Raw genomic sequence first — 57,671 nt, 5'->3', positions numbered from 1 at the left:
TGCTGAAAAAGCGGTGCTAAATTTTCCACATCGGACCCTTCAAGAAAATCCCTAAATTGCGGGCTCAGATGCGGTTTGTATGCAGCGTAATCATGTTCGCGGGCTCGGCCAATCGCTTCCTCAATATAGAACCGTTGAAGAATTTTTGAGTCTTGGGCATCTCGATCTATAAACTCACTCTCGCTAATGGACTGACTCAGGAATCTTGCACAAAGAGATGCCAAGGTCTCAACAGACAAGGTTGCCAGTTCGACTTTACGCTCTCGATCTTGAAATTTGTTCTCGTCGATCGCGGCCAAAGACGTTTTAATAGATTGCCGCGTCGCTTCGCTGTGCGTCACCATCAATGCGTTGCACTGCGTTTGCTTATTTTCTGCCTTGTTCAGACATTCGATGGTCCGGAGCATCAGTGCTAAGGTCTTCCCTGTTCCGGCCGGACCTTGAAGTCGGTGAGGAGTTGAAAACGGCGACCGAATGAAGCTGCGCTGTTGAGAAGTCAGAAGTGGCATCCATTCCCCATAAGGCAAGAATGCAGAACGTCTGACACTTGGCGCATAATCAAGCGCCGTGGAGACCATTTGTCCATCCTGAGCCTTTTCAGTTCGTTTTTCGTCCAAAAGCTTGTGAACATTACGGTAAACCTCAGGAAGCCTTTCAAACACTTTCCGAAAGTTACTCTCGTCCGCGACTTCGGTAGCCGAGTCCGCACCGGCGGAACCAGACTTATACACTAAAAGAAAACGACCTTGCATGTCTCTTTTGGTCAGTCGGTCATTGCTCGGATCCCGCTCTATTGCGATCCTGAATCGCGAATTCGCGGCGTAATTCAAGGGAAACACAATTGCTTTCGTGGTTCCGGTGATAATCTTTTCCGACTTATTGTACAGCCCATTACTCCATATCTTGGAACAGAATCGGAGTAACTTTTGAAAGGAAGTGAGAGAATCTGACTTTGGGAGCTGGGTGAATAATTTGGATTGATCGCAATCAATAACCAGATATTTTTTATTTTTCCAGGAGCCACCTGTCGTCAAAAATACGCCATCTGCATCCTGAAAGTGTGTTATTACACGATCTCTGATCATAAAGGCGCCAATACCAGACAAAGACCTGATCAATTCATCGCCTTCTTCAAAGTCGACAGACTGGAATTCTCGTCCCGAAATTAGCTCTGCGACAGCGCCATCATCTATACAAATATATCTCATTCTAAGCTCCATCTGACGCTTCGAGGCACGCCCTCTCCAGCAATTCTATCGTTGGCATATGTGGATCAGCTATGCCAATCCTTCCATAAAGCAGAGAGAAGGCTTGCAGTATGTGTTCTATTGCTGGCGAGGCTATTTCGGAAACCGGCATAGCCATATCACCGTGATCAATCTCCAAGGCGCTTACATTGATGCATCCGCCACCAGACAGATCGGAATGGGTTTGCGCATCGAGGCCTACCGAAATTTTTTCAGCAATCACGCGAGGGATGGTGCTCACCTCTCTTAACAAGCACACATAGCCCGAAGCCATTTCTTCGTCTTCTGATATATATTCAAGCAAATAATGCCCTGCGACAGCATGCTTGCTTAATCGCCTTATCAGATCTGTAATTTTTCTTGACCTATGCCGGGCGAACCAAGCGTAAACATCATCCGAACACCCGTTTTGTACGCCTTGAAAATCACAGTAAGCATCCACTAAATCGTGAAACCTCTTTGATTTGTCTTTCTCTTTTCTTGTACCCGCATCCAGAGGAAAATGAGTAGAAGCGATGGTCGTCAGCGGTACTGATTTAGGCATGCTTTCAGGTATGGATGCATCCCTTAGCATCTTCCTGATATTTCCCTCCTGCTCGCTTAACTCGGCCTCCATCAAAATTTCCAACCCATCACGCCTGAACCAGTCATGAAGTGTAACTATTGGGAGATAGTTTAACACTGGGTATTTACTCTGGGCAAAATCGCAGCGGGCTGTGATGGTTAGCCCATAAACTTTTTTTCGAGGATACGACCCCACGCGAGCGGCGTGAACTGGACCCCGGCACCTGCTGCCCTGACTGTGGCGGCGATCTTCGCGTGGTGGGGGAGGATGTCAGCGAACTCCTCGACATGATCGCCGCGCAGATGAAGGTGATCCAGATCGCCCGGATCAAGAAGTCCTGCCGCCGCTGCGAGCGGATCGTGCAGGAACCCGCGCCAAGCCGTCCGATCCCGGGCAGTATGGCAGGCCCGAACCTGCTGGCGCATGTGCTGGTCTCGAAGTTCGACGACCACCTTCCGTTATATCGCCAGCACGAGATCTTCGAACGCATGGGGGCAGACATCCCCGAAAGCACGCTGGTCGGCTGGGTGAACACCGGTTCGCGAAGCGACAGACTGTCCAGTGGACAGTCTGAGGTGTGAACGGGCGGAGCCCCGGGTGGCCGCGCCATGAAGACCCTGTCGCCGCTGATCGAGCGCATTGAGGCTGACATCATGGGCAGCGATTTGCTGCACGCAGATGATACGCCGATCCGGGTGTTGGACCGCTCCAAGAAATACAAAGGGCTTGGCAAAGGTGTGAAGCAAGGCCGGATCTGGGCCTATGTGCGCGATCAGCGCCCATGGGCGGGTGCCGCGCCACCCGGTGCGGTCTATCGGTTCGCACCGAACTGGAAGGAAGAGCACGTCCTCAGCCATCTGGCCAATGCCCGCGGCATCCTGCAGGCGGACGGCTACAAGGGCTATGCCAAGCTTTACGAGCCTGAATCCAATAGTGGGCGGCGTTTGCGAGAGGCAGCCTGTTAGGCCCATCTGCGGCGTGACTTCCATGATTTTTGGACCTCGACAAAATCCGAGATTGCCCGCGAGGCGCTCGACCGGATCGGCAAGCTTTACGACATCGAGCGCGACATTAACGGTCAACCCGCTGGTGTCCGCCATGCCGCGCGTCAACAGTTGAGCCAACCAAAGGTCACGGCCTTCTTTGCTTGGTCAGAGCAACAACTCCTGCGCATTCCGGGCAAAAGCGATCTGGCCAAGGCATTCCGCTATGGCCTCAGTCGACAGGAGGCCTTCAGCCTGTTCCTGACCGATGGCCGCGTCGCTATCGACAACAATCCCGCCGAGCGCGCCTTGCGTCCAATTGGCATTGGAAGGAAAATTGGCTATTTGCAGGGGCCGATACCGGTGCGGAAACCCTCGCTCGCGCTATGACCATCATCGAAACCGCCAAGCTCAACGGTCTCGACCCGCAGGCCTATCTCGCCGACATCCTCGACCGCATCCACGATCACAAGATCAACAGGCTCGATGAATTATTACCGTGGAATTGGGCGCCGCTGGCATCCACAACCGACAGTCAAGCCGCATAAGCTGCGGTCTCAATGGCGCGGTTACCGTAAGTCGTGGTCCGTAGAAATTAAGCGCGTTGCTCATGGTACCGTTGAGCCTTGTTTCTTGATCGAGAAGATCGACGAACGCGAAAGGCACCGACATCAAGCAACCAACGATCCGGCCCAGCATCACGACGATCTTCTCCGGGCCGGATTTAAGTGATCGAACAGCCCAACCAGCTCTTCGACCGCGTCCCGCGCTACGGCATCGTCGAGACAGTCGCAGACCTCCCTGAGCGTGGTGCACTCGCGTGCGAAGAACTTTCGCGCATCTTCGATGGCATCTTCCAGAATATCTTCACGGGCTTCGTTGTTCAGATAGTGAACGTTCATGGGGATCTCCTGGCGCAGACGGACGACGTGCAATCCGCGCGTTTCGATTTCATCGATGTCGTCAAGACCGCCGGGGCAGGAGAAATCCCGGCAGTTTGGTCAGGTCCGCATTATTGCGGAGCCGACCAGGAGGAGCGATGCGGACGGCTGATCTGGGCCGCCCAATGAGCACACCGGTCCCCGTATTTGTGGTGCATAATCAGCCACCGTCGGATGCGGCCAAGGCATCAAAGGCACAGGAGAAGAAAGACCGTGAGCTGGCTGAAGCTGCGAAGGCGGCGCGGGCTACCTACGAAGGTGCCCTCGCAAACATCGTCAGACAAGCCGACAGTTCCCTTCAAGAGAGCGCCAAGGCTTCAAACGGGGTCACGAGGCAAAAAATCGATCTGCTGGTCCGCGAAGGCGATGCCGACAGCAAGGCAGTGCGGGCCAAACAAGAGATTCACGCGCGGTCGTCAGATGTCGCATGATGCCGAGGCGAAGATGAAAGCCATTGAAGTCGGCGTCGATGCCATTGAACATCGTCAGATCGACTATCGGCCGCCAAAGCCAAAAAGGCCGGAAGGCCGGAAGGCCTGAATTATGGGCCGAACGCGCCAAAAGACGAAGATGAGAGAACGGCGTTGATCTCGCTCATCCGACCCGCTTACGACTTCTTGGTCAAGTTCGCCAAGAAAACCTTCGGGCTTCGCCAGAAGGAAGCTGATCTTGCGCAAAGTGAGGCCGACGCTGCCGAGGCAAGCCGTCTTGAGGAAGCGGAGATCCGACGTAAAGCTCGCATCATCGCGAGAACAGAGGCAGCGGCCGGAAGGGCCGTCGGTGTTGACGTTGCGGCCATCGCCCAAGGTCGCCCCCTGGATTTCAGCCAGGATGCCTTCCTAGGTGCTTGGTTCGTCTCGCTTAACAGCGATCCAAAGAAGCTCACCGAGAAGTTCGAAAAAACCACGAACCTCGAAATGTTGAACGCCTATCGCGCGACATGTGGTGAGGTCCTGATTTGTCAGGAGCACCCGGAACAGGCTGGTGATTTCATCCGTGGACAAAGGTCAATCGAGGCGGTCGCCGAACTGCGTGGTTTTGATCTCGACACGGGCGGGCATGATCCGTCCAAGGCGAAGAACAAGGCACTGGCCGCACGCCACAGCGACCAGTTGTCCGAACCGATTAAAGTTGTCAGAACGGACCATCAGCGCCAGCGTCAGAGGGGAGATTGACGCCCGGAACACGCAGACTCGGCAGGCTTTTGAGCCGTCAATTTTAGCGATGCGCAGATATCGCTTAAAGTCGTCCTCGTCGCTCCGTAACACGTGAAGCTCGCGCTCAAGATGCTTCGCGATCGGGACGAGCTTGCGTCCATACTCTCGTGTCTTCAGAAGCTCCAGGATGTGGTGGTATGCGGCTTTGAGTCCTTCTGGGGTCATGAAACGATCCCTCCTCTTTTCTGGAAGGGAGGTCGGATCGTTTCTGAAATGACGGAAACCGCTCAGGCAATGTGGTAGTCCTACTCAGCCAGCCCTTCCTTGATGAGCGCCCAAACTTCCTCTTTGGGCCGCGGTTGCCATGTGTTTGTGGGGAAGGCGACCAGTTCCACATAGAGAGAGCGGAGCTTCAGTTCTGGCCCATCGCCATATACTGGGCGTCCACGCAGCTTGCCAATGGAGTGTCCCAATAGGAACGCGCGCTCCTCGTTCGACATTCGCGCAGCACGCCCACGTTCTTCCCAAGTGTGACGTGTTTGTAGCTCCTGTTTCCCTCAGGCGGTTCTGGAAAGAGATTATACTGGCGCAAAAAACTATTCATATCGCCGGAAAAACTGCCCTTTGATCGGTACCGGGGAAACCCACCCGGATTACGGCGCATTGCGTCGAGGGCGGCCCCAAGAAAAGGCACCATCCTTATCGAGGCCTGGTTCTTAATGTCGCGAACATGCTCGCCCTCTTCGACATATCTGATCCGACGGTGCGGAATCGGATGGTCCAGGATGATGTCCTCAGGTGGTATATGAACGATTTCTGTCTGACGGCAGCCCGTTTCGGCGATGATGATCCCTGCATCGACTCGCTCATCGATTTCAATACCGTCAGCAAGCTCACCAAGCACGAAGCGCTGGACCCAAGGCTTCGGTAAAGCAAGTTTACCGCCCTCGTTTGACGACTTCTTCTTCGGCAGCGCTTTGACTTTGAACCCGGCAATGGAATTGAATCGCTGGCTTGGGAGAGTCCCTGCAAGCTCGTGATACTCATCGATCATCTGCCGCAGATATCGCACCCGTTTCCCCCTGGTCATCAGAGATACTGCCGGAATTCACGCGGTCTTGCCAATGCTTGTGATAACGCCGCGAGTCGTCTTCGGTAATCTCATGAACATGCTTGTTCGAGATGACCTCCAAAAAAATCCGGGCGGCGTGCTTGTAACGATTTCGCCATTGCCGCTTCTGGTCGGCGTTCTTGCTACGAATCTTGTGATCCCACCGCGTCTCCAGGATCTTCGGCATTTCAAGTATCCGGATGTGGGGTACGTCGCACACACCCAACGCCGCAGACACTACTGGGGAGTCCGCCGGAATCTGCGTGATCTTCTCGATGCGGGAGACAAGCTCTTCAAGCGGTCCTGACACCAGCCCCTCGAAGGGTACGTATGGCAGATGCAAATCCTCTAGCAATGCGATCGACGCAGAGAAGGCCTCAGGGGATGGCCCCCAATTCTGGTTCAGCAGTTTCGCTTGCCAGACCTTCTGAAACGCCTTCTTCTTGAGAACGGCGCGGCCCCGTGCCCCGACCGGATCTCGTGTCTTCAGCGATTGGTTGATCTCGGCTTTGGTCTCGACTTCACGAAACTTGACCGGGACACGCCAGCGCAGATAATAGACGTTGCCACGACGCTCGACGCTGTCCACGCAGTTTGATAAAGCCATTCGGAAAGTGCTCCACGGTCTGCCACACAAGGGAACCGACGCGACTCGCAGATTACAGGCCGTGTTGCGGATCGGCTTGGATTGCAGCTGTTACCGACAGGTTTGGTTGGTGAGGCCGGAGGGGTCGAGCAGGACGGCCACGGTCTGTTGCTTGCCCATGAAAGCAGCTGGGTAAACGAGAACCGCAATCCCGGCTTGTCGCGCGGCGAGGTCGAACCACGTCTACTAAAGGCATACGGGGCAGATCGTTTGATCTGGTCGGACGGCGTTTGGGGCGAAGACATTACGGACTGCCACATCGACAGTCTGGCGCGTTTCACCGGACCGGGCCGCATCCTGATCAACCTGCCTGACGCGCCGGACATGGATGATCCGTTCCATGAAGCGGCCCTCGACACCCATGATCGGCTGATGGCAGAAGGGCTGGAGGTAGACGTCATCCCAGAACCCCATCGCCGACGCGTGCGGAGCATCGATTTCGTGGCGTCCTATGTCAATGACTACGTCTGCAACGGCGGTGTCATCGCCGCGCAGTTTGGAGATTCCGAGACCGATCAGATCGCAAGTGAGGCTTTGGCGCGTCACTATCCGGGCCGCGAAATTGTCACGTTGAACGTGGACCCTCTGGGCGAGATGGGCGGCGGCATCCATTGTGCCACGCAGCAGATGCCAGCCGTATGACTTGGATGTCGCGCAATGCGCCTTTGATCAAGGCTGTTAAAGCCGCTGTGACGGCCCTCGTTGCGGTCGCGTTTCCGGCGATCAAGCTGTCCGGCAGAGCCACCTTGTGAATGAGCGGACGCATCAGGCTCGTTTTCACTATTCTGCTTACATCCCTCCGCACCGTTTTCACGGTGTTTTTTTTGGGGGCAATATCCTCAATATGGTGCTCTATATATCCGACCACGCCGCCCCGTTCAAAATTTGGGAACGGGCAGCTGTCATCAGGAAGGTGGGCACAGCTGCTTACATTTTTGACGGCTCCACCCGCAAAGCTGTCGATTTCTCGACAGATCCCACGTCGAATTACCGCTAATAGCACAGGACAGGCGGGTGACGAGGGGGCCATATGCAGCTGGATCCAGGGGGCGAGGCGGCGCCGAACGCGCAGGGCCATGTCATTTTCGTCATCGTGCCCAGGTTCAACCTGACCACGCTGATCACCATGATCGAAGCCATGCGCATCGCCAATTACCTGCTGCCTGCGCGCGCCTATTCCTGGGAGGTCGCGTCGTTTGACGGCCCCCGTATCACCGCCAGCAACGGCATGGCGGTCACGACCAACGCGGATACAGGCAGCATTGCGACCGGTGATCTGATCTGCGTTCTCGGCAGTTGGGGGGCCGAGCATTACGACAACCGCGCGCTGATTGGCTGGCTGCGCAAGCGCGCGCGGCTGGGCGCGCGCATCTGCGCGGTCGAACTGGGGTGCTATATCGTCGCGCGCGCGGGGCTGTTGCAGGGGCGAACCGCCACAACGCATTGGTCGTGGCTGTCGGGTTTTGAGGAACGCTTTCCAGATACCGACGTGGTCGAGCAACTGTACACCATGGATCAACGCGTGCTGACCTGCGCGGGCGGTCTGGCGGGCGTCGATCTGATGCTGCGCCTGATCGAGGAATCGCACGGCGCCGGTCTGGCAGGCGAGGTGGCCGATCAGATGATGCATCATCCGATCCGCGCCGATAGCGCACCGCAACGCCATCTGGCGGGTCGCAGCACCGATGCCATGGCGCCCGTCGTGCGCCGCACCATCGAGCTGATCGAGCGCAGCATGACCGAACCGCCCAGCGTGCCGGACATCGCCCGGACGCTGGGCCTGTCGCAGCGCCAGCTGGAGCGCAAGTTCAAGACGCATATCGGCTGCTCGGTCGTGCAGTTCGGCCTGTTGCTGCGATTGCAGCACGCACGCGTGCTGCTGATCTCGACCCCGCTCAGCGTGCGCGACGTGGCGACCGCGTCAGGCTTCAACACCCTGTCGCATTTCGCCTTTGCGTTCCGCAAATGCTTTGGCCGCCGACCCTCGGACTATCGCGAGGGCTGGCCCAGGGATCAGGCAACCCCGACATGGCCCGGCACCCTGTCGGAATTCCTGTCAGACCTGCAAAAGAAGAACCGGCAGAAAGGCAGTTGACTGCGCGCTGCCCGGCAATCTAGCGCAGCGCCGGCGCCACCTCGTCGCAGAACATTCTCAGCGACCGTTTCTGCGCCTCGTGGCCCAGTCCCATCGACGCGTAGTAGATGAATTCATTCACACCCAGCGCCTCGTAGCGTTTCAGCTTGGCGATGCACTCATCGGGGGATCCGAACATCAGGTTTTCCTCCAGCATGGCCGGATCGTATTGCTCGCGGCCCGCCAGCTGATCCAGCGGGATCTGCTTGGGAAAGCCGTTGACGACATCGCCGGCGTTGCGAAACAGGTTTTCGAACTGGCCCATCAGCGTCCGGATGGCGTTCAGCGCCGCCTCGCGGCCCTGCGCATCGTCATAGACACAGGCGTGCCGCATCAGCGCAAAGCGCGGGGTCCAGCCGTTATCGGCCTTGGCGATCGCCTCGTCCAGCTGCGCCTTGTACAGCTCGGCCTCGGCAAAGGGGCGCGTCAGGGGCCAGCAGTTGATGTGGCATTTGTTGCGCACCGCGTAATCGTAGGTGATCGGCGATCTGGCTGCGACCCAGACCGGCACGTCATCCTGCACGGGCTTGGGCACAGATGTCGAGGTCGGGAACTGCCAGTATTCGCCGTCATGGGCATAATCGCCCTGCCACAGCGCACGCACGGCAGGCAGCATTTCCTGCATGTAGCGGTAGGCATCCGATTGCTTCAGCCCCGGCTTCATCCGGTCAAACTCGCGCTGATAGGCGCCCGATCCGATGCCGAATTCCAGACGCCCGCCGCTGAGCAGATCCAGCAACGCGGCCTCACCAGCCAGATTGATCGGGTGCCAATAGGCCGCCGTGGCCACCGCAGTGCCCAGCCGGATCCGGTCGGTTTCGCCCGCCCACCATGTCAGCAGCTGCAGCGGGTTCGGCGCGATGGTCATCTCCAGCGCGTGATGTTCGGCCGACCAGACAATGTCAAAGCCGCCCTCCTCGGCCATCTGCACCATCTCGATGGTGTGGCGCGCGACATCATTCATATCGAGACTGTTATCCAGACGCTCCAGATTGATCGCAAGGTGAAATTTCATGTGGGTAGACTCCTGGTTCTGGTTGGTTCAGCGCATCACAAAAGGGTTGGCCATCGGTTCGTCCGAAGTGTTGATCCACACCGTCTTGGGGCGGGTGTAATCGTACATCGCCTGAAACCCGCTTTCGCGGCCGTGGCCCGATCCCTTGACCCCGCCGAATTCGGCGATGGGCGATATCGCGCGATAGGTGTTCACCCAGACGATCCCGGCGCGCACGGCATTCGCAACGCGCAGGGACCGCGCGCCATTGCGGGTAAAGATCCCGGCGGCCAGCCCATGCTGCGTGTCATTGGCCAGCGCGATGGCCTCGTCCTCGGTGCGGAACCGCTGGATGCACAGGACCGGGCCGAACAGCTCGGTATCGACGATACGCAGGTCCTGGCGGGGGCAGTCGATGATTGTGGGCTGGAAATAGAGGCCCCGGTCCATCCCCTCGGGACGGGCGCCACCTGTCAGGACCGTGCCCCCTTCGGTGATGGCATGGGCGATTTCAGCCTCGATATGGTTCAGCTGCCCCTGGGTGCACAGCGGGCCCATCTGCGTCGTCTCGTCCAGCGGATCACCGATGCGGATGGCGCGGGCCTGCGCGATCATCTGCGCCAGAAACGCGTCCGCGATATCTTCGTGCAGATACAACCGCGATCCCGCCACGCAGCTTTGACCCGTCGCGCCAAAGATACCGGCGATGGAGGCATTCACCGCGCTGTCCAGATCGGCATCGTCGAACACGATAAAGGGCGATTTGCCGCCCAGCTCCAGCGACACTTCGGCAAAATTCGACTTGGAATTTTCCAGCACATGGCGCGCCGCGCCCGGCCCGCCGGTAAAGGAAATGCGCGCCACCAGCGGATGCGCCGTCAGCGCGCGGCCGCACGGTTCGCCATGGCCGGTGACAATGTTGACCACGCCGGGGGGAAACCCGGCCTCGGCGAACAGCCTGCCAAATTCCAGAATGGCGGCCGGCGCGTGTTCGGAGGTCTTCAGCACCACAGTATTGCCGGCCGCCAGCGCCGGGCCGATCTTGACCGCGGTCAGGAACAGCTGGCTGTTCCACGGCACCACGGCGGCGATCACGCCCAGCGGCTCGCGCCGGGTAAAGACGAACATGTCGGGCTTGTCGATGGGCAGGGTGTCGCCCGCGATCTTGTCGGCGCAGCCGGCGTAAAAGTGCAGGAACTCGGCGATATAGCTTGCCTGCCAGCGCGTTTCGGTCAGCATCTTGCCGGTGTCGATGGTTTCCGTGCACCCCAGCGCCTCGGATTGATCCGCCAGCAGATCGCCCAGACGGCGCAGGCATTTGCCCCGCTGGGACGCGGTCATGCGCGCCCATTCCCCCCCGACCCCGGCGCGGTGGGCGGCGCGCACGGCGCGGTCCACGTCTTCCTCGGTCGCCTCGGCGAAGCGTGCCCAGACGGCGCCGGTCGCCGGATTGACGCTGTCGAAAGTGCCGCCATTCGACGCCTCTACCCAGTCACCGTCAATCAGCATTTGGTAGGTCTGAACATCTGTCATTGCCGTCGCCTCATATCCTGTAGTGCGGTGACCACTATTTACCGTTCCGCCCGCCGCGACCGTGTTTTTTCGCCATCCAATGTCGAAAAATACGCAGAATGGCACCGCGATCCACGTTTAAGGTAACCGCAAGAGGACGCCGCAGGTGTCCGGGGATCAGAAGGCATTGAAGATGGCAGATGACATCAGGACGCAATCATCGCCGCCGACGAGGGGCGCTGAATGACGGTTTTTCGCCACTGACGGCACCGCCTATGAACAGGCCGGGCCGTCTGATGCGCCAGCGGTTATCCTGATCCACGGGCTGGGGCTGAACCGGGCCTGCTGGCAGTGGACGCAGCCCGCACTGACGGATCGCTACCGCGTGCTGGCCTATGACCTTTACGGGCACGGCCAGTCGCCGGTGCCGCCCGGCCCGCCATCGCTGGCGCTGTTTTCAGCGCAAATACAGGGGGTGATGGATCACGCCGGTCTGCGCAGCGGGGCCTTGGTCGGTTTTTCGCTGGGCGGGATGATCGCGCGGCACGCAGCACAGACCATGCCGGGCCGGATCGCTGCGCTGGGTATCCTGAATTCGCCGCACAGGCGCGCGCCGGACGCGCAGGCCGCCATTCTGCAGCGTGTCGCGCAGGCGCGCACCAACGGCCCCGCCGCCACGGTCGAGGACGCGCTGGAGCGCTGGTTCACGGATAGCTTTCGAGCGGATCATCCAGCGGTGATGGATCTGGTGCGCGGCTGGGTCATGGCCAATGACATCAGCGTCTATCACACGATCTATAGCGTTTTTGCGACTGGGATTGACGACATCGTCCAGCCCGATCCACCCATCGCCTGCCCCGCGTTTGTCCTTACCGGGGACGAGGATTTCGGCAACGGCCCGCAAATGGCCCGCGCCATCGCGTCCGAGATTGACGGGGCCGAGCTGCACATTCTGCAAAATCTGCGCCACATGGCGCTGGCCGAGGATCCGGGCGCGGTGAACATCCCGCTGCGCCGGTTTCTGGACCGCGTGACACAGCCGAACCCGGGGGACCAGACATGACAGACGAGGACAAGCGCGCCCTGCGCGACGCGTTCGGCAGCTTTGCCACCGGCGTGACAGTCGTCACCACCCGGCAGGCCGATGGCACGCCGCGCGGTTTTACGGCCAATTCCTTTGCGTCGGTATCGCTGGACCCGCCCCTGTTGCTGGTCTGCATCGCGAAAACGGCGCTTAGCTGCGATATCTTTGCCGCAGCAGACCATTTTGCCGTGAACATCCTGGCCGAGGATCAAAAGGCGGTGTCGGGCCTGTTTGCCTCGCGCGCGGCGGACAAGTTTGACCAATCCGCATGGCATGCCGGCCCGCAGGACGTGCCGCTGCTGGACGGTGTGCTGTCCAGCTTTGCCTGCGCGCGGCATAACTTGGTCGATGCGGGCGATCATCTGGTGCTGATCGGGCGCGTGATATCGTTCGAGGCGGCGCAAAGGCAGCCTTTGGGCTATTTTCGCGGCGGCTATTTTTCAATCGGGCTTGAGGATACGCTGGTGCGGGCCGCTGCCGAGGCGGGCAATGTCGCCATCGGCGCTGTCATGGCCCAGGACGGCAAGGTGCTGCTGAATACGGCGCCGGACGGCGCGCTCAGCATCCCCAAGGCCGACAGCCTGAGCGACCTGATCGCAGGGTTGACGCGCGCGGGACTGACCCCCGCGCTGGGGCATCTTTACGCCGTGTTTCACGATAACCAGACCGGGCGGCAATCGATCTACTATCACGGCAGCGTATCGGGCGCGCCGCCCGCCGGCATGCGGTTTCATGCGCTGGACGACATTGCATGGGACGCCGTCACATCGCCGACCGAGCGCAGCATGCTGACGCGCTATCGCGACGAATTCCGCCATGGCAGCTTTGGCATCTACCAAGGCGACCAGATTGCCGGGACGGTCCACAGGATCGCCGCCGGGCCCGCTTTTACCAACTGAGGACAGGAAAACCCCATGCTTGCAGAGCTTCGCAAAGTCGTGACATTCGACGAAACCATCCATCGCGAGGGGCAGCGCCCCGCCGATCCGCCGCTGCGCATGATCGGCGTCGCCGCCGTGGTGGCGAACCCATGGGCCGGCCAAGGCTATGTCGAGGATCTGGCCCCCGAAATCCGCCGCATGGCACCGCCGCTGGGCCGGATGCTGACGGACCGCCTGATCGCGTTGGCCGGGTCCGGGGATGCGATCGAGGCCTATGGCAAGGCGTGCCTTGCCGGCACGAATTGCGAGCTGGAGCATGCCTCGGCGCTGATCCACACCCTGCAATTCGGCAATTTCTACCGCGAGGCCGTGGGCGCCAAAAGCTATCTGGGCTTCACCAACACGCGCGGCCCGGCGAACACGCAGATCCAGATCCCGCTGATGGACAAGCATGACACCGGGCGGCGGTCCCATTACCTGACGGTGCAATTCTCGATCCCCGACGCCCCGGCGGTGGACGAGCTGGTCGTCGCCTTGGGCGCGGCGATGGGCGGGCGGCCGCATCACCGGATCGGGGATCGCTATGCTGATCTGGCCGCCATGGGGCGCGATGTGGAAAACCCCGCCGGGGTCGATTGATCCGGCCTGCCCGGCGCCATCTGGGGCCGGGCCAAATTTTGCTCTGGTCGACTTCGTGATATGGTGGATCGTGTCACCGGCGGCCAAGCGGTTGAACGCTTCGTTGAAGTCGCGCAGGGACGCCGGACCTCCCGCCACGAGGATACGCTGCATGACCGCCTCGCCCTTTCCACGCCACCTTCGCGCGGCGCTTTCTGCCGAACTGCTAGCCTTCCTGCGCCCTGCACCGGAGGGGCGGTAATGACACTGGGGCTTGATCATCCGCTGGTCTGCGTGCGCGATCTGGACGCTGCGCGCGCCACCTATCAATCGCTGGGTTTCGCGATGAAACCACCCGGAATGCACCCGTGGGGCACCTCGACCGCGCTGGTGATTTTCCGGCGTCAGTTGCTGGAACTGGTCGGCATCGGCGATGCCTCCCTGCTGGACGGTTACCCGGCCGGAAATTTCCGCTTTGGCCGTCATGTTCAGACGCATCTGGCCCAGCGCGAGGGCGTGCCGTTAACCGCGCTGTGCAGCGAGGACACGGATCGCGATGCCGCTGCGCTGATCGCGCGCGGGGCTCATTGCGAGGGCCGTATCGACTTCGGCCGCGACGTGGTGCGCGCCGATGGCACGCCGGATCGCACGGCGACGACATTGCAGATCTTCACACGGCCGGGGCTGGAGCGGTTGGGGATACTCGCCTGCCAGCAACACCGCCGCGATCTGATCGAATTTCCCGAATGGATGGACCACCCGAACGGCGCGATGGGATTTGCCTCGGCCACCATTCTTGCCGCAAGGCGCGATCAGCCCGGCGTGCGCGACTGGCTGGCGGTGCTGCATGGCGCGGACGCGGTATATGACACCGATCGGGGCTTTGCCGTCGATACGGGCAGTGGGCTGTGGCGCGTGACGGATCGCGCGGGCGCTGCTGCGTTGTTCGGCCCCGTGCCCGAGGGGCTGGCGCCGGATGGTGCGCCGTCGGTCGTGTCGCTGGACATCAAGACGCGCGATATGGCGTTGCTGAAATCCTATCTTGCGACAGGGGATTTCACCCATCACCAGATTGGCGATACACTCGTTTTGACAGAAGTCGATCGGCTGGGCGGGATCCTCCTGACCTTTTGCCGAGCGCACTAAGAGAAAGGCAACTCCATGTTCGACAGCTCCCATATCGACGAGGCGGTGGCATGGCGCCACGACCTGCACCGCCACCCCGAGATCGCGTATCAGGAAACCCGTACATCCGACATGATTGCACGGCTGCTGGATGGCTGGGGCTGGCAGGTGCATCGCGGTCTGGCGACCACCGGCGTTGTCGCCACGTTGGGGGGTGGCAACGGCCCGCGCATCGGCCTGCGCGCCGATATCGACGCGCTGCCGATTCACGAGGTGACGGGGCTGGCGCATGCGTCGACCATCCCCGGCATGATGCATGCCTGCGGCCATGACGGGCACACCGCCATGCTGCTGCTGGCCGCGCGCCGGATCGCCGCCGAAGGCGTGACCGGCGGCACCGTTCACCTGATCTTTCAGCCGGCCGAAGAATCCGAAGCCGGCGCGCGCGTGATGATCGAGGACGGGCTGCTTGACCTGTTCCCCTGCGATTCAGTCTATGGCATCCACAACTGGCCGGGGCTGGCGCCGGGCCGGATGGTGGCGCGGGATGATGCCATGATGGCGGCCTTCGCGGTCTTTGACATCACCATCACCGGCAAGGGTGGTCACGGCGCCATGCCCGAGCAGAGCGACGGGGTCATCGCCGCCGCCGCCCGCATCGCCGCCGCCGCGCAGGAAATCCCGGCGCGCAGCCTGTCGCCACTGACGCCCGGTGTCCTGTCGATCACCCAGATCCATTCGGGATCGGCCTACAACATTTGTCCCGATACTGCCGCGCTGGCAGGCACGGCCCGCTGGTTCGACGCAGACGCAGGCGATACGCTGGAGCGGCGATTGAGCGAAGTGGCGCACGGCATCGCCGCCGCGCAGGGCTGCACCGCGCGGATCGACTATCAGCGCCGCTATCCCGCCACGATCAACACTCCCGCCGAGGCCGCCATTGCGCGCGACATCGGCGAGGCCATGGGACTGGAGACCACCACCGCAGATCCCAGCATGGCGTCCGAGGATTTCGCCTTCATGCTGGAAAAGGTGCCCGGCGCCTATCTGTGGCTGGGCGGCGCGCGCGAGGGCGCCAACCCGGGCCTGCATGCGACCAGCTATGATTTCAACGATGCGATCCTGCCCACCGGCGCCGAATTCTGGGTGCGGCTGGCCCGGCGCGCGACGCGCGGCTGATGGACGCCCTTGACCCGCGGTTCCTGCGCGAATTCCTCTGCGTCGCGCAGGAGGGGTCGATCCGGCGCGCGTCGGCGCGGCTGAACGTGGCGCCCTCGGCGATCAGCCGCAAGATCACCGATATCGAAGCGCGGCTGGCCGTGCCCCTGCTGGAGCGCAGCGCGCAGGGCGTACACCTGACGGATGCGGGCCGTCTGCTGCGCGAACATGCCCTGCACCAGCAGGACGAGCAGGCCTTTTTGCTGGATCAGCTGGGCCGCTTCGGCAAGGGCGAGGGCCAGAAGGTGCGCATCGCCGTGGGCGAAGGGTTCACCGCCGATCTGATGCAGAACGGCCTGTCTGCGCTGGCCGCCACGCATCCCGATCTGCGGTTTCGCATCGATCAGGCCGGCACGGACGCGCTACAGGATCGTGTCGCGCTGGGCGAGGCGGATATCGGCATCGCCTACAACCCGGCGCTGTCCGAGGCGATCCGGTCGCTCGCCGTGGGGCGCCAGCCGCTGTGCGCCATCGTGCCCACCGGATCTGCGCTGGCCGGGCGCGCGTCGGTGCGGCTGGCCGAGCTGTTGCAGCACCCCATCGGCCTGCTGGACCGGCGCCACGCGATCCGTGCGCTGGTGGGCCGCGCGGCGGGCGATCAGGGGCTGGCGCTGCACCCGCAGATCGAGACCAGCTCGATCACGCTGCTGATCCGCTATGTCTGCGCCGGGATGGGCGTGACATTCCTGCCGCGCTTTTCCGCATCGATACAGGCAGACCGCGGCGAACTGGCCATCGTTCCGGTCGAGGAGGCATCGCTGCAACAGGTCAGCGCGCATCTGATGGTACGCGCGCGCCGCCGTCTGCCAAAGTCGGTGGAACTGGCGGCAGAGTTTCTGGCCGACCGTATGGTGGCCTTCCACGACTGAAGGTGTGTTGCGCCCAGCGCAACGCACTGTACCTGCTTTACGCTCTATTTGTGTGCGCCCGCGCTCTGGATAGTCTGGCGAAATTGCAATCACGCCAGCAGGGAGGGCAGGATGCCCGAAACACAGCAGATACGCACCGGGATCATCGGCCTTGGCGCCATGGGTATTGGCATGGCGCAGAGTTTGGCCGCCAAGGGGTTCGCCGTGGCGGCCTTTGATCTGTCCGATGCCGCACTGACCCGCGCTGCCGAGGCCGGCGCCGCGCCGATGCCCAGCGCGGCAGACGTGTTCGGCGCTGCCGATATCATCGTGCTGTCCCTGCCCGCCGCGCACCATGTCAAGGCGGTGATCGCCGATGCCGTCAGTGCCGGGCATCTGGCACCAGACGCCGCGCCCCGCATCGTGGTCGACACGTCGACCTCCGAGGCCGAGATCAGCCGTAATCTGGCCGCCGCGCTGGACGCGGCCGGACATGGCTTTGTCGATGCCCCGGTCAGCGGCGGACCGGCAGGCGCTGCCGCTGGCACGTTGGCGATGATGCTGGGCGGCGATGACGCCGATGTCGCCCGCGCCATGCCCGTGCTGGAGGCGCTGGGGCAGAAGATCATCCATGTCGGCCCCAGCGGCGCAGGCAATGTGGCCAAACTGGTCAACAACATGCTGGTCGCCAGCCATATGGTGACAACGCTGGAGGCCGTGAAGCTGGCCGAGGCGTCGGGCGTCAGCACCGAGGATGCGCTGCGGGTGGTCAATTCGGCCACCGGGCGCAGCGCGATCAGCGAGATCCACTACCCCAACTGGGTGCTGCCGCGCAGCTTTGACAGCGGGTTCTCGACCGGGCTGATGCGCAAGGATGTGCGGCTGGCCCGCGACATGGCGGCCAAGGCGGGCTGCGCCATGCCGCTGGCCGATCTGGTGGCCGACCTGTGGAGCCAGGAACGCTCGGGGCTGAGCGACAGTGACGATTTCATGCTGATGGGCGATCCGAAGGCGGATCGTTTTGAAGGAGACAAAGAATGAGCGATATTTCCAACCGCGTGCGCGACCTTCTGCAACAGTTGCTGGGTACGCCAGATGTGCAAAGCTACGTCGCGGGCGCCTTCCTGCCCGGCACGGGCGATGATCTGGCGCTGACCGATCCGGCCACCGGAACCGTCTTTGCCACTTATCGCGACGCGGGCGCCGATGTGGTGGCGCAGGCGGCGGATGCCGCCGAGGCGGCGCAGCGTGAGTGGTGGGCCAAGACCGCATCCGAGCGGGGGCGCATCATGTTCGAGATCGGGCGCCAGATCCGCGCCCATGCCGCGCCCCTGTCCGAGCTTGAATGCATCTCGACCGGGCGCCCCATCCGCGACACCGGCGGCGAGCCGGGGCGCATGGCGGAGATGTTCGAATACTACGCCGGCTGGTGCGACAAGATCACCGGCGACGTGATCCCGGTGCCCAGCACGCATCTGAACTACACCCGCCACGAACCCATCGGCGTCGTCGCGCAGATCACCCCGTGGAACGCGCCGCTGTTCACCTGCTGCTGGCAGGTCGCCCCGGCGATCTGCGCGGGCAATGGCGTGGTGCTGAAACCATCCGAACTGACGCCGCTCAGCAGCCTCGTCATCGGCGTGCTGTGCGAAAAGGCGGGCGTGCCGCGCGGTCTGGTCAATGTAATCGCAGGCGCCGGGCCGAGCAGTGGGCAGGCAATGATCGACCATCCGGCGACAGGGCTGGCCGTATTCGTCGGCTCGGCGCAGGCGGGCAGCGCGATTGCCGCGCGCGCTGCGTTAAAACCCATGGGGGCGGTGCTGGAACTGGGCGGAAAATCGGCCAATATCGTCTTTGCCGATGCCGATATCGACCGCGCCGTGATCGGTGCGCAGGCCGCCATATTCGCCAGTTGCGGTCAAAGCTGCGTCGCCGGTTCGCGCCTGTTGGTGCAGCGGTCAATCCATGACGAGGTGGTCGAAAAACTGACAACCGCCAGCGCGCGTATCCCGGTGGGCCTGCCCACCGATCCCGCAACGCAGATCGGCCCGGTCAACAACGCCGCGCAATGGCAGAAGATCGACGCGATGGTACGCGCTGCAGCCTCAAACGGTGCCCACCTCGCCACCGGGGGCGCCAAGCCCGACGCATTGGCAGACAGCGGCGGATATTTCTACGCGCCCACGGTGCTGACCGGTGTGACGCCCGATATGGACATCGCCCGCGAAGAGGTGTTCGGACCGGTCCTGTCCGTCCTGACCTTCGAGACGGAAGAAGAGGCCGTCGCGCTGGCCAACGACACGCCCTACGGGCTGGCCGGGGCGGTCTGGACGCAGGATGTCGGCCGCGCGCACCGGACGGCAGCACGCGTGCGCGCCGGGACGTTCTGGGTCAACAGCTACAAGACGATCAACGTCATGTCGCCGTTTGGCGGCTTCGGGCGGTCGGGCTATGGCCGGTCCTCCGGGCGCGAGGCGCTGGCGGCCTACACGCAGACCAAATCGGTCTGGGTGGAGACGGCAGAAAACCCGGTTACCGGATTTGGCTATGCGCCGGGCTGATCCACAAGGTTGCCAAGCGGCGTTGGAAAAGATCAACTGACACAAGACGACACAAGCGCCAGAACGGCGCGAAAAAGAGGGAGGGACGAAATGCAACGAACCATGGAGATAGTGCTGGATTGGCGGCTGCATGTCAGCGTGCTGATCATCACCGTCATCAGCGAATTGATCGGCGTGATCATCGTGCCTATCGGCATCGGATCGATCCTGCTGCTGCCGCTGCTGTATGCATTCATTCTGGGGATGCTCATCAACCCCAAAGTGATCAAGCGCGCAGGCGTCTGGATCAAGGACAGTGACGTCAGCGCCGCGTCGCCTTTGATCGTTATCGCGATCATGCCCTTTATCGCCAAGTTCGGCACGATCATCGGGCCGCAGATGGAGCAGATCATCGACGCCGGCCCTGCCCTGCTGTTGCAGGAGCTGGGCAACCTTGGCACCATCGTCATCGCCTTCCCGATTGCCGTTCTGGTGCTGCGGATGGGGCGCGAATCGATCGGGGCGTGCTTTTCCGTCGCGCGCGAGCCGAACATCGCGATCATCGCCGACAAATACGGCCTGAAAAGCCAGGAGGGCACCGGCGTGATGGGGGTCTACGTGATCGGCACGCTGTTCGGCACGTTCATCTTCGCCATCCTGGCGTCGATCCTGTCAACGGCAGGCATCTTTTCTGTCGAGGCGCTGGCGATGGCCTGCGGCATCGGGTCAGGCTCGATGATGGCGGCCTGCACCGGGGCGCTGGCCAGTGCGGTGCCGGAGATGAAGGAACAGATCCTTGCGCTTGCCGGCGCGTCCAACGTGCTGACCTATGCAACCGGCATCTATCTGGGCGTCTTCGTCGCCCTGCCGCTGACAGAAAAACTTTACGACCTTCTGGGTCGTAAGGACGCAACCATCAAGGCGGGAGAGTGACCATGAACACGAGCGAAACTGAATTGGACCTCATCGCAGAGCGCAAGCTGAGCCTATCGGCCCATGCGCTGGTGCTGGTCATCATCTGCGCCATCGGTCTGGTCGGCAACACGGTGGCGACGGACATTCCCATCGCCGACGGGTTTGTCGGACTGATCGTGCTCTACGTGATTTCGATGGTCGGTCTGGTGCTGACCGAAGTGGTCCCGGTCAAGCTGCCGTCGGTCGCGTGGATTTCGCTGATCGGCATTGTGGTGACGCTGCCTTGGACACCGGGCAGCGAATGGGTGATCGCGCAGGCCAAGAACGTCAACTTCCTGACGCTGGCAACACCGTGCCTGGCCTATGCGGGCATCGCCATTGCCAAGCAGGAAATTGACATCGCCAAGACATCGGGATGGAAGATCTTCATCGTCGCGGTGCTGGTGATGACGGGCACCTATATCGGATCGGCGTTCATTGCGGATCTGTTCCTGTAAGGCGCTGCAATACATGATTTTGGGGGCGTGCCGACGGCGCGCCCCTTTTTCGTTCCGGGCCGTGGTGAACATCGGGGCAGCGGTAGCAGGGGTCTTTTTCGTGTGCGCGTGACGGCAGACTGGACATTGCGGGCCGGTAGGGTCGAAGATGGCGATGGGCGGCGCTGCTGCCGCCCGGCCCGGAACGCAATCGCCCCTTGGCGCGTTGGCTTCGGTAATTCGGAGATCTCTATGCCCTCCTTCCGTGCGACCTACATCACCCGCCCCATCCACCGCTGGGCCAAGAAGGCCCTTCCCGCCCTGTCGGATACCGAACGCGAGGCGCTGAATGCCGGTGACGTCTGGTGGGAGGCCGAGCTGTTTTCCGGCAACCCGAACTGGGACTTTCTGCACGCCGTAAAAGCGCCGCGCCTGACGGACGAAGAGCAGGCCTTTATTGACGGTCCGTGCCATGAACTCTGCGCGATGATCGACGACTGGACGATCAACCATGAAACCGCCGACCTGCCGCCCCATGTCTGGAAATTCCTGCGCGACGCCGGGTTTTTCGGCATGATCATCCCCAAATCGCACGGCGGCCTCGAATTTTCGGCCTTCGCCCATAGCGAAGTGGTACGCTTCATCTCGACCCGGTCGGTCGCGGTGGCGGTGACCGTGATGGTCCCCAACTCGCTGGGGCCGGGCGAGCTGTTGCACCGGTTTGGCACAAAGGCGCAGCAGGATTACTGGTTGCCCCGCCTTGCCGATGGCCGCGAGTTGCCCGCCTTTGGTCTGACCAGCGCCGAAGCCGGGTCAGACGCAGGCGCGATGGTGGATAATGGCGTCGTCTGCATGGGAAAATGGGACGGGCAGGAGGTGCTGGGCATCCGTCTGAACTGGGCCAAGCGGTATATCACCCTGTCGCCGGTCTGCACCGTGCTGGGGCTGGCGTTCAAGCTGCGCGATCCCGATGGGTTGATGGGCAACACGCAGGAGATAGGCATCACCTGCGCGCTGGTTCCGACCGATCTGGAGGGCGTCGAAACCGGGCGGCGGCATATCCCGTCCTCGACCATGTTCATGAACGGGCCGACCACCGGCAAGGATGTCTTCATCCCGCTGGAATACATCATCGGCGGCCCCGATTACGCCGGACGCGGCTGGATGATGCTGATGAACGCACTTGCCGCCGGACGCGGCATTTCGCTGCCCTCGATGGGCTGCGCCGCCATCGCGTTCAGCGCACACACCACCGGCGCCTACGCGCGCATCCGCGAGCAATTCCGCCTGCCGATCGGCAAATTCGGCGGCGTGCAGATCTGCATGGGCAAACTGGCGGCGGATGCCTATGCGATGGACGCCGCGCGGCATCTGACCTGCGCCGGGCTGGACGCGGGCAAATCCCTGTCGGTGATTTCCGCCATCATGAAGGCGCACGCCACCTATCGCATGCGCGATGCGCTGAATGACGCGATGGATGTGCATTCGGGCAAGGCGGTGATCGACGGACCATCGAACTATCTTCTGGCGTTCTACCGCGCGGTGCCCATCGGCATCACGGTAGAGGGCGCCAATATCGTGACGCGCAGCCTGATCATCTTTGGTCAGGGATCGATCCGGGCGCATCCCCATATGCTGGACAACATGATGGCCTTGCAGGAGCCGGACCCCCAAAAATCGCTGGAGGCGTTCGATAAATCCATCTGGGCGCATATCGGGCATACCACCCGCACGCTGTTTCGGGCGTGGGGCCGGGCGCTGACCGGGGGACGTTTCGCCCCCGCGCCCGATGCGGCGGGCGCCACGCATATCTATCGCCGACTGGGGCGCTGGTCGGCGGCCTATGCGCTGACCGCCGATATTTGTTTTCTGACGCTGGGCGGCGCGCTGAAGCGCAAGGAGATGATCTCCTCCCGCATGGGCGATATCCTGTCAGAGATGTATATCATTTCCGCCGCGCTGAAACGCTGGGACGACGAGGGGCGGCAGCAGGCCGATCTGCCAGTGTTGACCTACGCCGCCGAGGCCGGATTTCAGCGCATCCAAAGCGCACTGGACGATGTCATCGTCAACCTGCCCGCCCGCTGGGCCGCGTGGCTGCTGCGCGGTGTCACCTGGCCGGGCCGCCGCGAAAAAGGACCGAGCGACAGGCTGGTCGAGGCCTGCAGCGATCTGATCTATGCCCCCTCGCCCACCCGTGACCGCATTACCGGCGGCGTCGGTGGCGGCTGCCTGCATCCGGGCGTGTCGCTGTTGAATGACTGCTACGCACAGGTCAACGCCATGGCCCCGGTGATGAAGCGCCTGCGCGACGCGCGCAAGTCCCCGCAGCAGGGGCTGGAGGCCGGTATCGTCAGCGACGCGGAAATGCAGCAGATCACCGCCATGAACGATCTGGTCGCGCGCGTGATCGCGGTGGATGATTTCACACCGGACGAACTGCCCCGCTATTTCAACGATTACAGCCAGAACGCGCAGAACCGCTATGATGGCGGGCGCGGCGAATTCAACCCGAAGGAGGCCGCGCAGTGACGCAACCCCATGGCCAGCGTGTCTATCTCGTCGATGGCGCGCGCACACCGTTTCTGAAGGCGCGCGGCGCGCCCGGCCCCTTCACCCCCGTCGATCTGGCGGTGCAATGCGGGCGCCCCCTGCTGGCGCGCCAGCCATTCGAGCGGAACGCGTTCGATCTGGTCATCCTCGGCTGCGTCAATGTCATCGCGGACGAAATGAACCCCGCCCGCGTCGCCGCCCTGCGTCTGGGCCTGAGCGAGCGGACGGTGGCCTTTACCACGCAGATCAACTGCGGGTCCGGCATGCAGAGCATCGACACCGCCTATCGCTATATCCGGTCGGGCAGTCATGACATGATCCTTGCCGGCGGGGCCGAATCCCTCAGCCACGCGCCGCTGACGCTGCGCCAGTCGGCTGCCGAATGGCTGGGTGAATTCAGCGCCGCGCGCAGCCCGGTGGACAAGGTGCGCGCGATGGCGGGCCTCAGGCCCGAGTTCTTCAAGCCGGTCATCGGGCTGGAGCGCGGCCTGACAGACCCGATCACCCATCTGGGCATGGGCCAGACCGCCGAAATACTGGCGCACCGCTTTGGCATCGACCGGCAGACGGCGGATGCCTACGCAATGCAAAGCCATCACCGTCTGACGCAGGCGCAGAAGGACGGCACGCTGGACGGCGAGGTGACGCCTGCCTTCGGCCCCGACGGGACTGTTTACGACCATGACGACGGGGTGCGCCCCGATAGCGATATGGAGGGGCTGGCCAAACCCAAGCCGGTGTTCGAGAAACCTTACGGCAAGGTCACGGCAGGCAATTCCAGCCAGATCACCGATGGCGCCAGCTGGGTCATCGTCGCCTCGCAAAAGGCCGTGGACCTGCACGGGCTGGAGCCATTGGCCGAGATCACCGACAGCGAGTGGGCCGGGCTTGATCCCGCCGTCATGGGGCTTGGCCCGGTCATGGCCGCAACCCCCATCGCGCAGCGGCACGGGTTTGGCGTGGATGACATCGATCTGTGGGAACTGAACGAGGCGTTCGCGGCGCAGGTTCTGGCATGTTTGGCCGCGTGGAACGACGATGCGTTTTGCAGCGAGGTTCTGGGATATGATGCCGCCTTTGGCCGGATCGACCGGGACCGTCTGAACGTCGACGGCGGCGCGATTGCGCTGGGCCATCCGGTGGGCACCAGCGGCAACCGGATCGTGCTGCATCTGGCGAACGCCATGAAGAAACGCGGGGCAAAGCGCGGCATCGCAACCGAGTGTATCGGCGGCGGTCTGGGCGGCGCCATGCTGTTGGAGGCTGTGCAATGAGCGGTGTCGTGATGGATTTTCTGGGCGCCGAACTGCGCGAAATGGGCGGCGCGGGCGACCGGGTCGGCAACTGGCGCATCGGGCGGGACGCGGTCGGCATCCTGTGGCTGGCAATGGATTGCGAGGACAGCGGCACGAACGTCATTTCCCGCAAGGTGCTGGAAGAACTGAACCAGCATCTGGCCGCCGCCGAGGCGGACCTGCCCAAGGCGCTGGTGATCCGCTCGGCCAAGGAGTCCGGGTTTGCCGCAGGCGCCGATATCTCTGAATTCAAGGACGTCGCCAGCGATCCCGAAACCCTGCTGCGCGAGGGGCACGCGGTGCTTGACCGGCTTGCTGCGCTGGCCTGCCCCACGATCTGCGTCGTGCATGGCGCGGCGTTGGGTGGCGGGTTCGAATTGGCACTGGCCTGCGACATGCGCATCGGGGTGCGCGGCGCGTCCTTTGCCTTTCCCGAGGTGCAGCTGGGCCTGCATCCGGGGCTGGGCGGTACGTTCCGCTCGGTGGCTTTGATCGACCCGGTCGAGGCGATGACCCTGATGCTGACCGGCAAGTCCGCGCATACCAAAAAAGCCAAGGCACTCGGCCTGCTGGATACCGTGGTCGAGGAGCGCCACGTCGCCGCCGCCGTGCAGGCCGCCGCGAACGGCGATCTGGAGGAGCATGAACAAGGGCTGAAGGCGCGGGCATTTTCGCTTGGCACCGCGCGCAGCTATGCGGCGCGGCAGATGCGCAGCCAGACCGAGAAGAAGGCGCCGAAGGTGCATTATCCGGCCCCCCATGCCCTGATCGATCTGTGGGAGGAGCATGGCGACGACCCAGCCGCGATGCAAAAGGCCGAAATCGCGTCGTTCGGCCAGCTGCTTCAGACCGACACGTCAAAGAACCTGCAACGCGCGTTCTTCCTGCGCCAGCGGCTGCGCGGCAATGCCAAGGGCGAGGATGGTATCGCCCATGTCCATGTCATCGGCGCAGGCGCCATGGGCGCCGAGATCGCGGCCATGGCCGCGATCCGGGGCAAGCGGGTGACGCTGGGCGACACCTCGGCTCAGGCTCTGGGGCGGGCGATCAAGCTGGCGGGCGAGATATGCGACTCCAAACACCTCGGCAGTATCGAAAAGCGTGACGCGCTGGACCGGCTGATGCCCGACCCCGAGGGGTATGGCATCCCCGCCGCCGATCTGATCATCGAGGCCGGTCCGGAGACGGTGGAGATCAAGCAGAAGATCTTTGAGGCGCTGTGTTCGCGCATGAAAGAGGGCGCGATACTGGCCAGCAACACGTCCAGCCTGTCGGTTGACGAGCTGAGCACGCACGCACCCGATGCGGCACAATTCGCCGGGCTGCACTTTTTCAACCCGGTCTCGAAAATCGACCTTGTCGAGGTGGTGAAAGGCCCGGACACGTCCCAAAACACCGCCAGTCGCCTCGCCGCCTTCTGCGGCGCGATCAGGAAACTGCCGGTGCATGTGGACGACTACCCCGGCTTCCTCGTCAACCGCGCGCTGACGCCCTACCTGATGGAGGCGATGGCGCTGATGGACGAAGGCGTGCCCAAGGAAGCGATCGACAGCGCCGCATTGCGGTTCGGCATGCCGATGGGGCCTGTCACGCTGGCCGATCAGGTAGGGCTGGATATCGGCCTGCATGTCGCCGAAAGCCTTGCTGAGGGTCTGGACAAACCGATGGCGCCGATATCGCAGACCCTGCGCGACAAGGTTGCCGCCGGCGAGACGGGCAAAAAGGCGGGTCGCGGGTTCTACGACTGGTCAGACGGCACCCCTCACCCCCATAGCGAGGAAAATGGCCCCGACGATCTGACCGACCGGCTGATCCTGCCGATGCTGGACGCCTGCGTCGAGGTATTGCGCCGGGGCGTGGTCGCGGCCGAGGACGATATCGACGCGGCGATGATTTTCGCCACCGGCTGGGCGCCGTTCCGGGGCGGGCCGATGCAGTATGCGCGCGCGCGCGGTATCGATGAGGTTGTGCGCCGGTTGAAAGAGCTTGAGCAGGCGCACGGGCCGCGGTTTGCGCCCGATCCGGGATGGCAGACGCTTGGCTAGGCCCGAGGTCTACGCCTGTGCCGATGACATGGCGCAGGCCATCTTTGCGGCGACCGGGGGCGAGGTCCGGCTGGCGCTGCCCTTGGGGCTGGGCAAGCCGATCAGCATCGTCAACGCGCTGACCCGCGCCGCGGCGGCGGACCCGTCGCTGCGTCTGTCGATCTTCACCGCCCTCACGCTCAGCCGTCCGCGTCCTGAGGGTGACATGCAGCGGCGGTTTCTGGAGCCTGCGCTGGACCGTCTGTTCGGCGCCTATCCCGGCCTGCATTATGCGGAGCTGATCCGGGATGGCACGCTGCCCGGTAACATCACCGTGTCGGAGTTCTTCTTTCAAGCCGGTGACTGGCTGGGCAATGACTATGCGCAGCGCCGCTATATCTCGGCCAACTACACCCATGCGCGTGACGTGCTGATCGCGCAGCGCCCCAACGTGGTGGCGCAGCTGTTCGCCGAAGAGGGCGGTCGGCTGAGCATGGCATGCAATACGGACATTTCCGCTGATCTGTTCGCCTTTCGCACAGCGGGCCGGATGGATTTCATCGCCGTGGGCGAGGTGTCGGACGAGATGCCGTTCATGCTGGGCGCGGCGGTGCTGGAGATGGAGATGGACGAACTGGCGATGAAGCTGCGGCCCAAAGCGCCCTACGGCCTCTTTTCCGCCGTGCGTCGGCCCGTATCGGAGGTGCAGCACGCCATCGGGTTGCATGTCTCGCGGTTGATCCGGGATGGCGGGACGCTTCAAATCGGGATCGGGGCGATAGGCGATGCGGTGGCGAACGCGCTTCTGCTGCGCGAGGCGGGCAAACTGGACGAGGTTTGGCACGCATCGCCCTTTTCGCTGGACGGCAACGAAGTCGGCCCATTCAAGGTCGGGCTGTATGCGGTCACCGAAATGCTGGTCGGCGGGCTGATCGCCCTGTTCGAGGCGGGCATCCTGCGCCGCGAGGTGGAGGGCGCCGTCATCCACGCCGGTTTTTTCGTCGAAACGCGGGATATGTATCAGCGCCTGCGTGACATGCCACCGGCGCAGCGCGCGAAGATCGCGATGATGCCGGTCAGCTATACCAACGCGCTCTACGGCGATGAGGCAGCCAAGCGGGCCGCGCGCGTGCATGCCCGGTTCGTCAACGGGGCGATGCAGGCCAGCGTGCTGGGCGACATCATGTCGGATTCCGCCAGGCCCGGACAGGTGGTCAGCGGCGTCGGCGGGCAGTTCGATTTCTTTCAGCAGGCCTTTGCGCTGGAGGGCGCGCGCGCCATCGTCACCCTGTCGGCAACGCGCAGCGCCGCGGGCAAGGTAACGTCGAACATCGCATGGACAACGCCGGTCGTGACCGTGCCGCGCCACATGCGCGATATCGTCGTGACCGAATACGGCACCGCCGATCTGCGCGGCCAGACCGATGAAGAGGTGATCAAACGCATGATCGCCATCGCCGACAGCAGGTTCCAAAATCAACTGATTGCCGAAGCGCAAAAGGCGGGCAAGCTGAACCGCGACTGGCGGCTGCCCCACGCGCATCGCCATAATACGCCAGACCGCGTGGCCGCATGGCTGGCGCCTTGGCGCGGTAACATTTTGCCTGATTTTCCGCTGGGAACCGATTTCGACCATACCGAACGCGCCCTTCTGCCCGCGCTGGACCGGCTGAAAACAGCGGCCGTCAGCAAGGGGCAGATGGCCCGCCTGCTGATCGCCTCGATTCTCGCGCAGCCTCACCCGCAGGAGACGCAGGCGATGGCGCGTATGGGCTTTGCCACCGATCCGCACTTGCTGGAACCGCTGGCGGCACGCGCCCTGCGCGGCGCATTGCGGCGCTCGGCGGCACATCGCGCTTGACCTCAGGGTCCTTGGCAGGACAGGACAGTGCGACGCGGCAAACAGCAGGGATGGGCAGTATGCGCAAGGCATTGGTGACGGGATCGGCAGGCTTTATCGGCTACCATCTGGCGCAGCGGCTGCTGGCAGACGGCTGGCAGGTGGTCGGGCTGGACGCGATGACGGATTACTATGACGTCACCCTGAAACAGCGCCGCCATGCGATGCTGGCGCAATCGCCGCATTTCACCGCCATCGAGGCCCGCGTGGAGGAGCCGGGCCTGATGAGCGCGTTGGTCGCCAAGGAACAGTTTGACGCGATCATCCACCTGGCCGCGCAGGCCGGTGTGCGCCACTCGATCGACGCGCCGCGCAGCTATGTCGAGGCCAACCTGATCGGCACGTTCGACGTGCTGGAGGCCGCGCGCAACACCCCGCCTGCGCATTTGTTGATCGCCTCGACCTCGTCGGTGTTCGGCGCCAATACGGAAATGCCCTACGCCGAGACGCACAAGGCCGATCATCAGATGTCGTTCTATGCCGCGACCAAGAAGGCGACCGAGGCGATGGCCCATTCCTATGCGCATCTCTACGACGTGCCGACGACGATGTTCCGCTTTTTCACCGTCTATGGGCCGTGGGGGCGCCCCGATATGGCGCTGTTCAAATTTACCAAGGCCATTCTGAGCGGCACACCCATCGACATCTACAACCACGGCGACATGCGCCGCGATTTCACCTATATCGACGATCTGATTATCGGCATCACCCGCCTGATCGACGCCGCGCCGACGCGCGCGCCCGCGCAGGCCGTGGCCCATGACAGCCTGTCCCCCGTCGCACCATGGCGTGTGGTGAATATCGGCAACGGCATGTCCGTTCCGTTGATGGAATTTGTCGCCGCTATCGAGGCCGCGACCGGGCGCAAAGCCGAAAAACACTTCATGGATATGCAGCCGGGCGACGTGCCTGCCACCTGGGCCGACGCCCGCCTGTTGGAGGCGCTGACCGGGCCGCTGCCGCGCACGCCCGTGCAGGTCGGCGTGCAGCGCTTCGTCGACTGGTATCGGGACTATTACGGCGTCTGATGTGCCGGATCACCTTCCCTGCGGCGCGACAACCCCGCCGCCCTGTCACCTTGCATGGGCCTGTCCGGTGGCCTATCCCGGCAAGGGGCATCGCGGTATATCTGCGTGTCGGCCAACGGGATATTGAACGGAGACGATGATGAAGACAGCTTTCGTTACCGGCACCACGGGTCAGGATGGCTCTTATCTGGTCGAGCTGCTGCTGGACAAGGGCTATGAGGTGCACGGGCTGAAACGTCGCGCGTCGTCCTTCAACACCCAGCGGGTTGATCATCTGTTCCGCGATATTCACGAAGAGCCGCGCTTCCGCCTGCATTACGGCGATCTGACCGACACATCGAACCTGACGCGCCTGCTGTCCGAGATCCAGCCCGACGAGATCTATAATCTGGGCGCGCAGAGCCATGTCGCCGTCAGCTTCGAGGCGCCGGAATATACGGCCGATGTCGATGCCATCGGCACCCTGCGCCTGCTTGAGGCGATGCGCTTTCTGGGGATGGAAAAGACCTGCCGGTTCTATCAGGCCTCCACCTCCGAGCTGTACGGACTGGTGCAGGAGACGCCGCAGACCGAAACCACGCCGTTCCACCCGCGCTCGCCCTACGGCGTGGCCAAACTTTACGCCTACTGGATCGCCGTCAATTACCGCGAGGCTTACGGGATGTATGCCTGCAACGGCATTCTGTTCAACCACGAAAGCCCGCGCCGGGGCGAGACGTTCGTCACCCGCAAGATCACCCGCGGGCTGGCCAATATCGCGCAGGGGCTGGAGGATATGCTGTACATGGGCAATATCGATTCCTTGCGCGACTGGGGCCATGCCAAGGATTACGTGCGCATGCAGTGGATGATGCTGCAACAGGACACCCCCGAGGATTTCGTGATCGCCACCGGGGTGCAACATTCGGTGCGCGATTTCATCACCTGGGCAGCCGCCGATCTGGGCGTCACGCTGGGGTTTGAGGGGACCGGTCTGGACGAGATCGCCATCGTGCGGCAGATCGACGGGGACAACGCGCCCGGCCTCAAACCCGGCCAAGTGGTGATGCGCATCGATCCGCGCTATTTCCGCCCCGCCGAGGTGGAAACGCTGCTGGGCGATCCGTCCAAGGCCAAGGCCAAGCTGGGCTGGCAGCCAGAGATCACCGCGCGCGAGATGTGCGCCGAAATGGTGGCCGAGGATCTGCGCGCCGCGCGCCGGCAGGCGCTGCTGAGCGCGCATGGCTATGACAGCGCGCCCGGGCACGACGCATGAGCCGCCGCGGCACCCTGTTGCTGACCGGTGGAAACGGCATGGTCGGTAGCAACATCCGCGAGCATCCGCGCGCCGCCGACTGGACCATTCTGGCGCCCTCCAGCCGCGACTTGGACCTGACCGATGCCACCGCGACAGCCGCATATCTACAGGCAGAGAAGCCCGATATCGTCATCCATGCGGCGGGCAAGGTCGGCGGCATCCAGGCCAACATGGCAAATCCTGTCGATTTTCTGGACATCAACACCACTATCGGGCGCAATGTCATCATGGGGGCCCGCGCCGCAAACGTCCCGCATCTGATCAACCTCGCCTCTACCTGCATCTATCCGCGCGCCGCGCCGGGTCCGCTGGCCGAAGAGGCCGTTCTGACCGGTCCGCTGGAGCCGACGAACGAAGGCTACGCGCTGGCCAAGATCATGGCGCTGCGCCTTTGCCAATACATCCGCACGGAAACGCCCGATCTGCTGTATAAAACGCTGATCCCCTGCAACCTTTACGGGCGGCACGACAGCTTCGACGCCGCCACCTCGCATATGGTGCCCGCCGTCATCGCCAAGCTGCACGAGGCGCAGATGACAGGCCACGACACCGTCGACATCTGGGGCGACGGCACTGCGCGGCGCGAGTTCATGTATGCGGGCGATCTGGCGGATGCCGTCCTGCGCGCCGCCGCCGATATGGACGCCCTGCCCGATCTGATGAATGTCGGCGTGGGCCATGACCATTCGGTCACCGACTATTACCGCGCCGCCGCCGAAGTGGTCGACTGGCAGGGCACATTCGCCCATGACCTGTCCAAACCCACCGGCATGAAGCAAAAGCTGTGCGATACGTCGCGCCAGCAGGCCTGGGGCTGGGCACCGCAGACGGACCTGCGCGCCGGCATGGCCGCCACCTATCAATTCTTCCTCGAAAGGCAGTCCTCATGAGCGCCCGTTTCCCCCTTGCCACATCGTCCTGGGATCACGCCGAACAGGACGCGCTGCAACGCGTCATCGCGTCTGACCGCTTCACCATGGGCGCCGAGGTCGCCGAGTTCGAGCGTCGCTTTGCCGCCCATTTCGGCAGTAAATTCGCGGTCATGGTCAATTCGGGATCGTCGGCCAACCTGCTGATGGTGGCGGCGCTGGCCTACACGTCAAACCCCGATCTGAAACTGTCGCCCGGCGACGAGGTGATCGTGCCCGCGGTGTCGTGGTCCACCACTTACTACCCGCTGCACCAATACGGGCTGAAGCTGAAATTCGTCGATATCGACCTCGATACGTTGAACTACGATCTGGACGCGCTCAAGGACGCCGTGACGGACCGCACCCGCGCGCTGATGGTGGTCAACCTGCTGGGCAACCCCAATGATTTTGATGCCGTCGCGCAGATTACGGGCGGGCGCAATATCGTCATGATCGAGGATAATTGCGAATCCATGGGCGCACGCTTCGGCGGCCGCCAATGCGGCACGTTCGGCGTCATGGGCACCTTCTCGACTTTCTTTTCCCACCATATCTCGACCATGGAGGGCGGCGTTGTCGTGACCGACGACGAAGAACTGTACCATGTCATGCTATCCTTGCGCGCCCATGGCTGGACGCGCAACCTGCCCGCGGAAAACCACGTCACCGGCAGCAAAAGCGACGACGCGTTCGAGGAGAGCTTTCGCTTCGTGCTGCCCGGCTACAACTTGCGCCCGCTGGAAATGTCTGGCGCGCTGGGGATCGCGCAACTGGCCAAGCTGGACGGGCTGATCGCCGGGCGGCGCGCCAATGGCGCAGCCTTCACAGCGGCGATGCAGGACCATCCGAAATTCACCATCCAGCGCGAAATCGGCCACAGCAGCTGGTTCGGCTTCAGCCTGATGCTGCGCCCCGACCTGCCGGGCAGCCGCGCCGATGTGGTGCGCGGGCTTGAGGCGCTTGGCTTTGAATGCAGGCCCATCGTCGCGGGCAATTTCGCCCGCAAGGAAATCGTCAAGCATTTCAATTTCGACATCCACGGCGATCTGCCCAATGCCGATTACCTGGATACGCGCGGCCTGTTCGTCGGCAACCACCACTACCCCATAGACGAAGCGATCACGCAGCTCGCCGCGTTCTGATACCGGCATTTGAGGCCCAAATTCCAAGGCCGCGTTTCGCGCCGCCTTGCCCCAGAAAATGAGACAGCCGCCGATGATCGCATCGGCGGCTGTCTCATCAAATCGGCACTACCCCGATATATCATGGGCACGCTGCCCCCGCTTTAACCATCCTTGCGACGGCTCATGCGCGCGATCACGGCAAAGAACAGCGGCACGAACAGGACGCCCAGAACGGTCGCAGAAATGGTCCCCGACAGAACACCGGTACCGATCGCGGTACGCCCGCCGGACCCCGCGCCAGAGCTGAGCACCAGCGGAAGGACACCCAGCGAAAACGCCATCGATGTCATGATGATGGGCCGAAACCGCTGCCGCGCGGCATCGACCGCTGCCTCAAATATCGTCTCGCCCGCCTCGCGTTTGTCACGCGCGAACTCTACGATCAGGATCGCGTTCTTGCCGGTCAGACCGATCACCGTCAGCAGGCCCACCTGGAAAAAGACACCGTTTTCGAACCCGCCGAAATATGCCCCGGCCAGCGCGCCCAACACGCCGATAGGCATGGCCAGCATCACCGCAAAGGGGATCGACCAGGATTCGTACAGCGCCGCCAGCGCAAGAAAGATCGCGGCCAGCGACAGCGCATAGAGCAACGGCGCCTTACTGCCCGATTCCTGTTCTTCCAGGGAAAGACCGGTCAGCGAAATCTGGAAACCGGGCGGAAGTTGCTCGGCCAGACGATGGATTTCGGCAATCGCCTCACCAGTGGACACACCCGGCGCGGGCGAGCCCTGGATCTGCATCGACGGCACGCCGTTATAGCGGTTCACGCCCTGCGGACCCTGCGCCCATCCCTCGGTGACGAAGTTCGAAAACGGCACCAGCCCGCCATTGGCGTTGCGCACGCGCCATTTTTCAATGTCCGACGGGGCACTGCGCGCGTCCGCCTGGCCCTGCACATAGACCCGCTTGATCCGACCCTCGTCGACGAAATCGTTGACATAGGTGCCCGCCCACGCGGTGCTGAGCAAGGTGCCGACATCCGTGGCAGACACGCCCATCGCGCCCGCACGGCGCCAGTCGATATCCAGATTGAACTGCGCCGCATCCTCCAACCCGCTGGGCCGGGCGCTGGCGATCAGTTGGCTTTCGGCAGCCATTCCCAGCATCTGATTGCGCGCCTGAAGCAGCTGCTCATGCGTCTGTCCGCCACGCGCCTGCACGTAGAAATCAAAACCCGACACGTTGCCCAGTTCGATCACCGACGGCGGCACGATGGGGAACACCATCGCCCCCTTGATCTGACTGAACGCGCCAAAGGCACGGCCCGCCAGCGCCTGAACGCTTAGTGCCGCCTCTTCGCGTTCGCTCCAATCCTTGAGCCGCACGAAGGCGAGCCCCAGGTTCTGACCCTGCCCGGCAAAGCTGAACCCGACAACGCCGAACACGGATTCCACCATGTCCGATTCCTGCGTCAGGTAGTAGTTTTCGACTTGCTTCAATACGTCCATCGTCTGCTCGGCCGTGGTGCCGGTCGGGCCCTGGATCAGGGTGAACATGATGCCCTGATCCTCTTCGGGCAGAAACCCTTCGGGCGTGCGCAGGAACAGGCCCACCATCACCGCGACGATGGCCAGGTAGACGATGCCCATCCGCACCGGCCGACTGACCATCCAGCCCACCGTGCCTGCATAGCCGCCCAGCAGCCTCTCGAAGCCGCGGTTGAACAGGCCAAACGGGCCGCGCTGCGTTGCGCCGGTATGCTTGGCTTGCAGCAGCGTCGCGCACAGGGCCGGCGTCAGCGTCAGCGCCACGATGACCGACAAAAACATGGCCGAGATGATCGTGACCGAGAATTGTTTGTAAATCACCCCGGTGGAGCCGGGAAAGAAGGCCATCGGAACGAACACCGCCGACAGGACGACGGCAATGCCGATCAGCGCGCCGGTGATCTCGCCCATCGACTTGCGCGTGGCTTCCTTGGGGCTCAGCCCCTCCTGCTCCATGATCCGTTCGACGTTTTCGACCACGACGATGGCGTCATCGACCAACAGGCCGATGGACAGGACCATGGCCAGCATCGTCAACGTATTGATCGAATAGCCCAGCAGCGACAGTATCCCGAACGTACCCAGCAGCACGACCGGAACCGCCAGCGTCGGAATCAGTGTCGCGCGCAGGTTTTGCAGGAATAGATACATCACGAGGAAGACGAGGATGATGGCCTCGATCAGTGTCTTGACCACCTCTTCGATGGAAATCTCGACGAACGGCGTGGTGTCGTAAGGGATCACATATTCGACCCCCTCGGGGAAGAACTCAGCCAGTTCCTCCACCCGCGCCTCGACCGCCCGGGCGGTGTCCAGCGCGTTGGCGCCGGACGCCAGACTGATCGCCAAGCCCGACGCCGCCTGCTGGTTAAAGCGCGAAATCGTGCCGTAGTTTTCCGCGCCCAGTTCGACCCGCGCGACGTCGTTGACCAGCACCAGACCGCCGTCGGTTTCGGCGCGGATCACGATCTGGCGGAAATCCTCGGGCGTGGTCAGCAGCGATTGCGCCGTGATCGTGGCGTTCAGAACCTGCCCGTCAACCGCGGGCCGCGAGCCGAACTCACCCGCCGAGATCTGCGCGTTCTGCGCACGCACGGCATTGACCACATCCGCCGGTGTCAGCTCGAACGCGGCCAGCTTGGACGGGTCCAGCCAGATCCGCATTGCATATTGCGCGCCAAACACCTGGACGTTGCCGACGCCATCGACGCGGCTCAGCTCGTTCAACATGTTGCTGCTCAGGTAGTCGCCCAGATCGGTCGCGTCATAATCGCCGTTCTCGGCAATCAGCGCGATCACCATCAGGAAGCCCGAGGACGATTTTTGCACCGTCACACCCTGCCGCTGCACCGGCTCGGGCAGCAGCGCGGAGGCTTGCGCCAGCTTATTCTGGACCTGCACCTGTGCGATGTCGGCGTCTGTCCCGGTCTCGAACGTCAGCGTGATACTGGCGCCACCCGCACTGGTCGAACTGGAGGAAATATAGCGCAGCCCGTCCAGACCGGTCATCTGCTGTTCGATCACCTGCGTGACGGTATTGGCCACCGTTTCGGCGCTGGCACCGGGATACGAGGCGTTGACCGACACCGTCGGCGGCGCGATTTCGGGGTATTGCGCAACCGGAAGGGTCACGATGGACAGAATGCCGACGCCCATGATGAAGATCGAAATGACCCAGGCAAAGATCGGTCGGTCAATGAAAAAACGTGCCATGCTGGGGCGCTCCGGTCAGATCGGGATCAGATATGCAACAGGGGACTGGTGCAAAATCGGAAGGTTATTCGGCGGGCTTTTCGGGGGCGGCGGGATCGCCTTCTGGCTCTGCTTCCGGCTCTGGCGCGGCCTGTTCGGGGGCGGCCATGTCGGGTGCCGCCGTGGCGGCTTCGGCGCTCTCGCGTTCCTGCGGTGTCACCACGGCGCCCGGAGATGCCTTTTGCAGACCATCGACGATGATGCGGTCGCCACCCTTCAGTCCGTCCGTGACGACCCAGTAACGATCCAGATCCTGCTGCACCGTCAGCACGCGTTGCTCGACCGTGCCGTCCTGCCCGACGACCAGCGCGGTTGGCTGGCCACGGCGGTTGCGCGAGACGCCCTCTTGGGGCACCAAAAACGCGCCCTCGGCTTGTCCGCTGGGCATTTCAGCCTGTACATACATGCCCGGCAGCAACAGCTGGTCCGGATTATCAAAGGTAATGCGCAACACAACGACCCCGGTCAGCGGATTGACCACAGGCTCTGCCGCCGTCAAATGGCCCGATTGCTTGAACACCGTACCATCGGCCAGCGTCAGCTTGACCTCTTGCGATTGGCTCTTGGTCTGGTCGCCGCGGTTGCCACGGCGAAAGTCCAGCATTTCCGCCGCCGATTGCGTCACGTCTACATAGACGGGATCGATGTTGCGGACGGTTGCCAGCGGGGACTGCTGACTGGCCGTCACAAGCGCGCCGGGGCTGACCATCGAGCGGCCAATTTCGCCTGACAGGCGCGCGCGGATCATGGTGCGGTCCTTCTCGATTTCGGCGGATTGCAGCTGCGCCTGCGCGGCCTGAAGGCTGGCAATAGCGCCGTCGCGGTCGGCGATGGCGGAATCCAGTGCCTGTTCGCTGATCACGTTGCGCTGCGAAAGTGTCTCGAGCCGCTCGGCCTCGCGGCGGCTGGCCTTGACCTGCGCCTGCGCCTGCGCGACGGCGGCCTTGGCCTGTGCGACGGCGGCGTCGTAGCTGGCCGGATCTATCTTGTACAGGATATCGCCTTCCTCAACGCGCCCGCCCTCGTGAAACAGGCGCTCGGTGATGATGCCCGCCACCTGCGGTCTCACCTCCGCCTCAGCCGAAGCGACGACGCGGCCCGGCAAAGTGGTGGTCAGATCGACATCCTGCGCCTCGACCGTCACCACGGTCACGGCGGGGGGCGGCCTGTCCCCTTGCTGCGCAAGCGCCGGGACAGCCAAAACAAGCGGGGCGATCAGCAACGCCACACGGCGCGCGACAGAAAGGAAATGGGTCATATGTACAGAGTCCAGATAAATAGGCATGCGTGTCCAACCCCGCGGACAATAGTCAATATGGCATCTGCGGCAAGGGGCGGCGGCGCACCATTACGTGAAAAGACAACTTTGAGGAACGGTGCAGGACGCGCCCATGGCCAAGCGCCCGATTTTTCGCGAAAAATCGTCACCCGCCCCAAAGGTCTGCACCCGGTCAGCGCAGGCCCTTGGCTGCGATCTCGCCCGCCAGCTGTCGCACGGCAGAGCCGCGCGCGGCGGCGATGTCCTGCGCGCTGAATGTGCCGCCAATCGGCACGACCACCGCAAACAGGTTCGCCCGGTCACGGCCATTCTCGGGCGCGACGAAATACTGGCCGGACAGGCGGAAGGTGCCGTCGACATGGGCCAGCATTTCCTCGACCCGCAGCTCCAGTTCGACCTGAGCGCGGTCGACGAACGGCCACGGCTCGGACGCGACGCGCGCGCCGGTGATCTGCGCCAGATAGCGCGTCAGTTCCAGCGTGATCGCGCGGCCCGGCTCATCGGCCCATAGCAGACCCTCGTCAGGGCTGATGACGCCACCGGGGCCGGAGACGTATATCTCCTCGGACGCGGCATAGGTCGGCAGCGACACCTCGCGCAGGGCGACCGTACTGTAGGAAATGCGCTGGCTTTGGACCGGATCGGTGCGGGGGACCGCGACGCGCTCGTCCGGAGTGCCGCCGCAGGCCGCGAGCGTAGCGGCAGCGCCGAGCATGGCGAGTGTTCCTGTTTTCAACATGGCATCATTTTCCTGTCAGAAGGGAATTTGGATTGCGTTCGATCGCGCGGGCCAGCGACGAAACGGCCTGCGCGGCGCGCTGCACCTCGCGCAGCGCATCGCGGGCATCCCGGCCAAGGCCGGTATTGGCCTGATAGCCCTCGATGGTCGTGCCCGCCTGCGCCAGAACCCGGCGCGCCTGTTCGATCAGCTTGGGCAGATCGGCGCTGGCATCCGCAATCCTGTCGGCGGCATTGCTGGCCGAGTTCAGCGTATTCTTGGCCGTCTCGACGACGCCGGCCTCGCGCAGCTGGGTCAGGACTGCGCTCAGCTCGGTCAGCGACATGTTGAGGCTGGCGGGCAGCTCCCTTGTGCTGGTCTGGTTCAGGTAGCTGTCGACGGTGGTCAGCAGTTCGGTCATCTGGTCTGCCATCTTGTCGATGGCGACCTTTTCGACATTGGCGGCAACCGCATTGATGCGCGCGACCAGGTCCGGCACGCCCTCGACCGCCGCATTCACCCCGCTTGCCGCCTCGGCGGCGTCATCCAGCGCCTTGCCCAGACGGTTGGACAATTCCTGACTGTTGAAGCCATCGATCAGCGTCGCAAGCCTGTCGATCACGCCGCTCAGCTGACCGGGCAGCGCCTTGATATCGTCCGATGTGATGACATCGCGGGCGTCGACCAGAAGGCTGTTCAGCGTCTCTGGTGCGTTGCGCACGCCCTCGCTGGTGATCAGCGCGTTGGCGTTGCCCAAAAGACTGAGCACCTGATTCATGATCTCTTCGACGGGCAGGTTGTTGATGCGATTGAACACGCCCTCGGCGGTGGCGGCGACATCCGATATGTCGCTTGCGGTGGTGGGGATACGCGCGCCGCCCTCGGGCAGGGCAACAATTTCGGCGGGGGGCGCATCCGGCACCTCGGTCAGCTCGACCTTCAGGCCGCCTGTCAGGATCGACGCGGTTGCCAGCCGCGCGCGCAGCCCGCCCTTTACCCGCGTGCTGAGAAACTCCATCGCCGTCGTATCATCCTTTTTGCCCTCAAGCCCCAGCCGCCCGGGCTGGATCGTCAGGGTTGCGACCAGACGCACGCGATTGTCACCAAAGGTTTCGGGATCCACCAGACCGTTCAGCGCTGAAACGCGCCCGATATTCAGCCCGGCCATGTCGACGGGGGCGTCGACGGCAAGCCCGGCAATGTTGTCCTCGAACACCGCCGACAGAGTCAACGTCTTGCCTTCGTCTCTCGAGAAGACGGCAGCGCGCGCCGATGCCTCATCGGCATAGATCGACATGACTGCCCCTTGCTCCAGCGGGACACCGCCCGATACCATCGTGGCAAAGGTCACGCCGCCCGAAATCAGCGACGCGATGGACGAGAAATCCAGCGCCGCACCACCCGGCCCCAGCGTAAAGGAGAAACCCGACGTATCCCAGAACCGGGTCGCGCTGTCGATCAGCCGGTCATGTGGCTCGAATATGATCGCCTGCGCCTCGGCGGTGCTGCCGTCATCGCTGATCGACGTCCTGCCGATCTTGCCCACGGTTATGCCCTGATAAATCACCGGCGCGCCCTCGGTCAGGGACGCCTTTCCGGCAGCGCGCAGCGTCAGCAGCAGGCCCTTCTGGTTCAACCGCTCCAGCGGGGCATCGCTGAGGCCGTCGAATTTGCGACGCGCTCCGCTAGGCTCACTGTCCCACAGCCCTTCGATGTAGACGCCAGACAACACCGTAGCCAGCCCCGAGACCCCTTGGGCTGTCACCTCCGGACGCACCACCCAGAACTGGGCGTCGGCATCGACGTAATCGGTAACCTCCTTGTTCAGGCGCACCGACACCATCACCCGGTCCAGCCCGTCGGTGAAACCGATCTTCTCGACCATGCCGACGGTCACATCGCGATACCGCAATTCCGTCGCCCCCGCCGATATGCCCGAGGCATTCTCAAACGCGATTTCGATCACCGGACCGCGGTCGAGATACGTTTTGACCGCCACGCCAACCACTGCGAACAACGCAATGGCCGGGATGATCCAAACCATCGACAGGCGCCTGAACGGGCTTTGGCCTGCGGGTTTGACCGGCGGGAGGGGCGGTGTCTGATTGCCTTGTGTCACGCCGAGCGTTCCTTATGAGCCGTAGGTTCGGGCGGTAATTCAGGCTTGGGCGACTTGCCCGTATCCCAGATCAGCCGACTGTCGAAGCTTTGTGCGGATATCATGGTGAAGATGACGGACAAAGCGAAAAAGATACTCGCCGGTCCGGGTGATATATTTACCAGAGTTTGCAACTGCACCAGGGACGACAGGACCGCGACGACAAACACGTCGACCATCGACCAGCGGCCGATATATTCGACAACCTCGTACAGCTTTTGGCGCCGCCCCTCAGAAACCTGCGGCCCGCGCCGCACGCCGATGACAAGCCCAAGGATGATAATGAACTTGGCCATCGGAATGACGGCACTGGCAAGCAGGATGATGATCGCGACGCCCCAGGCACCATGATGGGCCAGTTCCACCGCGCCGCCGATGATCGTGCTGCTCTGCGAGTTGACCAGCGTTTTCGTCTCAAGCATCGGATAGAGGTTGCCGGGGATATAGCAGGCCACGCCCAGCGCCCACCACGCCATCACCTTTTGCAGCGACATCGGGTCGCGCGACTGGACCTTGCCCCCACAGCGCGCGCAGATTTCGGTGCCCGCAGGGGACACGCGCGTGCAGCGCTGGCAGCCGATCAGGCCCATTTCACGCGCTGTTCTCATGGCTCCAGCGATTTCCAGATCGAATAGCGGCACATCAGGCTGTCGGTCATCACGAAGATGATCATCAGCACCGCAAACATCCATGCGGCGGGGCCCAGGCTGACCTCGGCCAGATCGCTGAGCTTGACCAATGCGACGGCGCAACCGATGGCGAAAATCTCGGCCATGGACCATGGCGTCAGATCCTCGGCCAGACGAAAGGCCGGCCGTGCCAGCCGCGCCGGCGGTTTGTCCTGTATGACCGGCACCAGCACGTAGATCAGCAGGAACAGGCGCGCCATCGGGATGATGACGATAAAGGCCAGAATGGCCGGCGTCAGCACCGCCAGCATGCCGGTAAAGGCAAGGCTGGTCTGCACGATCGACGTGCCGTGATGCAGCCCCCCCGCCCCGATCGACAGAAAGGGAAAGAACATCGCCCCGGTAATCAGGATCAAAATACTGCTGGCCAGCGCGATCAGCCGTTTGCCGGCCTTGCGGCGCGGCGCGATCAGGACAGAATGACATCTGTGGCAATAGGCGCGTTCGTCCTGCGCCACATGCGGCGTGGAATACACCAGGTCGCAATGCGGACAGGCGATAAGCTGGTCAAGCTCATCGTGTGTCAGGCCGTCTTGTGGTGCGTGCGTCTGGTTCATCCGCCTGTATTGTCGCGGGTGTTTGCGGCAACCGCAAGCTGGCTTGGTGCGGGTAGCGACGGGCGCGGACGGAAATGTGATCAAAATATGGATAAGATCCTGATTTTATCAGAAATAATTAACCTAACGTTTCCTTTCACTTCCGTAATTTGACGGCGGTGGTCGGCGAATCGCAGGATGGCGGCAGGCGCGCGCCCCCTCAAACCCGCCTGAAAACGGCACCGCTACAGCCGCTCATGCGCTTGCAACCAATCCTTGATGATCTGGCGATGGCGGTCCGCGCCATAGCTGGGAAAATGGCCGCCATGCACGACCTGCACCGGCAGATCATACAGCCGCACCATCGAGCGGTGATAATCAGCAGCATCGGCATGATACGTGTCCTCAATCAGCGGCCCGTCATAGACGATATCGCCGGAAAACAGGATCCCGGTCCGCGTTTCCCACAGGGCAATGCCGCCGGGGGAATGGCCGGGTGTGTGGATCACCTCGAACGCGCGGTCGCCCAGATCGATCATATCGCCATCGCTTAGAATACGGGTCGCCGGGGCGGATTTGAGCCTGTAATCGGCAGAGCCATAGGGCAGCGGCGGCAGTTGCGTGAAAATCTCGTCGGTGACGTAGGGATCGGCCAAGGTCGCGGCATTGGTGGGGTCCGCCAATATGTGCGCCTCGGCCTCATGCACGCAGCGGTCGTCGAATTCGTGATGACAACCGATGTGGTCGAAATGGGTGTGGCTGGCCACTGCCGTCAGGGCGCGCTCGGTCACGAGCGGCACCCATTCGCGCAAGGACACCACGCCCATCCCGCTATCGACCAGCATATCGCGGTCGCGGCCCCGGACGTGCCACATGTTGCAGCGGTAGAATTCCTCGATATGCGGCTCGCATATATAGGTGACATCATCGGCGCGCCTGTCGGTGCGATACCAATCCTGAGGCTTTGCGCGTTTCATGTCCGGGCCTCGAAAATCGACAGGTCGGCGGGATCGGCCGAAAGGGTGACACTGCTGCCGATCTCTGGCCGGGCATCGGGCGGCAGATGCGCGATCAGGGCAAGGTCCGGCGCGGCCTCGGGGCGCAGGTGGCAGCGGAAATGCGTGCCAAAGAAGGCGGCGTCGGTGATGCGCGCGCGCCCCATATCCCAGCCGCCCTTGCCCATGCCGATCTGTTCGGGCCGCAGGCAGAGGGTGAGCGCGCCTGTCGGCGTGCCGTCCGGCGCGGGCAAGGCGCCCAGATCAGTCTCTATCAACGCACCTTGGCGGCTGGCCGGTATGCGGTTCATCTCGCCCATGAAACCGGCGGCGAACAGCGATCCGGGCCGCCGGTACACCCGATCCGGCGGGCCGCAATCCTCGATCCGCCCGCCGTTCATCACGACGATGCGGTCGGCGATGGCCATCGCCTCCTCCTGGTCGTGGGTGACATGCACGAAGGTCGTGCCAATCTTGCGCTGGATCTGCTTCAGCTCGTCCTGCATGGAGTGACGCAGTTTCAGGTCCAGCGCGCCCAGCGGTTCGTCCAGCAGCAAAACGTCAGGATCGACGGCAAGGCTGCGGGCCAGCGCGACGCGCTGGCGTTGCCCACCCGACAGGGCATAGGGGCGTTTGAGGGCGGCATCGCGCAGGCCGACGAGATCCAGCAGTTCATCCGCCTTGGCGTTACGCGCCGCCTTGCCGACGCCCGCCATGCGGGGGCCGAAACCCACATTGTCACGCAGATTCATATGCGGAAACAGCGCGTAATCCTGAAACATCGTGGTCGTGGGCCGCTTGGCCGGGGCCACGCCGGTCATATCGTGCCCGCCGATCACAACAGTGCCGTGCCCCGGCTTGATGAACCCGCCAAGGACCGACAGCAGGGTCGTCTTGCCACAGCCCGAGGGGCCAAGGAGGACGATGTATTCGCCCGCCTCGATTTCAAGGTTGATATCGTCCAAGGCACGAAAATCGCCGAAATCGTGGCTGATGCCGGACAGGGAAATGGGGGCGGTCAACGGCGTTTCCTTCCGAAGATAAACAGTTCCAGCCCGATCACGAGCGCGACCGAGATCAGAAAGACGAGGCTCCCGATGGCGTTCGTGCGCGGCGACAGACCCGAGCGCAGCAGGCTCCAGATCTCGACCGGGAGGGTCACGTCGAAGCGGGTCATCAGGAACGCGATGATGAATTCGTCCCAGCTGAGCGTGAGGCACAGGAAAAATGCGGCAAGGATCGCGGGCGCCAGCATCGGGATCGTCACCAGCGCCAGCACGCGCCACTCGCTGGCGCCAAGATCACGCGCCGCGCGCTCGGCGTTCTCCTGCTGCGCCCCCATCGAGGCGTAGATGATGGCAAAGGCCAGCGGCAGGTTGATCACCACATGGCCGACGCCGGCGGCCCAGAGCGACGGGCCGGGGCCGTAATTGTTGAATACGATCAGAAGGCCAAGGCCGATGATCAGGTAGCTGACCGTCATCGGCGCGATCAGCAGGCCCCGCAGGAACAGCGTGCCGGGCAGGACGTGCCGCGCAAGACCGTAGGCGGCAAGGAACCCCAAGGCACAGGACAGCGCGGCAGAGCCTGCGCCGACCAGCAGCGAATTGAGCAGCGCCGACATCAGGCGGGAATCGCCGAGCACGTCGGCATACCATTTCAGGGTCGGCCCGTTGAAGGGTGGCACCGGCAGGCGGCCGTCCTGAAAGGAAAACAGCACCAGCGTCACCACCGGCAGGAAGATGAACGCGTAGGCCAGCGCCATGTAGATCCATGGGAGCGCGCGCCTCATAACCGGGCCAGACGCAGCCAGCGAGAGGCGGCCAGATAGGCCAGCGTCACCAGCGCCATCAGCACGATCGACATGGCGGCGGCCAGCGGAAAATTGGCGCCGCGCCCTAGCTGGACCATGATGATCTGCGGGCCGGTCAGCTCGTTATTGCCGCCCAGGATCTGCGGCGTGATGTAGTCGCCGATGCACAGCACAAACGTCAGAAAGGCGCCGGTGGCAATGCCGGGCATCGTCAGGGGCAGCACGACATGGCGGAACGCCTGCCAACTGCTGGCGCCCAGATCGACTGCCGCACGGCGGTAGTTCGCGGGCAGTTGGATAAGGTTGGCGTAGATCGTCAGCGTCAGCAGCATGACGAAGAAATGCACGAACCCGGTGACGGTGGCGAACCGGGTCGAGGCCAGCGTCAGCGGCTCGGATATCACGCCCAACCCGATCAGCGCCTGGTTGATGACCCCCTCGCGCGAAAGCACCAGCAGCCACGCGTAGGAGCGCACCACATAGGACGTCCAGAACGGCAGGATCGCCAGCAAGAGGGCTAGTCTCTGCCAGCGCGCGGGCACGCGATAGGCGATGATCCAGGCCAGCGGGTAGGCGAGGACAATCGACACGATCGTGACGGTCAGAGTGATTTCCAGCGATACCACGATGGCGCGCAGAAGGTAGCTCTGCCCGAAAAGACGCGTGTAGTTTTCAAGCGAAAATCCCCAGATCAATTCGCGCCCGTCGAGGGTGGCAAGGCTCATCGCGGCCATGATGGCGAACGGCACGACGAAGAACGCCAGCGTCCAGAGCAGGGCCGGGGCAACGAAGCCCCAGCCGCGTATCGTCTCGGGCTTTGCCATCAGTGCTGGAGCATTTCCAGCCAGACATCCTGCATCTGGCCGTCCAGTCCGGCGTCAGGCGACGGGTAGAGCTGCGCGCGCTTCAGGTAGTCGGGCTGGTCGTCCCAGCGCAGCACGTCCTTTTGCGCGTCGCTCAGATGCTCGCCCGCCTTTTGGTTCGCGGGCATCCCCCAGTAGCACGACGAGGTCGCCAGCCGCGCCTGCCCCTCGGGGCCGGTGATGTATTTGACGAATTCGACGGCCATATCCTTGCTCTCGCTGGTTTCCAGCACGCCGATGGACTGTGCCCAGCGCACCGCGCCCTGATCGGGGATGGTCCATGTCAGCTCGGGCTGTTCCTCGGCCAGAACGGCGGTCAGCCATTCGCCGCCGCCGATGACGATATCGACCTCGCCGGTGGCCAGCGCGGTCTGGCTGGCGACGACCTCGCCCACCGAACGCGCGTTTTCCTTCATGGTGAACAGGGTCTCTTTGATGCTGGGCAGGTCATCGGCGGTCAGATTTGCAGTTTCCAGACCGCTCGCAATCGCGGCAAGCCCCATGACCGGCAGGTAATAGTCATAGACGGCGATGCGGTCCTTGTACTTGTCGCTCCAGACAGTCGCCAGATCCTGCATGTCGGCGGCATCGACCTTGTCCGCGTTGAAGGAAATGGTGTTGTAGCCGAATTTCTCGGTCACGGCGTAGGTCTTGCCGTCCACTTGAGTCTGCGCCTCCATCGCGACGCCGGGCCAGAAATCGGCTGTCGGCAGGTCACCGGCAGGCAGTTCGGCCATCAGCCCGGCATCGACGGCGCGGGGCACGTCGATGGCGTCGATCACCAGAACGTCCCAGTCGCCGGGGCGGGACTGCTCCAGCAGGGCCAGCGCGGTGGCGGTGCCTTCGTATTCGCGCAGGTTGACGCGGATGCCGTGCTGCTGCTCGAACGGCTTGATCAGGGCGGGGTCGGTGTGATCGCACCAGACCAGCGCATTGAGGTCTTCGGCGGCCATAGCGGCCGCGGGCAGCGCCAGTATCGCGATGCTGCTCATCAAAGCGCGGCGCAGGGGGGAATGGGTCATGTCGGTCTCTCCTTGTTGGGATGGGGCGGCTGGCGCGCCTCTTGGGTGAAAAAATGAGTTGCTTCAATTTTGAAGTCAACTGTAAAAACAAGTCGAGACTGCGAAAGGGACAGAATATGGCCGGACTGCGCGCCAAACATAAGGCGGATCGCCACGCCCGCATCCTGAACGCAGCGGTCACGCTGTTTCGCCGCGACGGATACCGCGCCGCAAGGATCGAGGATCTGGCCGGAATGGCCGAGGTGTCGCCGGGCACGGTCTATAACTATTACGGGTCCAAGGGGGACATCCTGATCGCCACCGTCGCGTTGGAGGTCGAAGAGGTGCTGAGCGCGGGCGCGGCCATCGTCGCGGACCCGCCCAAGGGCGTGCAGCAGGCTGTTTCGACCCTGATCAATGGCTATTACGACCATTCGCTTGACTATCTGAGCAAGGAAATGTGGCGCAGCGCGATGGCCCTGTCGATCGAGGCGCCCCATACACAGAACGGCGCGCGATACTCCGAGCTGGACGGCGCGCTGGCCGCGCAGGTCGTCGCGCTGATCACGCGGTTGCAGCAGCGCGGCGAGGTGGCAGCGGGGCTGGACGTACAGAGCCTGGGCGAAGTTATATTCAACAATCTCAACGCGATGTTCATCGAATTCATCAAGGATGACGCCATGACGCTTGATACGCTCAAGGCCCGCGTCGCGTGTCAGACCGGCGCGCTGGCCAAGCTGATAGAAGGGCGGCCATAGGCGCGACGCCGACCCCACGCGCCTTAAGCTGGCCTTAAGCCTGATGCGATCCACCTTCCTGCAAAGACAGAGCAGAAAGGAAAAATCATGACGAATCGCATGACGCGCCGCGATGCGCTGATGTCGGGTCTGGCGATGGCCGGAGGGTTGAGCGGGGGACTGGCAATGCCGTCGGTGCTGCGGGCCGAGGAATTCACCCGGCGCAACGCCTCCAGCTTTGCCGTGCAGAACTGGCAGGACCATTTCGACGATCTGGGCGTGGCGACAATTGTGTCCGACACGCAGTCCCGCGCCCTGCATTTCTGGAGCGGCGACGGCAAGGATTACCGCGTCTACCCCACCTCCGTCCCGATCAGCGAGGATCTGACCAAGCGCGGTTACACCAAGATCGTGCGCAAGAAGGTCGGCCCCGACTGGACGCCCACCGCCTCGATGATGGAGCGGTTTCCCGAGTATAAATACATGCCGCCGGGCCCGGATAACCCGCTGGGCACGCATGCGATGTATCTGAGCTGGCCCGCCTACCTGATCCACGGCACGCATGATACGCGCAAGATCGGGCGCAAGTCGTCGGACGGGTGCATCGGGCTCTATAACGCCAAGATCGCAGAGCTTTTCGCGCTCTGCCCCGTGGGCACGCAGGTGCGTTTGATCTGAATGTGCAGGCGGCGCCGGGGATCGGCGCCGCCGATTAGCTGCGTTTCTGGAACGCGATCAGGATCAGCGCTAGCAGGCTTGATCCCAGCATCAGGAGCAGCGACACCGCGTTCAGCAGCGGGGTCGAGCCTTCCTTGAGCCGGTCGAACATCGCGATGGTCAGCGGCGCGTCCGAACCGACCAGCATCAGCGTAGTGTTGAAATTCTCGAAACTCATCAGGAACGCCACCACGCCCGCCCCGACGATGGCGGGCATCAGGAACGGCACCGTGATGGTGCGCACCGCAGTCAGGCGGCTGGCGCCAAGGTTCAGTGCGGCCTCCTCCAGCGTGGTGTCGAATTTCTGCAAGCGGGCCGAGATGACCAGCGTCGCGATGGTGGTGATGAAGGAAAACTGCCCCAGCACGACCAGCACCAGACCGGGGCGCAGGAATTCGGCGTCCACCTTCGCGGTGTCCCACATCACGTTGGCGACGTTGGAGGAAAACACCAGAATGGATATGCCCAGCACGATCCCCGGCACCACCAGAGGCAGCAGCATCAGCACATAAAGCAGGCCACGCCCGCGGAATTTGTAGCGGTTGAACAGGAACGCGTTCGACGTGCCGACCGCGACCGACAGGATCGCCACGCACGCCCCGACAAGGGCCGAGGTGCCGATGGCGCCGAGGATGGCACGCTCGTGAAACACACCGATCTTGGGCGCGGTGCTGCCGAAAAACCAATCCAGCGTGAACCCCTTCCACGGCAGGGACGGAAACTGGCTGTCGTTGAAGGCGAACACCGCGACAACCGCCAAGGGCAGCGTCAGGTAGACGAAAAACAGCGCGACATAGCTGGTCCAGATGACCGTCAGAGCGCGGGGGGTGGGGATGGTGGGTATCATCAGCCCATCGTCCTTTCCAGCGTCTGGCCCGTCAGGCGCAGCATGGCCCAGATGATGAAGGAGGACAGGAACAGCAGCATGAAGCCGAACGCCGCGCCCAGCTCCCAGTTGAACCTGACGATGAACTGCGAATAGATCATTTCGGTGAACCACAGGCTGTCCTTGCCCCCCAGCATGGTGGGGGTCAGGTAATTGCCAAGGCTCAGCATGAACACCACGATACAGCCCGACACGATGCCCGGCACCGCGTGGGGGATGACGATCTCGCGCATGACCGACCAGCCCGATCCGCCCAGATCATAGCCCGCCTCGATCACCGCATCATCCAGACTGTCCAGCGTCGTGACCAACGGGACGACCATGAACAGCATCGACGTATAGACAAGGCCGGTCATTATGGCCGCGTCGTTATACAGCATCTCGACCGGGCCGGAGACCGCCCCCGACCATTGCAGGAATTGCGAGATCACGCCGGTTTCGCGTAGCAGGATCATCCAGCCAAAGGTACGCACCAGTTCGGACACCCAGAACGGGATGAGGCAGAGCAGGAACAGCACCGACCGCGCGCGCCCGCGCACCATTTTCGCGATGTAGTAAGACACCGGGAACGCGATCAGCAGCGTGATGAGCGTCGCTATGATCGACATGACGGCGGTGCGCATGAAGGTCCGCATATAGAGCGGCTCGGTCAGGACGGTGGCGTAATTGGCGATGCTGGTCTGGTATTCGCCCACGCCGATCCGCTCGCGCAGGGACAGCATCAGCATGTCGACATGCGGAATGATGATCAGCAGCGTCAGCCACAGCAGCAGCGGCATCAGCAGCAGGATAAATCCAAGGCGGGCGCTGGCGGCCATGCCCTAACCCTCGCTCGCGGCAAAGCAGCTCGCCTGCGCCGCGGACCAGGCGATGTGGACAGGAGCGCCGCGTTTGAGATCGGCAAATTCGCCCGATTGCGGCAGGGTCACTTCGACCTCGCCGCCGGTCTCGTCGCTTTGCACAAGGATGCGGCTGGCCGCGCCGTTGAACAGCAGGCTGCCGACAGTGCCGGAAATATGGTTGTCGAACTGCGCCAGATCGGCGGCGCTGCGCGCAAGGCGGATCGCCTCGGGGCGCACGAATATGTCGACGGCGGCGCCCTTGGCCGCCTGCCCCTTGGCGGCGGCGCGCATGGTCAGGCCGGTGTCGGTGCGCAGCTGCACGGTATCGCCCTCAACTCGGTCAATCGTGCCGCGCCAGCGGTTGCTGTCCCCGACAAAGCTGGCGACAAAGGAGGTTTCGGGCCGGTAATAGAGATCCTGACCGCTGCCGACCTGTTCGAACTTGCCCTTGTTCATCACCGCGATACGGTCAGACATCACCAGCGCCTCGGACTGGTCGTGGGTGATGTAGACGAAAGTGGTGTCGAACTCGGCCTGCAGCGATTTCAGCTCGATCTTCATGCGCTCGCGCAGTTTCAGATCCAGCGCACCCAGCGGTTCGTCCAGCAGCAGAACGTCCGGCTCCAGCACCATGCAGCGGGCGATGGCGATACGCTGGCGCTGGCCGCCCGACAGCTCGTCGACCTTGCGTTTGCCCACGCCGGGCAGGCCGATGCGGTCGAGCACCTCATCGACCTTGCGGGCGATTTCGCCTTTGGACATGCCCGCGCGGCGCAGGCCATAGCCGATGTTGGCCTCGATATTCATCATCGGGAACAGCGCCAGATGCTGGAACACCATGTTCACCGGCCGCTTGTTCGGCGGCACGTCCAGAACGGAGCGGCCTTTGATCTGGATATCGCCGGAGGTGGGTTCAAGAAAGCCGGCGATCATCCGCATGATCGTGGTTTTCCCACAGCCCGATGGGCCGAGGATCGAGAAAAACGACCCGGCAGGCACCGAGAAAGAGACGTCGTCGACCGCCAGCGTTTCGCCAAAGCGGCGCGTCAGGGCGGTGCATTCCAGATCGGGGGTCATGGGGATTTCCGTCTAAACAGGGTGGGGGCGGCCCGGACCGGGCCGCCCGCCATTTGCAGATTATTGCGCGGCTTTGACGCGGTCCAGGATGCCGCCTTCGATGGCTTCCAGGCCGGCGGGGACCGGCGGATACCACTTAATGTTGTCCACGGCCTCGGGCGGGAAGCTGCCCTGATACTGCGCCTTCAGCGCGTCCGAGGCGAATTCGTCCGCGCCCTTGGAGGCGGTGAAATTGCCGGCGGATTCGGTGATCATCGCCGCGATTTCGGGCTGCATCACGAAGTTGATGTAGTCATAGGCGGCCTGATCAGCCTTGCCCTTGGCGGGCAGAACGAATGTGTCGATCCAGCCCAGCGCGCCCGAGGCAGGCGCGACAAAGTTGATGTCGGCATTGTCGGCGTTCAGCTTCCAGCCGCCGGTGTCCCATGCCATCGCGGCGACGACTTCGCCCGAGCGCACGAGGTTCAGCAATTCGTCACCGCCGCTCCAGTAGGTTTTGACGACCGGCTTGCACTCGATCAGCTTGGCTTCGACCTGATTCATGATCTCGGTATAGGCGGCCTCGTCGCCATAGGCGGCGAAGGGGTCCAGACCCATTGAATAAGCAAACCCGATCAGCGTCGGGCGCTTGAGGCGGTAGGACACCTTGCCCTCCAGCGACGGATCGCACAGGTCGGTGTAGTCCTTGACCGTATCGGCATCGGCGGTGTTCACGATCAGCCCGCTGGTGCCCCAGATATGCGGGACGGCGTAAACCTCGCCATCGACGGTCGAGTTCCCCTTGGTCGCGTCCAGCATGGACGGCACGAACTGCTCGGTCTTGATCTGGCTCATGTCGATGGGCTTGTAGATGCCGAATTCGGCCTGCGGGCCGGCGATGCGGTCCTGGCTGGGCTGGGCAAGGTCAAACCCGCCGCCGCCTGTCGCGCGCAGCTTGGCGATCATTTCCTCGTTGTTGGACATCGTGACTTCGACTGTGTGGCCGGTTTCGGCCTCGAATTTCTCGATCACGTTCTCGGGGGCGTAGCCGCCCCATGTCAGCAGGCGCAACGTGTCGGCCTGCGCGGCGCCGACCAGCAGGGCCGCGCCTGCGACGCCCGCGGTCAATGTGCGTAGAATGATTTTCATGTCTGTCTCCCATTGGCTTGTCTGGTGAACCACGCCGCGTCCCTATCTTTTGATTGTAACAGTTTGCCGACGCGTGCGGATGCTGCCCCATGATCAGGGCGGGCAGATTTGTGCCACCGCCAATAGGCCCAAGTTACGCCCACCCGTCAACAGAGGACGACGGGCCGGCCGCCAGAAATTTAACTTTTGGTCAAAATTCTCAGGCAGCGACCGAAATCAGATATGGCGCGACATGGCGGCGGATGCTGGCTTGCATTTCGCCCGTGCCCTGCCCCGGTGCATGATCCCGGGATGCGATCATCACGCTTTCATGCACGATGCGCGGTGCGAAAGGGCGCCAGAGGACACCGTCGCGCAGCTCGGCCTTGCCGTTGATCGGGTCGATGATCGAGATGCCGCAGCCCGCCGCGACCATGTTGCGCGCGATGGCGTAGTAATAGCTGAACGATTTGTAGCCCAGCGGCACGCCGGCCTCGAACATCACCTGTTTCAGCTGACGGTCGACGACGTGATCGCCGTTGATCCCGACGATCGTGCGCCCCTCCAGATCGGCTGGCGTGATGATGTCCCGCGCCGCCAGCGGATCGGTTTCGCGCATGATGCAGACGCACTCCATCGCGAACGGCTCGCCATTCAGGCCGGCGGCGGGAATGGGCGCGTCGATCAGGCCGATGTCGATCTGACCGCTGGCCGTCCAATCCGCGATCTGGCGCGAGGAATGGATACGCAGCTCGATATGGGTGCCCGGAAATTCGGCCTGAAATTCGGCGATCAGCGTCGGCAGCAGGTTCATCGCCATCACGCCGTTGGTCGCGATGCTGACCCCCCCGGCCCAGCCCTGGCGGATCTCATCGGCGCGCCGGTCGACGCGCGCCAGCGCCATCAGCCCTTGGGTGATTTCGCCGCGCAGCTGCGCCGCCTCGCCCGTTGGTGCGAAAAAACCCCGGTTGCGGTGGAACAGGCGAAATCCCAGTTCCTCCTCCAGATTGCTCAGCGCGATGCTGACGGCGGGCTGCGTCAGGTTCAGCCGCTGCGCCGCCTGACTGACCGACCCGGCCTCGTAGAGGGCGTTGAAGACTTCGAGGTGGCGGATCTTGAGGCTCATGGGCTGGGTTCCGGCGGCTGTATAAGGAAATCGAATGAAACAATATTTTATATTGAATTGATATATTCAAAACCTCTTTCTAACCTTTCCCCATGCAGGACCGCGCAAGGGGGCGATATGGCGTTGGTGCAAAATCCGAAACGGGATGTCTGGACTAGGGACTGGAAGGACAGCTCTTACTGGCTGGACGGGCTTGCGCCGCCCGCTCTGCCGCAGACGGCGCTGCCGGCGCGGGTCGATGTGGTCATCGTCGGATCGGGCTATACCGGCCTCAACGCCGCGATCGAAACGGCGCGGGGCGGGCGCAGTACGTTGGTGCTGGAGGCTGAAACACCCGGCTGGGGGTGCAGCACGCGCAATGGCGGGCAGATCAGCACGTCGATCAAACCGTCACTGGAAAAACTGGCCGCACGCCACGGCCCCGACCGCGCCCGCGCGATTCGCGACGAAGGCAAGGCGGCGCTGGCCTGGATCGAAGAGCGCATCAAAGCCGAAAACATCGCCTGCGATTTTCGCCGCGCCGGGCGCTTTCACGCCGCCCACACCCCCGCCGCCTATGAGACGCTGGCGCGCGAGGCCGAGGCATTGACCCGGGAGGAGGGGATCGAGGCGCATATGGTCCCGCGCGATCAGCAGCGGCGCGAACTGGGCACGGATGTCTATCACGGCGGCACGGTGTTTGCGGCCCACGCATCGGTCAACCCGGCACTGTATCACCACGGCCTGCTGCGCACGGCGCTGGACGCGGGCGCGCAGGTTCTGGGCCAGACGCCGGTGACGGCGATCACCCGCACGGCGACAGGGTACGACGTGCAGACACCGCGCGGCCGGGTACTGGCCCGCGACGTGGCCATCGCGACCAACGGGTACACCACCGGCCTGACCTCCTGGCAGCAGCGCCGCGTCATCCCCATCGGCAGCTACGTCATCGCAACCGAGCCTCTGCCAAAGGGCGTCATCGACCGGCTGTTTCCGACCGACCGCGTCGCCAGCGATACCTGCAAGGTGATCTATTACTATCGCGCCTCGCCGGACCGCACGCGCATCCTGTTCGGGGGCCGCGTCTCGGCGGGCGAGACCGATCCGCGCATCAGCGGCCCGCGCCTGCACGGCGACATGTGCCGAATCTTCCCCGAACTGACGGACACGCGCATCAGCCACAGCTGGATGGGCACCGTCGCCTATACCTTTGACGAGCTGGCCCATACCGGCACGCATGAGGGCATGCATTTCGCGATGGGGTATTGCGGATCTGGGGTGTCGATGGCCTCGTATCTGGGCATGCGCATGGGGCAAAAAATGCTAGGGTTGGCCGAGGGGCACACGGCGTTCGACGATCTGCCGTTTCCGACGCGGCCCTTTTACACCGGACGGCCCTGGTTCCTGCCTGCCGCCGTCGCGTGGTATCGCTGGAACGACACCCGCCAGCGCGACAGGGCGCAGGCAAACTGACGACAACAGGCAAAAAGGCCACCGGAAAACCGGGGCCATCATTCAACAGATGGAGGAGACCATAATGAAACGTATGACACTGACACTGGCCGCATCCCTGCTGGCCACCACCGCGCTGGCCCCCATGGCAAACGCAGAGGGCGACACGCTGACCGTCGCCAGCTGGGGCGGATCGTATCAGGACGCCCAGAGCAAGGCCCTGTTCGAACCCTACGAGGCCGCCACCGGCAACACGATCAAACAGGAAACCTATGGCGGCATGTCGGACGTGCGCCTTCAGGTGTCTTCGGGTCAGGTCACGCTGGATGTTGTCGCCAGCGGATCGGGCTCTGCCGCGCGCGCCGGCGCCGAAGGGTTGCTGGAGCCGCTGGATTATGACGTGATCGACGTCAGCAATTTCCCCGAGGCGTTCTACAGCGAATACTGCGTCGGCGGCGATGTCTTCTCGGTCGTGCCCGCGTTCAATACCGACAAGTTCGGCGCCGAAGGCCCGCGCGGCTGGGCCGATTTCTGGGATACCGAGAAATTCCCCGGATCGCGCGCCTATCGCGGCACCGTCTCGGGCGCGCTGGAACCGGCGATGATGGCGCTGGGCGTCGCCCCCGAGGATGTCTATGCCGAGCTGAGCAGCGAGGACGGCATCGAGCGCGCCTTGGACAAGATCCGCGAGCTGAAGCCGAACATCGCGGTTTTCTGGACCTCGGGCGCGCAGCACGCCCAGCTGATGAAGGATGGCGAGGTGGACATGACCACCGGCTGGAACGGCCGGTTCGACAATGCCGCCGCCGATGGCGCCAAAGTGTCCTATTTCTACGATCAGGGCCTGCTGGATTACGACTGCTTCGCAATCCCCAAGGGCGCGCCGAACGCAGATCTGGCGATGCAGTTCATCGCCGAGATTTCCAAGGCCGACTATCAGGATGATCTGCCGAAATTCATCACCTACGGCCCCACCAATTCAGCCGCCTATGACACCGGTGAAATCAGCGCCGAGGTGGCCGCATCCCTGCCCTCCTCGCCCGAGAATATGGCCATGCAATTGCCGATCTCGCTGGAATGGTACGCCGAGTGGGAGCAGATCGCCGCCGAGATGTATCAGGAAATGCTGACCGAATAAGGCGCCTGACTGCCACGGGCGGCGCGGCTGCCTGTGGCATTTTCTGAACATCGACCCAACAAAGGGGGCCGCCACCTCGTGAGCACCAGATCCGAAGCCCTGCCCATCACCGTGCGCGGCGTGACCAAGACCTATGGCCGCATCCATGCGCTGAACGACGTGTCGCTGGATGTCAAAAGCGGCGAATTCCTGACCCTTCTCGGCCCGTCCGGGTCGGGCAAGACGACGCTTCTGATGGTGCTGGCGGGGTTCACCCGGCCCGACCGGGGCAGCCTGAAATTCGGCGAGGATGAGATGATCCGCACCGCGCCGCATCTGCGCGGCGTCGGGATGGTATTCCAGAACTACGCGCTGTTCCCGCACATGACAGTGGCCGGCAATGTCGGCTATCCCCTGCGCCTGCGCCGCACGCCCAAGTCCGAGGCAAAGGACCGTATCGAGCGCGCGCTGGATCTGGTCCAGCTGGGCGGTTATGGCGACCGCAGCATAGATCAGCTGTCGGGCGGGCAGAAACAGCGCGTCGCGCTGGCCCGCTCCATCGTGTTCGAGCCGCGGATCCTGCTGATGGACGAACCGCTGTCGGCGCTGGACAAGAAGCTGCGCGACCGCATGCAGATCGAGCTGCGCCACCTGCACGAACAGCTGGGCATGACCACCGTCTACGTCACCCACGACCAGCGCGAAGCGCTGACCATGTCCGACCGGATCGCCGTGGTGAATCATGGCCGCATCATGCAACTGGCCGAACCTCAGCAGCTGTACGACCGCCCGGAAAACAAGTTCGTCGCGGATTTCATCGGCGATTCCAGCTTCCTTCCCGTGACGTGGAACGGGGCCGGCGTGACGTTTGGCGATATGACGCTGCAGATGGATGGCGCCGTGCCGCAGGCTGACAATCTGCTGCTGATGATCCGCCCCGAGCGCGCGCGCCTGTTGATCGGCGAGACGCCCGGGGATACCAACATCTTTGACGTCACCGTGACCGAACTGGTCTATCAGGGGGAAAGCTACCTGCTGTATGCCCGGCTGAAAGACGGGTCCGAAATCGCGGTGCGCGGCGCGATCCGCGAGGGCACCTTTGCCGGCCTGCCGCGCGCCGGGGACAGTGCAAGGCTGGGCCTGCACCGCGCCGATACGGTGGTGATCGCGGACGGGGGCACTTAGATGGCTGTTACCGATCTGCACACCACGCTGAACGCCAAGGGCCTGCGCCGCGATGAGCGGGCCGAGCGCTGGCGCCTCTTCGGCCTCAGCTCGCCCGCCTTGCTGCTGGTCCTGATCATCCTCGTGATCCCGGTGGGATGGCTGTTTTATGTGTCGTTCATCGGGGCAGACGGCAATTTCTCGCTGGAAAACTACGAGCGGATGATCAAGCGCAAATCCTATTCGCGCATCTTCATCACCACGTTTCAGGTCAGCCTGCTGACCACCGGCCTGTGCATCCTCATCGGCTATCCGCTGGCCTATTTCATGTCACAGCTGCCGACCAGATGGGCCAATCTGTGCCTTGTCACCGTGCTGCTGCCGTTCTGGACCTCGCTTCTGGTGCGCACCTATGCATGGCTGGTGCTGCTGCAAAAGCAGGGGCTGGTGAACCAGTGGGCGATCTCTATCGGCCTCTGGGACGAACCGCTGAAATTCGTGCATAACATGACCGGCACGCTGATCGGCATGGTGCATATCATGCTGCCCTTCCTGATCCTGCCGGTCTACGGCGCGATGCGCAGCATCGACGGCGACTATCTGAAGGCTGCGTCGAACCTTGGCGCCAGCCCGCGCCGGGCGTTCTGGACGGTGTTCTTTCCGCTGTCGACGCCGGGGCTGTTCGCCGGATCGCTGATGGTGTTCGTGCTGTGCCTTGGGTTTTTCGTCACGCCTGCGGTCCTTGGCGGAGGCCGCGTGATCATGGTGTCGATGAAGATCGTCTCCAACATCGAGCTGTTCGTGAACTGGGGCGCGGCCAGCGCCTTGGGCGTCGTGCTGCTGGTGATGACGGTGTTTATCCTGTGGATCGCATCACGGTTCCTGAAGCTGGAGCAGATGACAGGCGGGGGGCACTGATATGTTGAACTGGCTGAAATCCCCCGCATCAGAGACCCAGGTGACGCATGGCCAGCGCCTGTGGCTCT

51 protein-coding genes and 2 pseudogenes (2 of these 53 cut by a window edge) are annotated in these 57,671 nt (G+C 63.0%); 31 read left to right on the top strand and 22 right to left on the bottom strand.

The annotated features are described in order from the left end of the window. Positions 1–1,208: the 5' portion of a UvrD-helicase domain-containing protein gene (locus FGD77_RS07995; RefSeq protein WP_255008302.1), read on the bottom strand. The gene continues 844 nt to the left of window position 1, outside the view; only the first 1,208 of its 2,052 coding nucleotides appear in the window; its start codon is at positions 1,206–1,208; the stop codon falls past the left edge of the window. A 1-nt stretch (position 1,209) separates the two neighbouring features. Beyond that, positions 1,210–1,875, bottom strand: coding sequence for a hypothetical protein (locus FGD77_RS07990; RefSeq protein WP_255008301.1), 666 nt, complete (start codon positions 1,873–1,875; stop codon positions 1,210–1,212). A 119-nt stretch (positions 1,876–1,994) separates the two neighbouring features. On the opposite strand from FGD77_RS07990, the pseudogene FGD77_RS07985 reads away from it, so the two are divergent. The 4 genes and pseudogenes from FGD77_RS07985 to FGD77_RS07970 all read left to right on the top strand — a co-directional run. Beyond that, positions 1,995–3,343: pseudogene (locus tag FGD77_RS07985) on the top strand (IS66 family transposase); the annotation flags it as partial. 180 nt (positions 3,344–3,523) lie between these two features. Then, on the top strand, positions 3,524–3,865 hold the full coding sequence (locus FGD77_RS07980) for a hypothetical protein (RefSeq protein ID WP_255008300.1): 342 nt from the start codon (positions 3,524–3,526) through the stop codon (positions 3,863–3,865). Continuing rightward, a complete protein-coding gene (locus FGD77_RS07975) occupies positions 3,862–4,167 on the top strand; it encodes a hypothetical protein (RefSeq protein WP_255008299.1) in 306 nt (101 codons plus the stop codon). The genes FGD77_RS07980 and FGD77_RS07975 overlap by 4 nt, the downstream gene beginning before the upstream one ends. 153 nt (positions 4,168–4,320) lie before the next feature. Next, entirely contained in the window at positions 4,321–4,911 is a 591-nt protein-coding gene (locus FGD77_RS07970; protein ID WP_255008298.1) for a hypothetical protein, read from the top strand. A 394-nt stretch (positions 4,912–5,305) separates the two neighbouring features. Here FGD77_RS07970 and FGD77_RS07965 read toward each other — a convergent pair whose 3' ends face one another. Together FGD77_RS07965 and FGD77_RS07960 are read right to left on the bottom strand one after the other, a co-directional pair. Beyond that, positions 5,306–5,965, bottom strand: a complete 660-nt coding sequence (locus FGD77_RS07965; protein ID WP_255008297.1) for a hypothetical protein — start codon at positions 5,963–5,965, stop codon at positions 5,306–5,308. Further along, positions 5,937–6,611, bottom strand: coding sequence for a DUF6538 domain-containing protein (locus tag FGD77_RS07960; RefSeq protein ID WP_255008296.1), 675 nt, complete (start codon positions 6,609–6,611; stop codon positions 5,937–5,939). Before FGD77_RS07960 ends, FGD77_RS07965 begins: the two co-directional genes overlap by 29 nt. A gap of 39 nt (positions 6,612–6,650) precedes the next feature. On the opposite strand from FGD77_RS07960, the pseudogene FGD77_RS07955 reads away from it, so the two are divergent. Next, positions 6,651–7,292: pseudogene (locus FGD77_RS07955) on the top strand (agmatine deiminase family protein); the annotation flags it as partial. Positions 7,293–7,680: 388 nt separating this feature from the next. Next, complete coding sequence (locus FGD77_RS07950; protein ID WP_255008295.1) at positions 7,681–8,745, top strand: GlxA family transcriptional regulator; 1,065 nt, start codon at positions 7,681–7,683, stop codon at positions 8,743–8,745. 19 nt (positions 8,746–8,764) lie between these two features. On the opposite strand, the gene FGD77_RS07945 is transcribed toward FGD77_RS07950, so the two are convergent. Both FGD77_RS07945 and FGD77_RS07940 read right to left on the bottom strand, forming a co-directional pair. Next, positions 8,765–9,799 carry an LLM class flavin-dependent oxidoreductase gene (locus FGD77_RS07945; RefSeq protein ID WP_255008293.1) on the bottom strand — a complete coding sequence of 345 codons (1,035 nt, stop codon included), beginning with the start codon at positions 9,797–9,799 and terminating at the stop codon, positions 8,765–8,767. A gap of 27 nt (positions 9,800–9,826) precedes the next feature. Beyond that, on the bottom strand, positions 9,827–11,311 hold the full coding sequence (locus FGD77_RS07940; RefSeq protein ID WP_255008291.1) for an aldehyde dehydrogenase: 1,485 nt from the start codon (positions 11,309–11,311) through the stop codon (positions 9,827–9,829). A gap of 289 nt (positions 11,312–11,600) precedes the next feature. On the opposite strand from FGD77_RS07940, the gene FGD77_RS07935 reads away from it, so the two are divergent. From FGD77_RS07935 to FGD77_RS07850, 18 genes are all read left to right on the top strand, one after another. Then, entirely contained in the window at positions 11,601–12,353 is a 753-nt protein-coding gene (locus tag FGD77_RS07935) for an alpha/beta fold hydrolase (protein ID WP_369682761.1), read from the top strand. Next, positions 12,350–13,273, top strand: coding sequence for a flavin reductase family protein (locus FGD77_RS07930; protein WP_255008289.1), 924 nt, complete (start codon positions 12,350–12,352; stop codon positions 13,271–13,273). The genes FGD77_RS07935 and FGD77_RS07930 overlap by 4 nt, the downstream gene beginning before the upstream one ends. A gap of 15 nt (positions 13,274–13,288) precedes the next feature. Further along, positions 13,289–13,894: an amino acid synthesis family protein gene (locus FGD77_RS07925; RefSeq protein WP_255008286.1), complete on the top strand. Its 606-nt coding sequence runs from the start codon at positions 13,289–13,291 to the stop codon at positions 13,892–13,894. A 240-nt stretch (positions 13,895–14,134) separates the two neighbouring features. Then, a complete protein-coding gene (locus FGD77_RS07920; RefSeq protein WP_255008284.1) occupies positions 14,135–15,019 on the top strand; it encodes a VOC family protein in 885 nt (294 codons plus the stop codon). A gap of 15 nt (positions 15,020–15,034) precedes the next feature. Further along, positions 15,035–16,177: a M20 aminoacylase family protein gene (locus tag FGD77_RS07915; protein WP_255008281.1), complete on the top strand. Its 1,143-nt coding sequence runs from the start codon at positions 15,035–15,037 to the stop codon at positions 16,175–16,177. Beyond that, a complete protein-coding gene (locus FGD77_RS07910) occupies positions 16,177–17,085 on the top strand; it encodes a LysR family transcriptional regulator (RefSeq protein WP_255008279.1) in 909 nt (302 codons plus the stop codon). The genes FGD77_RS07915 and FGD77_RS07910 overlap by 1 nt, the downstream gene beginning before the upstream one ends. 111 nt (positions 17,086–17,196) lie before the next feature. Continuing rightward, positions 17,197–18,105 (top strand): NAD(P)-dependent oxidoreductase, encoded by a 909-nt coding sequence (locus tag FGD77_RS07905; RefSeq protein ID WP_255008276.1) that lies wholly within the window; start codon positions 17,197–17,199, stop codon positions 18,103–18,105. Next, complete coding sequence (locus FGD77_RS07900) at positions 18,102–19,625, top strand: aldehyde dehydrogenase family protein (RefSeq protein WP_255008274.1); 1,524 nt, start codon at positions 18,102–18,104, stop codon at positions 19,623–19,625. The genes FGD77_RS07905 and FGD77_RS07900 overlap by 4 nt, the downstream gene beginning before the upstream one ends. Positions 19,626–19,715: 90 nt before the next feature. Continuing rightward, entirely contained in the window at positions 19,716–20,537 is an 822-nt protein-coding gene (locus FGD77_RS07895) for a DUF3100 domain-containing protein (RefSeq protein WP_255008272.1), read from the top strand. Between the two features lie 2 nt (positions 20,538–20,539). Then, positions 20,540–21,016 carry a hypothetical protein gene (locus FGD77_RS07890; protein ID WP_255008270.1) on the top strand — a complete coding sequence of 159 codons (477 nt, stop codon included), beginning with the start codon at positions 20,540–20,542 and terminating at the stop codon, positions 21,014–21,016. A gap of 231 nt (positions 21,017–21,247) precedes the next feature. Beyond that, positions 21,248–23,527 (top strand): acyl-CoA dehydrogenase, encoded by a 2,280-nt coding sequence (locus tag FGD77_RS07885; RefSeq protein WP_255008268.1) that lies wholly within the window; start codon positions 21,248–21,250, stop codon positions 23,525–23,527. Next, positions 23,524–24,822, top strand: coding sequence for an acetyl-CoA C-acetyltransferase (locus FGD77_RS07880; RefSeq protein ID WP_255008265.1), 1,299 nt, complete (start codon positions 23,524–23,526; stop codon positions 24,820–24,822). The genes FGD77_RS07885 and FGD77_RS07880 overlap by 4 nt, the downstream gene beginning before the upstream one ends. Then, positions 24,819–26,888, top strand: a complete 2,070-nt coding sequence (locus tag FGD77_RS07875) for a 3-hydroxyacyl-CoA dehydrogenase NAD-binding domain-containing protein (protein ID WP_255008263.1) — start codon at positions 24,819–24,821, stop codon at positions 26,886–26,888. Before FGD77_RS07880 ends, FGD77_RS07875 begins: the two co-directional genes overlap by 4 nt. Further along, the gene (locus FGD77_RS07870; protein WP_255008261.1) at positions 26,881–28,728 is read left to right on the top strand and encodes an acetyl-CoA hydrolase/transferase C-terminal domain-containing protein; all 1,848 of its coding nucleotides are present in this window, start codon (positions 26,881–26,883) and stop codon (positions 28,726–28,728) included. Before FGD77_RS07875 ends, FGD77_RS07870 begins: the two co-directional genes overlap by 8 nt. A gap of 59 nt (positions 28,729–28,787) precedes the next feature. Next, positions 28,788–29,795 carry an SDR family NAD(P)-dependent oxidoreductase gene (locus tag FGD77_RS07865; RefSeq protein WP_255008259.1) on the top strand — a complete coding sequence of 336 codons (1,008 nt, stop codon included), beginning with the start codon at positions 28,788–28,790 and terminating at the stop codon, positions 29,793–29,795. Positions 29,796–29,934: 139 nt separating this feature from the next. Continuing rightward, complete coding sequence (gene gmd / locus FGD77_RS07860; RefSeq protein ID WP_255008257.1) at positions 29,935–31,050, top strand: GDP-mannose 4,6-dehydratase; 1,116 nt, start codon at positions 29,935–29,937, stop codon at positions 31,048–31,050. Then, complete coding sequence (locus FGD77_RS07855; RefSeq protein ID WP_255008254.1) at positions 31,047–31,982, top strand: GDP-L-fucose synthase; 936 nt, start codon at positions 31,047–31,049, stop codon at positions 31,980–31,982. Before gmd ends, FGD77_RS07855 begins: the two co-directional genes overlap by 4 nt. Continuing rightward, complete coding sequence (locus FGD77_RS07850; protein ID WP_255008252.1) at positions 31,979–33,145, top strand: DegT/DnrJ/EryC1/StrS aminotransferase family protein; 1,167 nt, start codon at positions 31,979–31,981, stop codon at positions 33,143–33,145. Before FGD77_RS07855 ends, FGD77_RS07850 begins: the two co-directional genes overlap by 4 nt. Positions 33,146–33,288: 143 nt before the next feature. On the opposite strand, the gene FGD77_RS07845 is transcribed toward FGD77_RS07850, so the two are convergent. From FGD77_RS07845 to FGD77_RS07790, 11 genes are all read right to left on the bottom strand, one after another. Continuing rightward, positions 33,289–36,390, bottom strand: a complete 3,102-nt coding sequence (locus FGD77_RS07845) for an efflux RND transporter permease subunit (protein WP_255008250.1) — start codon at positions 36,388–36,390, stop codon at positions 33,289–33,291. A gap of 64 nt (positions 36,391–36,454) precedes the next feature. After that, a complete protein-coding gene (locus tag FGD77_RS07840) occupies positions 36,455–37,687 on the bottom strand; it encodes an efflux RND transporter periplasmic adaptor subunit (protein ID WP_255008247.1) in 1,233 nt (410 codons plus the stop codon). Between the two features lie 193 nt (positions 37,688–37,880). After that, positions 37,881–38,447, bottom strand: coding sequence for a membrane integrity-associated transporter subunit PqiC (locus FGD77_RS07835; protein WP_255008245.1), 567 nt, complete (start codon positions 38,445–38,447; stop codon positions 37,881–37,883). 4 nt (positions 38,448–38,451) lie between these two features. Then, positions 38,452–40,545 carry an MlaD family protein gene (locus FGD77_RS07830; RefSeq protein ID WP_255008243.1) on the bottom strand — a complete coding sequence of 698 codons (2,094 nt, stop codon included), beginning with the start codon at positions 40,543–40,545 and terminating at the stop codon, positions 38,452–38,454. Next, complete coding sequence (locus FGD77_RS07825; RefSeq protein ID WP_255008240.1) at positions 40,542–41,192, bottom strand: paraquat-inducible protein A; 651 nt, start codon at positions 41,190–41,192, stop codon at positions 40,542–40,544. Before FGD77_RS07825 ends, FGD77_RS07830 begins: the two co-directional genes overlap by 4 nt. Then, complete coding sequence (locus tag FGD77_RS07820; RefSeq protein WP_255008238.1) at positions 41,189–41,830, bottom strand: paraquat-inducible protein A; 642 nt, start codon at positions 41,828–41,830, stop codon at positions 41,189–41,191. The genes FGD77_RS07825 and FGD77_RS07820 overlap by 4 nt, the downstream gene beginning before the upstream one ends. 224 nt (positions 41,831–42,054) lie before the next feature. Beyond that, positions 42,055–42,786 carry an MBL fold metallo-hydrolase gene (locus FGD77_RS07815; RefSeq protein ID WP_255008236.1) on the bottom strand — a complete coding sequence of 244 codons (732 nt, stop codon included), beginning with the start codon at positions 42,784–42,786 and terminating at the stop codon, positions 42,055–42,057. Continuing rightward, positions 42,783–43,826, bottom strand: coding sequence for an ABC transporter ATP-binding protein (locus FGD77_RS22425; protein ID WP_369682710.1), 1,044 nt, complete (start codon positions 43,824–43,826; stop codon positions 42,783–42,785). Before FGD77_RS22425 ends, FGD77_RS07815 begins: the two co-directional genes overlap by 4 nt. Next, positions 43,823–44,596, bottom strand: a complete 774-nt coding sequence (locus tag FGD77_RS07800; protein ID WP_255008235.1) for an ABC transporter permease — start codon at positions 44,594–44,596, stop codon at positions 43,823–43,825. The genes FGD77_RS22425 and FGD77_RS07800 overlap by 4 nt, the downstream gene beginning before the upstream one ends. Continuing rightward, positions 44,593–45,441: an ABC transporter permease gene (locus FGD77_RS07795; RefSeq protein WP_255008232.1), complete on the bottom strand. Its 849-nt coding sequence runs from the start codon at positions 45,439–45,441 to the stop codon at positions 44,593–44,595. The genes FGD77_RS07800 and FGD77_RS07795 overlap by 4 nt, the downstream gene beginning before the upstream one ends. Next, positions 45,441–46,502 (bottom strand): extracellular solute-binding protein, encoded by a 1,062-nt coding sequence (locus FGD77_RS07790; RefSeq protein WP_255008230.1) that lies wholly within the window; start codon positions 46,500–46,502, stop codon positions 45,441–45,443. Before FGD77_RS07790 ends, FGD77_RS07795 begins: the two co-directional genes overlap by 1 nt. A 116-nt stretch (positions 46,503–46,618) precedes the next feature. Between FGD77_RS07790 and FGD77_RS07785 the strand changes: the two genes are divergently transcribed. Together FGD77_RS07785 and FGD77_RS07780 are read left to right on the top strand one after the other, a co-directional pair. Then, positions 46,619–47,239, top strand: a complete 621-nt coding sequence (locus tag FGD77_RS07785) for a TetR/AcrR family transcriptional regulator (RefSeq protein WP_255008228.1) — start codon at positions 46,619–46,621, stop codon at positions 47,237–47,239. An 87-nt stretch (positions 47,240–47,326) separates the two neighbouring features. Then, positions 47,327–47,896: a L,D-transpeptidase gene (locus FGD77_RS07780; protein WP_255008225.1), complete on the top strand. Its 570-nt coding sequence runs from the start codon at positions 47,327–47,329 to the stop codon at positions 47,894–47,896. Between the two features lie 34 nt (positions 47,897–47,930). Here the strand turns inward: FGD77_RS07780 and FGD77_RS07775 are convergent, their stop codons facing one another. From FGD77_RS07775 to FGD77_RS07755, 5 genes are all read right to left on the bottom strand, one after another. After that, complete coding sequence (locus FGD77_RS07775) at positions 47,931–48,782, bottom strand: ABC transporter permease (RefSeq protein WP_255008223.1); 852 nt, start codon at positions 48,780–48,782, stop codon at positions 47,931–47,933. Next, a complete protein-coding gene (locus tag FGD77_RS07770; RefSeq protein WP_255008221.1) occupies positions 48,782–49,639 on the bottom strand; it encodes an ABC transporter permease in 858 nt (285 codons plus the stop codon). Before FGD77_RS07770 ends, FGD77_RS07775 begins: the two co-directional genes overlap by 1 nt. 3 nt (positions 49,640–49,642) lie before the next feature. After that, on the bottom strand, positions 49,643–50,740 hold the full coding sequence (locus FGD77_RS07765; protein ID WP_255008219.1) for an ABC transporter ATP-binding protein: 1,098 nt from the start codon (positions 50,738–50,740) through the stop codon (positions 49,643–49,645). Between the two features lie 60 nt (positions 50,741–50,800). Next, the gene (locus FGD77_RS07760) at positions 50,801–51,868 is read right to left on the bottom strand and encodes an extracellular solute-binding protein (RefSeq protein WP_255008217.1); all 1,068 of its coding nucleotides are present in this window, start codon (positions 51,866–51,868) and stop codon (positions 50,801–50,803) included. A 199-nt stretch (positions 51,869–52,067) separates the two neighbouring features. After that, positions 52,068–52,973, bottom strand: coding sequence for a LysR family transcriptional regulator (locus FGD77_RS07755; RefSeq protein WP_255008215.1), 906 nt, complete (start codon positions 52,971–52,973; stop codon positions 52,068–52,070). A 117-nt stretch (positions 52,974–53,090) separates the two neighbouring features. On the opposite strand from FGD77_RS07755, the gene FGD77_RS07750 reads away from it, so the two are divergent. The 5 genes from FGD77_RS07750 to FGD77_RS07730 form a co-directional block, all read left to right on the top strand. After that, a complete protein-coding gene (locus FGD77_RS07750; RefSeq protein WP_255008213.1) occupies positions 53,091–54,425 on the top strand; it encodes an FAD-binding oxidoreductase in 1,335 nt (444 codons plus the stop codon). A 64-nt stretch (positions 54,426–54,489) separates the two neighbouring features. Next, positions 54,490–55,542 (top strand): ABC transporter substrate-binding protein, encoded by a 1,053-nt coding sequence (locus FGD77_RS07745; RefSeq protein ID WP_255008211.1) that lies wholly within the window; start codon positions 54,490–54,492, stop codon positions 55,540–55,542. A gap of 78 nt (positions 55,543–55,620) precedes the next feature. After that, positions 55,621–56,706 (top strand): ABC transporter ATP-binding protein, encoded by a 1,086-nt coding sequence (locus FGD77_RS07740; RefSeq protein ID WP_255008209.1) that lies wholly within the window; start codon positions 55,621–55,623, stop codon positions 56,704–56,706. Beyond that, a complete protein-coding gene (locus FGD77_RS07735; RefSeq protein WP_255008207.1) occupies positions 56,707–57,603 on the top strand; it encodes an ABC transporter permease in 897 nt (298 codons plus the stop codon). Between the two features lies 1 nt (position 57,604). Continuing rightward, a protein-coding gene (locus FGD77_RS07730) for an ABC transporter permease (RefSeq protein WP_255008204.1) crosses the window boundary here: on the top strand, positions 57,605–57,671 show its start. 752 nt of this gene lie beyond the right edge of the window; 67 of the gene's 819 nt are visible here — the first part of the coding sequence; its start codon is at positions 57,605–57,607; the stop codon falls past the right edge of the window.

The organism is Roseovarius sp. M141 (assembly GCF_024355225.1).
Taxonomy (GTDB): domain Bacteria; phylum Pseudomonadota; class Alphaproteobacteria; order Rhodobacterales; family Rhodobacteraceae; genus Roseovarius.
This window is presented reverse-complemented; position numbering and strand designations above follow the sequence as displayed.

Bases quoted from the DNA above. Each gene is read 5' to 3' on its own strand.
- FGD77_RS07975 (WP_255008299.1), top strand. From the start codon at position 3,862: ATGAGCACACCGGTCCCCGTATTTGTGGTGCATAATCAGCCACCGTCG.
- FGD77_RS07960 (WP_255008296.1), bottom strand. From the start codon at position 6,611: ATGGCTTTATCAAACTGCGTGGACAGCGTCGAGCGTCGTGGCAACGTC.
- FGD77_RS07950 (WP_255008295.1), top strand. From the start codon at position 7,681: ATGCAGCTGGATCCAGGGGGCGAGGCGGCGCCGAACGCGCAGGGCCAT.
- FGD77_RS07945 (WP_255008293.1), bottom strand. From the start codon at position 9,799: ATGAAATTTCACCTTGCGATCAATCTGGAGCGTCTGGATAACAGTCTC.
- FGD77_RS07940 (WP_255008291.1), bottom strand. From the start codon at position 11,311: ATGACAGATGTTCAGACCTACCAAATGCTGATTGACGGTGACTGGGTA.
- FGD77_RS07930 (WP_255008289.1), top strand. From the start codon at position 12,350: ATGACAGACGAGGACAAGCGCGCCCTGCGCGACGCGTTCGGCAGCTTT.
- FGD77_RS07925 (WP_255008286.1), top strand. From the start codon at position 13,289: ATGCTTGCAGAGCTTCGCAAAGTCGTGACATTCGACGAAACCATCCAT.
- FGD77_RS07920 (WP_255008284.1), top strand. From the start codon at position 14,135: ATGACACTGGGGCTTGATCATCCGCTGGTCTGCGTGCGCGATCTGGAC.
- FGD77_RS07915 (WP_255008281.1), top strand. From the start codon at position 15,035: ATGTTCGACAGCTCCCATATCGACGAGGCGGTGGCATGGCGCCACGAC.
- FGD77_RS07910 (WP_255008279.1), top strand. From the start codon at position 16,177: ATGGACGCCCTTGACCCGCGGTTCCTGCGCGAATTCCTCTGCGTCGCG.
- FGD77_RS07905 (WP_255008276.1), top strand. From the start codon at position 17,197: ATGCCCGAAACACAGCAGATACGCACCGGGATCATCGGCCTTGGCGCC.
- FGD77_RS07900 (WP_255008274.1), top strand. From the start codon at position 18,102: ATGAGCGATATTTCCAACCGCGTGCGCGACCTTCTGCAACAGTTGCTG.
- FGD77_RS07895 (WP_255008272.1), top strand. From the start codon at position 19,716: ATGCAACGAACCATGGAGATAGTGCTGGATTGGCGGCTGCATGTCAGC.
- FGD77_RS07890 (WP_255008270.1), top strand. From the start codon at position 20,540: ATGAACACGAGCGAAACTGAATTGGACCTCATCGCAGAGCGCAAGCTG.
- FGD77_RS07885 (WP_255008268.1), top strand. From the start codon at position 21,248: ATGCCCTCCTTCCGTGCGACCTACATCACCCGCCCCATCCACCGCTGG.
- FGD77_RS07875 (WP_255008263.1), top strand. From the start codon at position 24,819: ATGAGCGGTGTCGTGATGGATTTTCTGGGCGCCGAACTGCGCGAAATG.
- FGD77_RS07865 (WP_255008259.1), top strand. From the start codon at position 28,788: ATGCGCAAGGCATTGGTGACGGGATCGGCAGGCTTTATCGGCTACCAT.
- gmd (WP_255008257.1), top strand. From the start codon at position 29,935: ATGAAGACAGCTTTCGTTACCGGCACCACGGGTCAGGATGGCTCTTAT.
- FGD77_RS07855 (WP_255008254.1), top strand. From the start codon at position 31,047: ATGAGCCGCCGCGGCACCCTGTTGCTGACCGGTGGAAACGGCATGGTC.
- FGD77_RS07850 (WP_255008252.1), top strand. From the start codon at position 31,979: ATGAGCGCCCGTTTCCCCCTTGCCACATCGTCCTGGGATCACGCCGAA.
- FGD77_RS07845 (WP_255008250.1), bottom strand. From the start codon at position 36,390: ATGGCACGTTTTTTCATTGACCGACCGATCTTTGCCTGGGTCATTTCG.
- FGD77_RS07840 (WP_255008247.1), bottom strand. From the start codon at position 37,687: ATGACCCATTTCCTTTCTGTCGCGCGCCGTGTGGCGTTGCTGATCGCC.
- FGD77_RS07835 (WP_255008245.1), bottom strand. From the start codon at position 38,447: ATGTTGAAAACAGGAACACTCGCCATGCTCGGCGCTGCCGCTACGCTC.
- FGD77_RS07825 (WP_255008240.1), bottom strand. From the start codon at position 41,192: ATGAGAACAGCGCGTGAAATGGGCCTGATCGGCTGCCAGCGCTGCACG.
- FGD77_RS07820 (WP_255008238.1), bottom strand. From the start codon at position 41,830: ATGAACCAGACGCACGCACCACAAGACGGCCTGACACACGATGAGCTT.
- FGD77_RS07815 (WP_255008236.1), bottom strand. From the start codon at position 42,786: ATGAAACGCGCAAAGCCTCAGGATTGGTATCGCACCGACAGGCGCGCC.
- FGD77_RS07800 (WP_255008235.1), bottom strand. From the start codon at position 44,596: ATGAGGCGCGCGCTCCCATGGATCTACATGGCGCTGGCCTACGCGTTC.
- FGD77_RS07795 (WP_255008232.1), bottom strand. From the start codon at position 45,441: ATGGCAAAGCCCGAGACGATACGCGGCTGGGGCTTCGTTGCCCCGGCC.
- FGD77_RS07790 (WP_255008230.1), bottom strand. From the start codon at position 46,502: ATGACCCATTCCCCCCTGCGCCGCGCTTTGATGAGCAGCATCGCGATA.
- FGD77_RS07785 (WP_255008228.1), top strand. From the start codon at position 46,619: ATGGCCGGACTGCGCGCCAAACATAAGGCGGATCGCCACGCCCGCATC.
- FGD77_RS07780 (WP_255008225.1), top strand. From the start codon at position 47,327: ATGACGAATCGCATGACGCGCCGCGATGCGCTGATGTCGGGTCTGGCG.
- FGD77_RS07775 (WP_255008223.1), bottom strand. From the start codon at position 48,782: ATGATACCCACCATCCCCACCCCCCGCGCTCTGACGGTCATCTGGACC.
- FGD77_RS07770 (WP_255008221.1), bottom strand. From the start codon at position 49,639: ATGGCCGCCAGCGCCCGCCTTGGATTTATCCTGCTGCTGATGCCGCTG.
- FGD77_RS07765 (WP_255008219.1), bottom strand. From the start codon at position 50,740: ATGACCCCCGATCTGGAATGCACCGCCCTGACGCGCCGCTTTGGCGAA.
- FGD77_RS07760 (WP_255008217.1), bottom strand. From the start codon at position 51,868: ATGAAAATCATTCTACGCACATTGACCGCGGGCGTCGCAGGCGCGGCC.
- FGD77_RS07755 (WP_255008215.1), bottom strand. From the start codon at position 52,973: ATGAGCCTCAAGATCCGCCACCTCGAAGTCTTCAACGCCCTCTACGAG.
- FGD77_RS07750 (WP_255008213.1), top strand. From the start codon at position 53,091: ATGGCGTTGGTGCAAAATCCGAAACGGGATGTCTGGACTAGGGACTGG.
- FGD77_RS07745 (WP_255008211.1), top strand. From the start codon at position 54,490: ATGAAACGTATGACACTGACACTGGCCGCATCCCTGCTGGCCACCACC.
- FGD77_RS07735 (WP_255008207.1), top strand. From the start codon at position 56,707: ATGGCTGTTACCGATCTGCACACCACGCTGAACGCCAAGGGCCTGCGC.